This is a genomic window from Ruegeria lacuscaerulensis (assembly GCF_013034685.1).
GTDB lineage: Bacteria > Pseudomonadota > Alphaproteobacteria > Rhodobacterales > Rhodobacteraceae > Ruegeria > Ruegeria lacuscaerulensis_B.
Genome location: NZ_WQGO01000004.1, coordinates 112,722 through 167,890 on the forward strand (window position 1 = coordinate 112,722; position 55,169 = coordinate 167,890).

At 58.6% G+C, this 55,169-nt stretch carries 59 protein-coding genes and 1 pseudogene (1 of these 60 only partly in view); 28 read left to right on the top strand and 32 right to left on the bottom strand.

What is annotated here, in order from left to right; translation table 11 throughout:
* The 6 genes from GOV80_RS11620 to GOV80_RS11645 form a co-directional block, all read right to left on the bottom strand.
* Positions 1–1,400: the 5' portion of an ATP-dependent DNA helicase gene (locus GOV80_RS11620; RefSeq protein WP_170784873.1), read on the bottom strand. 133 nt of this gene lie to the left of the window's left edge; 1,400 of the gene's 1,533 nt are visible here — the first part of the coding sequence; the start codon lies at positions 1,398–1,400; its stop codon lies off the left edge, out of view.
* Positions 1,401–1,460: 60 nt separating this feature from the next.
* A complete protein-coding gene (locus GOV80_RS11625; RefSeq protein WP_170784875.1) occupies positions 1,461–2,099 on the bottom strand; it encodes an acyl-homoserine-lactone synthase in 639 nt (212 codons plus the stop codon).
* An 82-nt stretch (positions 2,100–2,181) separates the two neighbouring features.
* Positions 2,182–2,901, bottom strand: a complete 720-nt coding sequence (locus tag GOV80_RS11630; protein WP_170784877.1) for a helix-turn-helix transcriptional regulator — start codon at positions 2,899–2,901, stop codon at positions 2,182–2,184.
* Positions 2,840–3,058 (bottom strand): hypothetical protein, encoded by a 219-nt coding sequence (locus tag GOV80_RS11635; protein WP_170784701.1) that lies wholly within the window; start codon positions 3,056–3,058, stop codon positions 2,840–2,842. Before GOV80_RS11635 ends, GOV80_RS11630 begins: the two co-directional genes overlap by 62 nt.
* A gap of 207 nt (positions 3,059–3,265) precedes the next feature.
* Positions 3,266–4,552, bottom strand: coding sequence for a crotonyl-CoA carboxylase/reductase (gene ccrA / locus GOV80_RS11640; RefSeq protein WP_170772516.1), 1,287 nt, complete (start codon positions 4,550–4,552; stop codon positions 3,266–3,268).
* A 112-nt stretch (positions 4,553–4,664) separates the two neighbouring features.
* Positions 4,665–6,053, bottom strand: coding sequence for a 1-acyl-sn-glycerol-3-phosphate acyltransferase (locus GOV80_RS11645; RefSeq protein WP_170784879.1), 1,389 nt, complete (start codon positions 6,051–6,053; stop codon positions 4,665–4,667).
* A 141-nt stretch (positions 6,054–6,194) separates the two neighbouring features.
* Between GOV80_RS11645 and GOV80_RS11650 the strand changes: the two are divergent.
* From GOV80_RS11650 to deoD, 3 genes and pseudogenes are all read left to right on the top strand, one after another.
* Positions 6,195–8,162, top strand: a pseudogene (locus GOV80_RS11650) (methylmalonyl-CoA mutase family protein); the annotation flags it as partial.
* 127 nt (positions 8,163–8,289) lie between these two features.
* Complete coding sequence (locus GOV80_RS11655; RefSeq protein WP_170784883.1) at positions 8,290–8,607, top strand: H-NS histone family protein; 318 nt, start codon at positions 8,290–8,292, stop codon at positions 8,605–8,607.
* 16 nt (positions 8,608–8,623) lie between these two features.
* On the top strand, positions 8,624–9,334 hold the full coding sequence (gene deoD / locus GOV80_RS11660; RefSeq protein WP_170784885.1) for a purine-nucleoside phosphorylase: 711 nt from the start codon (positions 8,624–8,626) through the stop codon (positions 9,332–9,334).
* 240 nt (positions 9,335–9,574) lie between these two features.
* Here deoD and GOV80_RS11665 read toward each other — a convergent pair whose 3' ends face one another.
* Together GOV80_RS11665 and GOV80_RS11670 are read right to left on the bottom strand one after the other, a co-directional pair.
* A complete protein-coding gene (locus tag GOV80_RS11665) occupies positions 9,575–9,721 on the bottom strand; it encodes a hypothetical protein (protein ID WP_170784887.1) in 147 nt (48 codons plus the stop codon).
* Positions 9,722–9,853: 132 nt separating this feature from the next.
* A complete protein-coding gene (locus GOV80_RS11670; protein ID WP_170784889.1) occupies positions 9,854–10,633 on the bottom strand; it encodes a succinate dehydrogenase iron-sulfur subunit in 780 nt (259 codons plus the stop codon).
* Between the two features lie 232 nt (positions 10,634–10,865).
* On the opposite strand from GOV80_RS11670, the gene GOV80_RS11675 reads away from it, so the two are divergent.
* A complete protein-coding gene (locus GOV80_RS11675) occupies positions 10,866–11,861 on the top strand; it encodes a glycosyltransferase (RefSeq protein WP_214648009.1) in 996 nt (331 codons plus the stop codon).
* Between the two features lie 62 nt (positions 11,862–11,923).
* Here GOV80_RS11675 and sdhA read toward each other — a convergent pair whose 3' ends face one another.
* The 8 genes from sdhA to GOV80_RS11715 form a co-directional block, all read right to left on the bottom strand.
* Positions 11,924–13,729 carry a succinate dehydrogenase flavoprotein subunit gene (gene sdhA, locus GOV80_RS11680; protein ID WP_170784893.1) on the bottom strand — a complete coding sequence of 602 codons (1,806 nt, stop codon included), beginning with the start codon at positions 13,727–13,729 and terminating at the stop codon, positions 11,924–11,926.
* 18 nt (positions 13,730–13,747) lie between these two features.
* On the bottom strand, positions 13,748–14,119 hold the full coding sequence (sdhD, locus tag GOV80_RS11685; RefSeq protein ID WP_170772533.1) for a succinate dehydrogenase, hydrophobic membrane anchor protein: 372 nt from the start codon (positions 14,117–14,119) through the stop codon (positions 13,748–13,750).
* A 12-nt stretch (positions 14,120–14,131) separates the two neighbouring features.
* On the bottom strand, positions 14,132–14,518 hold the full coding sequence (gene sdhC / locus GOV80_RS11690; RefSeq protein ID WP_170772535.1) for a succinate dehydrogenase, cytochrome b556 subunit: 387 nt from the start codon (positions 14,516–14,518) through the stop codon (positions 14,132–14,134).
* Positions 14,519–14,705: 187 nt separating this feature from the next.
* Positions 14,706–15,365 carry a DUF1194 domain-containing protein gene (locus tag GOV80_RS11695; protein WP_170784895.1) on the bottom strand — a complete coding sequence of 220 codons (660 nt, stop codon included), beginning with the start codon at positions 15,363–15,365 and terminating at the stop codon, positions 14,706–14,708.
* A 55-nt stretch (positions 15,366–15,420) separates the two neighbouring features.
* Positions 15,421–16,449 carry a MaoC family dehydratase gene (locus GOV80_RS11700; RefSeq protein WP_170784897.1) on the bottom strand — a complete coding sequence of 343 codons (1,029 nt, stop codon included), beginning with the start codon at positions 16,447–16,449 and terminating at the stop codon, positions 15,421–15,423.
* Complete coding sequence (locus GOV80_RS11705) at positions 16,449–16,655, bottom strand: DUF1737 domain-containing protein (protein WP_170751789.1); 207 nt, start codon at positions 16,653–16,655, stop codon at positions 16,449–16,451. The genes GOV80_RS11700 and GOV80_RS11705 overlap by 1 nt, the downstream gene beginning before the upstream one ends.
* 10 nt (positions 16,656–16,665) lie before the next feature.
* Positions 16,666–17,220: an NnrU family protein gene (locus GOV80_RS11710; RefSeq protein WP_170772541.1), complete on the bottom strand. Its 555-nt coding sequence runs from the start codon at positions 17,218–17,220 to the stop codon at positions 16,666–16,668.
* Between the two features lie 6 nt (positions 17,221–17,226).
* Complete coding sequence (locus tag GOV80_RS11715; protein WP_170772543.1) at positions 17,227–18,084, bottom strand: HpcH/HpaI aldolase/citrate lyase family protein; 858 nt, start codon at positions 18,082–18,084, stop codon at positions 17,227–17,229.
* Between the two features lie 171 nt (positions 18,085–18,255).
* Between GOV80_RS11715 and GOV80_RS11720 the strand changes: the two genes are divergently transcribed.
* Complete coding sequence (locus GOV80_RS11720) at positions 18,256–18,555, top strand: hypothetical protein (RefSeq protein ID WP_170784899.1); 300 nt, start codon at positions 18,256–18,258, stop codon at positions 18,553–18,555.
* On the opposite strand, the gene GOV80_RS11725 is transcribed toward GOV80_RS11720, so the two are convergent.
* Positions 18,552–19,307, bottom strand: coding sequence for a sulfite exporter TauE/SafE family protein (locus tag GOV80_RS11725; protein WP_170784901.1), 756 nt, complete (start codon positions 19,305–19,307; stop codon positions 18,552–18,554). The genes GOV80_RS11720 and GOV80_RS11725 overlap by 4 nt on opposite strands.
* Before the next feature lie 158 nt (positions 19,308–19,465).
* Here GOV80_RS11725 and mdh point away from each other — a divergent pair, with 158 nt between their 5' ends.
* From mdh to lpdA, 12 genes are all read left to right on the top strand, one after another.
* On the top strand, positions 19,466–20,428 hold the full coding sequence (gene mdh, locus GOV80_RS11730) for a malate dehydrogenase (protein WP_170784903.1): 963 nt from the start codon (positions 19,466–19,468) through the stop codon (positions 20,426–20,428).
* 315 nt (positions 20,429–20,743) lie between these two features.
* Positions 20,744–21,937, top strand: coding sequence for an ADP-forming succinate--CoA ligase subunit beta (gene sucC, locus GOV80_RS11735; RefSeq protein ID WP_170784904.1), 1,194 nt, complete (start codon positions 20,744–20,746; stop codon positions 21,935–21,937).
* Positions 21,938–22,018: 81 nt separating this feature from the next.
* Positions 22,019–22,420, top strand: coding sequence for a hypothetical protein (locus GOV80_RS11740; protein ID WP_170784906.1), 402 nt, complete (start codon positions 22,019–22,021; stop codon positions 22,418–22,420).
* Positions 22,421–22,432: 12 nt separating this feature from the next.
* A complete protein-coding gene (sucD, locus tag GOV80_RS11745) occupies positions 22,433–23,314 on the top strand; it encodes a succinate--CoA ligase subunit alpha (RefSeq protein ID WP_170353524.1) in 882 nt (293 codons plus the stop codon).
* Between the two features lie 121 nt (positions 23,315–23,435).
* Positions 23,436–23,966: a DUF805 domain-containing protein gene (locus GOV80_RS11750; protein WP_170784908.1), complete on the top strand. Its 531-nt coding sequence runs from the start codon at positions 23,436–23,438 to the stop codon at positions 23,964–23,966.
* Entirely contained in the window at positions 23,963–24,505 is a 543-nt protein-coding gene (locus GOV80_RS11755) for a DUF805 domain-containing protein (protein ID WP_170784910.1), read from the top strand. The genes GOV80_RS11750 and GOV80_RS11755 overlap by 4 nt, the downstream gene beginning before the upstream one ends.
* The gene (locus GOV80_RS11760; RefSeq protein WP_170784912.1) at positions 24,502–27,459 is read left to right on the top strand and encodes a 2-oxoglutarate dehydrogenase E1 component; all 2,958 of its coding nucleotides are present in this window, start codon (positions 24,502–24,504) and stop codon (positions 27,457–27,459) included. Before GOV80_RS11755 ends, GOV80_RS11760 begins: the two co-directional genes overlap by 4 nt.
* Before the next feature lie 2 nt (positions 27,460–27,461).
* On the top strand, positions 27,462–28,970 hold the full coding sequence (gene odhB / locus GOV80_RS11765) for a 2-oxoglutarate dehydrogenase complex dihydrolipoyllysine-residue succinyltransferase (protein WP_170784914.1): 1,509 nt from the start codon (positions 27,462–27,464) through the stop codon (positions 28,968–28,970).
* Positions 28,971–28,972: 2 nt separating this feature from the next.
* Positions 28,973–29,242 carry a hypothetical protein gene (locus GOV80_RS11770; protein WP_170784916.1) on the top strand — a complete coding sequence of 90 codons (270 nt, stop codon included), beginning with the start codon at positions 28,973–28,975 and terminating at the stop codon, positions 29,240–29,242.
* Positions 29,243–29,370: 128 nt separating this feature from the next.
* Complete coding sequence (locus GOV80_RS11775) at positions 29,371–29,763, top strand: MAPEG family protein (protein WP_170784918.1); 393 nt, start codon at positions 29,371–29,373, stop codon at positions 29,761–29,763.
* A gap of 65 nt (positions 29,764–29,828) precedes the next feature.
* Positions 29,829–30,218 carry an MAPEG family protein gene (locus GOV80_RS11780; RefSeq protein ID WP_170784920.1) on the top strand — a complete coding sequence of 130 codons (390 nt, stop codon included), beginning with the start codon at positions 29,829–29,831 and terminating at the stop codon, positions 30,216–30,218.
* Between the two features lie 79 nt (positions 30,219–30,297).
* A complete protein-coding gene (lpdA, locus tag GOV80_RS11785) occupies positions 30,298–31,686 on the top strand; it encodes a dihydrolipoyl dehydrogenase (RefSeq protein ID WP_170784922.1) in 1,389 nt (462 codons plus the stop codon).
* Positions 31,687–31,740: 54 nt separating this feature from the next.
* On the opposite strand, the gene GOV80_RS11790 is transcribed toward lpdA, so the two are convergent.
* The 5 genes from GOV80_RS11790 to GOV80_RS11810 all read right to left on the bottom strand — a co-directional run bounded on the left by GOV80_RS11790 (position 31,741) and on the right by GOV80_RS11810 (position 35,770).
* A complete protein-coding gene (locus GOV80_RS11790) occupies positions 31,741–32,784 on the bottom strand; it encodes a sterol desaturase family protein (protein ID WP_170784924.1) in 1,044 nt (347 codons plus the stop codon).
* An 83-nt stretch (positions 32,785–32,867) separates the two neighbouring features.
* Positions 32,868–33,473: a pyridoxamine 5'-phosphate oxidase family protein gene (locus GOV80_RS11795; RefSeq protein WP_170785476.1), complete on the bottom strand. Its 606-nt coding sequence runs from the start codon at positions 33,471–33,473 to the stop codon at positions 32,868–32,870.
* Positions 33,460–34,200: a lysophospholipid acyltransferase family protein gene (locus tag GOV80_RS11800; RefSeq protein ID WP_170772567.1), complete on the bottom strand. Its 741-nt coding sequence runs from the start codon at positions 34,198–34,200 to the stop codon at positions 33,460–33,462. The genes GOV80_RS11795 and GOV80_RS11800 overlap by 14 nt, the downstream gene beginning before the upstream one ends.
* Positions 34,197–35,072 (bottom strand): cell division protein FtsX, encoded by an 876-nt coding sequence (locus GOV80_RS11805; RefSeq protein ID WP_214648011.1) that lies wholly within the window; start codon positions 35,070–35,072, stop codon positions 34,197–34,199. The genes GOV80_RS11800 and GOV80_RS11805 overlap by 4 nt, the downstream gene beginning before the upstream one ends.
* A gap of 20 nt (positions 35,073–35,092) precedes the next feature.
* Entirely contained in the window at positions 35,093–35,770 is a 678-nt protein-coding gene (locus GOV80_RS11810) for an ATP-binding cassette domain-containing protein (RefSeq protein WP_170785478.1), read from the bottom strand.
* Between the two features lie 183 nt (positions 35,771–35,953).
* Between GOV80_RS11810 and GOV80_RS11815 the strand changes: the two genes are divergently transcribed.
* Positions 35,954–36,853 carry a zinc-ribbon domain-containing protein gene (locus GOV80_RS11815; protein ID WP_170784928.1) on the top strand — a complete coding sequence of 300 codons (900 nt, stop codon included), beginning with the start codon at positions 35,954–35,956 and terminating at the stop codon, positions 36,851–36,853.
* A gap of 16 nt (positions 36,854–36,869) precedes the next feature.
* Here GOV80_RS11815 and GOV80_RS11820 read toward each other — a convergent pair whose 3' ends face one another.
* The 5 genes from GOV80_RS11820 to argH form a co-directional block, all read right to left on the bottom strand.
* On the bottom strand, positions 36,870–39,407 hold the full coding sequence (locus GOV80_RS11820; RefSeq protein ID WP_170784930.1) for a TIGR02302 family protein: 2,538 nt from the start codon (positions 39,405–39,407) through the stop codon (positions 36,870–36,872).
* 40 nt (positions 39,408–39,447) lie between these two features.
* Entirely contained in the window at positions 39,448–40,713 is a 1,266-nt protein-coding gene (gene lysA, locus GOV80_RS11825; protein ID WP_170784932.1) for a diaminopimelate decarboxylase, read from the bottom strand.
* 65 nt (positions 40,714–40,778) lie between these two features.
* A complete protein-coding gene (locus GOV80_RS11830; RefSeq protein ID WP_170784934.1) occupies positions 40,779–40,928 on the bottom strand; it encodes a hypothetical protein in 150 nt (49 codons plus the stop codon).
* A gap of 76 nt (positions 40,929–41,004) precedes the next feature.
* On the bottom strand, positions 41,005–41,187 hold the full coding sequence (locus tag GOV80_RS11835; RefSeq protein ID WP_170772579.1) for an argininosuccinate lyase: 183 nt from the start codon (positions 41,185–41,187) through the stop codon (positions 41,005–41,007).
* Positions 41,187–42,575, bottom strand: coding sequence for an argininosuccinate lyase (gene argH, locus GOV80_RS11840; protein ID WP_170784936.1), 1,389 nt, complete (start codon positions 42,573–42,575; stop codon positions 41,187–41,189). Before argH ends, GOV80_RS11835 begins: the two co-directional genes overlap by 1 nt.
* 21 nt (positions 42,576–42,596) lie before the next feature.
* On the opposite strand from argH, the gene GOV80_RS11845 reads away from it, so the two are divergent.
* From GOV80_RS11845 to yddG, 9 genes are all read left to right on the top strand, one after another.
* A complete protein-coding gene (locus GOV80_RS11845; RefSeq protein ID WP_170784938.1) occupies positions 42,597–43,163 on the top strand; it encodes a TlpA disulfide reductase family protein in 567 nt (188 codons plus the stop codon).
* 132 nt (positions 43,164–43,295) lie between these two features.
* Positions 43,296–43,682, top strand: coding sequence for a hypothetical protein (locus GOV80_RS11850; RefSeq protein WP_170784940.1), 387 nt, complete (start codon positions 43,296–43,298; stop codon positions 43,680–43,682).
* Complete coding sequence (locus GOV80_RS11855) at positions 43,679–44,650, top strand: sterol desaturase family protein (RefSeq protein ID WP_170784942.1); 972 nt, start codon at positions 43,679–43,681, stop codon at positions 44,648–44,650. Before GOV80_RS11850 ends, GOV80_RS11855 begins: the two co-directional genes overlap by 4 nt.
* A 91-nt stretch (positions 44,651–44,741) precedes the next feature.
* The gene (locus tag GOV80_RS11860; RefSeq protein WP_170784944.1) at positions 44,742–44,930 is read left to right on the top strand and encodes a hypothetical protein; all 189 of its coding nucleotides are present in this window, start codon (positions 44,742–44,744) and stop codon (positions 44,928–44,930) included.
* 87 nt (positions 44,931–45,017) lie between these two features.
* A complete protein-coding gene (locus tag GOV80_RS11865) occupies positions 45,018–45,851 on the top strand; it encodes an EAL domain-containing protein (protein ID WP_170772587.1) in 834 nt (277 codons plus the stop codon).
* A gap of 183 nt (positions 45,852–46,034) precedes the next feature.
* Positions 46,035–47,210 (top strand): acetyl-CoA C-acetyltransferase, encoded by a 1,176-nt coding sequence (locus GOV80_RS11870; RefSeq protein ID WP_170772589.1) that lies wholly within the window; start codon positions 46,035–46,037, stop codon positions 47,208–47,210.
* 185 nt (positions 47,211–47,395) lie between these two features.
* Positions 47,396–48,118 carry an acetoacetyl-CoA reductase gene (phbB, locus tag GOV80_RS11875; RefSeq protein WP_170353550.1) on the top strand — a complete coding sequence of 241 codons (723 nt, stop codon included), beginning with the start codon at positions 47,396–47,398 and terminating at the stop codon, positions 48,116–48,118.
* 298 nt (positions 48,119–48,416) lie between these two features.
* Positions 48,417–49,364, top strand: coding sequence for a transcriptional regulator GcvA (locus GOV80_RS11880; RefSeq protein WP_170784946.1), 948 nt, complete (start codon positions 48,417–48,419; stop codon positions 49,362–49,364).
* The gene (gene yddG / locus GOV80_RS11885) at positions 49,361–50,227 is read left to right on the top strand and encodes an aromatic amino acid exporter YddG (protein WP_170784948.1); all 867 of its coding nucleotides are present in this window, start codon (positions 49,361–49,363) and stop codon (positions 50,225–50,227) included. Before GOV80_RS11880 ends, yddG begins: the two co-directional genes overlap by 4 nt.
* Here yddG and GOV80_RS11890 read toward each other — a convergent pair.
* The 3 genes from GOV80_RS11890 to GOV80_RS11900 all read right to left on the bottom strand — a co-directional run bounded on the left by GOV80_RS11890 (position 50,224) and on the right by GOV80_RS11900 (position 51,495).
* Complete coding sequence (locus GOV80_RS11890) at positions 50,224–50,388, bottom strand: YdcH family protein (protein WP_170772595.1); 165 nt, start codon at positions 50,386–50,388, stop codon at positions 50,224–50,226. The two genes, yddG and GOV80_RS11890, sit on opposite strands and share 4 nt — an antisense overlap.
* 124 nt (positions 50,389–50,512) lie before the next feature.
* Positions 50,513–51,283 carry a tRNA1(Val) (adenine(37)-N6)-methyltransferase gene (locus GOV80_RS11895; RefSeq protein ID WP_170784950.1) on the bottom strand — a complete coding sequence of 257 codons (771 nt, stop codon included), beginning with the start codon at positions 51,281–51,283 and terminating at the stop codon, positions 50,513–50,515.
* The gene (locus tag GOV80_RS11900; protein WP_170353555.1) at positions 51,280–51,495 is read right to left on the bottom strand and encodes a putative signal transducing protein; all 216 of its coding nucleotides are present in this window, start codon (positions 51,493–51,495) and stop codon (positions 51,280–51,282) included. The genes GOV80_RS11895 and GOV80_RS11900 overlap by 4 nt, the downstream gene beginning before the upstream one ends.
* A 56-nt stretch (positions 51,496–51,551) precedes the next feature.
* Here GOV80_RS11900 and GOV80_RS11905 point away from each other — a divergent pair, with 56 nt between their 5' ends.
* The gene (locus GOV80_RS11905) at positions 51,552–52,550 is read left to right on the top strand and encodes a polyprenyl synthetase family protein (protein ID WP_170784952.1); all 999 of its coding nucleotides are present in this window, start codon (positions 51,552–51,554) and stop codon (positions 52,548–52,550) included.
* Here GOV80_RS11905 and GOV80_RS11910 read toward each other — a convergent pair.
* Both GOV80_RS11910 and GOV80_RS11915 read right to left on the bottom strand, forming a co-directional pair.
* Positions 52,543–53,364 carry a 4-(cytidine 5'-diphospho)-2-C-methyl-D-erythritol kinase gene (locus tag GOV80_RS11910; RefSeq protein WP_170784954.1) on the bottom strand — a complete coding sequence of 274 codons (822 nt, stop codon included), beginning with the start codon at positions 53,362–53,364 and terminating at the stop codon, positions 52,543–52,545. The two genes, GOV80_RS11905 and GOV80_RS11910, sit on opposite strands and share 8 nt — an antisense overlap.
* Positions 53,354–55,066, bottom strand: coding sequence for a tetratricopeptide repeat protein (locus GOV80_RS11915; RefSeq protein ID WP_170784956.1), 1,713 nt, complete (start codon positions 55,064–55,066; stop codon positions 53,354–53,356). The genes GOV80_RS11910 and GOV80_RS11915 overlap by 11 nt, the downstream gene beginning before the upstream one ends.
* Between the last annotated feature and the right edge of the window lie 103 nt (positions 55,067–55,169).

Genomic DNA, 55,169 nt, shown 5'->3' on the forward strand with positions numbered 1-55,169 from the left:
GCCACATAAGCCAGACGTTTCCACAAAGGCTGCCCGGCCTCGGTCCGGCCCATCCGAGCGGCGGCATAGATATCCGGTGCAAAGACCTGCACTGTGTCCCATTGCGACCCCTGCGCCTTGTGGATAGTCACGGCCGCCCCATGCAGAAAAGTCGCGCCCATGCGGGCGGCATAGGGGATGAACGGCTCTTCCTCATCCGGCATTTCGATTTTGACGATCGAGGCCGCGCTGACCTGCGGGTCTTCGGCCCCCATGACATGCAGGCGCGAAAAACCCGGCTTGCGACCCGGCCCCAGATAAACAACCTGCGCCCCTTTGATCAGCCCGCGCGCCTCAAGGTCCAGGCGCTTCTTTCGATGCTTCAAGGGCAGTTCGATCCCGTCGCAGATCAATGGCTCACCTTCCAGCAATTCAGTGTCCGGAGCGCCATGCACATGTCGAAATGCCTGAATCAAACGAATGCGGGTCGCATTGCGCCACACCAGAACCGGGCTGCGGGCCATCAGATCAACCTCGACCCGCTGCCCCCACACGACGCGGTCATCCTGCCGGGCCGTTTGTTCAACCAGACGCTCGAAATCTTCAAACCCCATGGCAGGGTCCGCCAGCGCATGGGCCAGATCCAGAATGGGGTTGTCTGCCGTCTGACGATGCACGCGATGCAGGATTTGTTTTCGCGGCTCGGGCAGACCGTCAAACACCATGCTGCCCGATTGATTGACCGGAGCCAGCTGCGCCGGATCGCCAAACAGCAACAGTGTCGGGAAAATCTCCTGCAGGTCCTCGAACTGCCGGTCGTCCAACATCGAGGCTTCGTCCACGAACCCGATATCCAAGGGCTCTTCTCGACGCTTCCAGCCGGTGATGAAATCCGACCCACGCAGCCCCGCCGCGGCCAAAGCACCCGGAATGGATTTGTTGTTTTCATAAAACGCGGCAGCACGGTCCAGTGCCTCGTCCGTCAACCCTTCGATCTCGGGGCGTTCGTCGTTTCCGGCCAGCCACTCGGCAATCCGCTCATATTCGGGGTCATAGACCGGTGTGTAGAGAATTCGGTGGATCGTGGTCGCAGGAACGCCGCGCAACCGCAACACGCTGGCCGCCTTGTTGGTGGGGGCCAGAATAGCAAGGCTGCGTTTGTCCCGCGCCTTGCGGCTTTCAAAATCGCCCGAAACGATCTGAACACCGGTTTCTGCCAGCGCCTTGTAAAGCTCGGCCAACAACAGGGTCTTTCCCGACCCAGCCTTGCCGATCACCGCCATCACACCGGATTTTCCGTTTCCCGGCAGTTTCAGAAGGGCATCGTCATCCAGATCAACGCCTGCCGACCTCAACATCTCGGCGATGTTGTCATAGGCGGCGGCTTGGTCGTCCGAGAAGGTCACTAAAGGCGTAGACATGGCGCGACCCTACAAGGCCGCGCCCGCTATCACCAGATGCGGTTTCCGGTTTTCAACAGCTTATGCCGACAAGGCAAACCGATGCTGCCGACCAGTGCCAAACGCGGTCTTGAACCAAAGGCGCGACAACTCACGCGGGATACCGGCACGTTCGGCCACGCGGTAGCAATCGTCGGATGAATAAGGCCACAGCCCAACCGAGATCTGATCCCGCCCCTTCCCTTCCGAGCCAAGTACGACCGGAGACGACCCTATCAGCCGGTAAATCCGGATCATGCGCGCATCAAACACACCCGCGATATGGGTCAGACCGAACCCTTCCATGATTTCACCCCCGCTCAGCATAATAGCACCGGCGGTATGTGGGCTGGCCGTTCGGGAAAGGCAAAAGCGTGTCACCTCCCAGATCAGGGGGCTGTTGATCGGTTCACCCCCGGTCAGATGCCCGAATACTTCGTTCACCATAACGCGCCCAGTGGTAGGCAACACACGCATGGACCCGCCGTGACTACCATCCTCTTCTTCCCAGATAACGTAGAGCGGGTTCAGATCGTCATACTGATCCCTCTCTTCCCCCTTTTCGTTTATACGCACGTCCCAACCCAGCCGGGTTTTGAATTGATCGGCCCGGTCGCGGAACATTCCGTCGGCGAGATCCGGAAACTTGTGAAGTTCGTCGGCAAACAAATAGCGCAACATGACTTTTCCCCTTGTCGTCCTGTGCAAGAACGAAAGGGGTACAGAGCCATGGTTAAATTACGGTTCGAAGTGCGTGCGGCCGTTAAACGACGATTAATCCCCGGCTGAGCGCTGTCGCGATCGCGTGGGTGGTATTCTGCGCCCCAAGCTTGGCACGGGCGCTTTCGATATAGACTCGCAGCGTGTGTTCCGAGATCGATAAGGAATGCGCGACCTGCGCGCGACTATAGCCCAGCGCCAGAAGGGTCATCGCATCCACCTCGCGCGGGGACAGGCCACGCGGCGCATCGGGCTGGCGGTCGCTTTCAAACTCCAGCGCTTTTCGGTTGAAATAATGCGCAATCAGGATCAGCTCGCGCCCATGGGCGTCGATGAACGCCTTCCAACTAGCGTCATCGCAGGTGTGGTTCACGGTAAACAACGCAAACTGGCCGTTCGGGCCCCGGATCGGGATCGAATAGCCCTGGTTGCCTACCCCGTGCTCCAACGCGTCCTGCAGGAAATTCTTCGCCACCTTGCCGGACCAGTCCAGAGATTTCCAATCCACAGGATGAAAGCGCTGAAAACATCCCAGAATGACGGGGTCGATACGGTGGTAATTCCGTTCCAGATATCTTTCGGCCCAGGCATCTGGATAGGTCGTATAGCCGTACTGGTCCCCGGCCCCGTCGACCCAATGATAGATCAGATGCTCAGTGTGCAATCGGTCGCGTAATCCAAGGGCGACTGCACCCAATTCATCAAGCGTGCTGGTGTTTTCCAAGTCCTCCAGGACCTGAGCCATATCCAGATCTGTTCCCATTCGCGGGCGTCCGAGCCTCATCCTTCAAGGACGCAATCTCGGCCGCTGCGATCAGCTTGGTGTCATCCAACTGCTCGGCAAGGGCGGTCAAACCGTTCTCAACCGCAAAGGCGTTGAGATCCGACAAAACGTCCAGTATCCACTCATTTTTCGCCATCTAGAGTCGCTCCGAAACGGTTAACGAAGGGTTAACACAACCATAACATGTGCAGTGTTTTTTAGGCTATTCACTGGTTTCTACTCCCCAAAAATAGCGGGGCTGGGTTCTGCAAGTCGTTGAAAAGGATCACCTGCGCATAAAACGCAGCGCGCCCGCGAACCTGACTAACGATTCGCGGGCGCGATTTCTGATAGAGCAGGTCGGTTATCCGCGTGCGTCCAGAACCTCTTCCAGAGTCCGCATGCCAGTGCGCGGTGCCTGAACCAGAACCGACATGTTGCCCGGTTTATGTTCGTTGCGCATCATTTTCATGTGGGCTTCGGGCAGCTCGTTCCACGCAAAGACTTCAGACATGCAAGGGTCCAGACGACGTTCGACCATCAACTGGTTTGCAGCGGACGCCTGTTTCAGGTGCGCGAAGTGCGAACCTTGCAGGCGCTTCTGGTGCATCCACATGTAACGCACGTCGAAGGTCAGGTTATAGCCGGTTGTTCCGGCGCAGATCACGACCATACCGCCCTTTTTCACAACGAAGGTCGAGACAGGGAAGGTGCTTTCGCCGGGGTGTTCGAACACCATGTCGACATTCACACCCTTACCGGTGATGTCCCAAATGGCCTTGCCGAATTTGCGGGCCTCTTTGAACCACTCGGCATATTCCGGCGTGTTGACGGTAGGCAGCTGACCCCAGCAGTTGAAATCTTTGCGATTCAGAACGCCCTTTGCGCCCAGACCCATCACGAAATCACGCTTGCTTTCATCCGAGATCACACCGATCGCATTTGCGCCCGCCGTATTGATCAACTGGATCGCATAAGACCCCAGACCACCCGAAGCGCCCCAAACCAGAACGTTCTGACCGGGTTTCAGATCATGCGGCTCGTGACCGAAAAGCATCCGGTAGGCGGTGGCCAGTGTCAGCGTATAGCAGGCGCTTTCTTCCCAGGTCAGGTGCTTCGGGCGCGGCATCAACTGCTGCGCTTGGACATTGGTGAACTGGGCAAAAGACCCGTCCGGTGTCTCATAGCCCCAGATACGCTGGCTGTCGGAGTACATCGGATCGCCGCCATTGCAGGCTTCGTCGTCGCCGTCGTCTTGATTGCAATGGATCACGACCTCATCACCCACTTTCCAGCGGCGCACTTTGTCGCCCACGGCCCAGACGATGCCCGAAGCATCCGAACCCGCGATATGGAACGGTTGACCGTGACCGTCAAACGGGCTGATCGGTTTGCCCAAAGATGCCCAGACGCCGTTATAATTCACACCTGCCGCCATCACCAGAACCAGCACCTCGTGGCTGTCCAGCTTGGGCACATCGACCACTTCCAGCTGCATGGCCGTGTCCGGCTCGCCATGGCGCTCCTTGCGGATTGCCCACGCGTACATCTTCTTGGGTACAAACCCCATCGGAGGGATCTCACCCATTTCATAGAGGTCTTTTTCCGGCGCGTCGTAGGTCGCGATACCGCTTTCGGTGTCCAAAGCCATGTTGGCCTCCTTCCATCTCAATGTTTGCCGCGATGCAGAATCGCAGGCCTTACCAGATGAAATATTGGGCCTTGAGAAATATTGCAACCAATTTTGTATCTATTTTGTAATTTTATGACCCAGCGGATGCAGAAACTCTCTTTGCGAGCGCAGCATCTCCGAACTCCACATCACCCGGAGCCGAAGCCGCATAATACTCCAGCAGGTCAACCCTTTGACCAGATTGAGATATTTTCCCGTCCACTTGTTTCAGAATCCGCCTTTGGACAAGTTGATCCAAAGCTTGGGTGATTGCAGCCTCACTCGGGTCGGTCAAAGTTCCGTCACGTCGCATGGCCTGCGCGACAAGGCTGCGCACATCATCCTCCAGCAACTCAGTTCGGTCTTGGATCAGCTTGCAGATCGCAGGCAGCGGCACCAACGGGATTGCATCCTTGATACGTCCCATCAAAGCACGAGCGAGGTCAGTCATGACGTCTTGTTCATGTTCGGCCCGGAAGTCCTGCAACGAAATGGGCCGGCCATAGCGCACCGACGCCAGACCAAAGCGCATATAGCGCCCGATCAGTCGGCGACCGATCTGCTTCAGAATCCACCCGGTGATCACTCCGATCCGAGCCCGAAACCGCCTCTCACTCCCAAGTGCAGCCTTGGTCAAGATTGTGTCCTCAAGCACCCGGTCATAATTCAGCGCAACAGGAACAAACACCACGTCCTTGCCGCCCGGCTTGGTTCCGTCCAGTATATATTTCAACAGACCAAGCTTGGGGCGCCCTAAGGCACCGGTCAGACTAAGCCCCCCTTCAGGGAACATGGCCTGCGTCACCCCCGCTTCGGTCGCGTGTCGCACGTAACAAGCCAGTACCTGCCGGTACAGCTCACTGCCCGATCTGCGCCGGATAAAGTAGGCCCCCATGGCCCGGATCAAGCGGCTGAGTGGCCAAACTCGCGCCCATTCCCCCACCGCGTAAGACAGCGCTGAATGTTGCGCGGCCAGATATGTGACCAGCACGTAATCCATGTTGCTGCGGTGGTTCATCACGAACACAACGGTCGCATCCGGGTCGATAGTCTTGATTGCCTCTTCATCCTGATAGCTGAGCCGCACGTCATAAAACGCATTACTCAGCATCCGCGCCAACCTTATGGCGATGCTGAAATAGGCTACGGCTGAAAAGGAGGGCACGATTTCACGCGCATAGCGGCGGGCCATTTCGAAGGCCACCGCCTCGGGCACCCCGGTTTCGCGGGCGTGGTCTTGCACAGCCTGCCCCACCTGCGGATCATAGATCAGACGTTGGATCATGTCGTGCCGCTCGGCCAACTTGAACGGTTGGATCGGGCGTTGCAGGCGAGTGTTCAGACGTTTGACTGCGCGTTCAAGGCGACGGCGAAAGAACCACCGCACCGAAGGGAACAGGAAATGCGAAGCAAATGTGACCGCGGCAAATACCAGGATCAGCAAAAACAGCCAAAGCGGAAGCTCCACGGTCTCAGTCATGCGCGCACCCTGACAGCAAACGTTGCGTCCTACAATCACAAGAACCACATATGCCGCAACGCAGCGAATTGACATATCCCAAAAATTGCGCTTTAGAGGCTTCGTGAGTAATTTTATTGCCCAGGAAAGACACGAGGCCCAGCTATGACGCAGATGCAGAAAGATCGCCCCTGGCTCATCCGAACCTACGCCGGTCATTCCACCGCCAAGGCGTCAAACGCGCTGTATCGCGGCAACCTGGCCAAAGGTCAGACCGGCCTTTCGGTCGCTTTCGATCTGCCGACTCAGACAGGGTATGACAGCGACCACACTTTGGCGCGCGGCGAGGTCGGCAAGGTCGGCGTGCCGATCAGCCATCTGGGTGACATGCGGGTCCTGTTTGACCAGATTCCGTTGGAACAGATGAACACCTCGATGACCATCAACGCGACCGCGCCGTGGTTGCTGGCGCTGTATATCGCCGTGGCCGAGGAACAGGGCGCGGATGTGTCCAAGTTGCAGGGCACGGTTCAGAACGATCTGATCAAGGAATACCTGAGCCGCGGCACCTATGTGTGCCCGCCGAAACCGTCGCTTAAGATGATCGCGGATGTGGCCGAGTACTGCTATACCAATGTGCCGAAATGGAACCCGATGAACGTGTGTTCCTATCACTTGCAGGAAGCTGGCGCGACACCCGAACAAGAGCTGGCCTATGCACTGGCAACGGCCATTGCCGTTCTGGACGAGCTGCGCCCGCGCGTACCGGCCGAAGATTTCCCCGCGCTCTGCGGTCGGATTTCGTTCTTTGTGAACGCGGGCATCCGTTTTGTCACCGAGATGTGCAAGATGCGCGCCTTCGTGGATCTTTGGGATGAGATTCTGAAAGACCGTTACGGGGTCGAAGATCCCAAGTTCCGCCGCTTCCGCTATGGCGTGCAGGTGAACTCGCTCGGCTTGACCGAGCAACAACCAGAAAACAACGTCTATCGCATCCTGATCGAGATGCTGGCCGTGACTCTATCGAAAAAGGCACGCGCGCGCGCGGTTCAGTTGCCTGCCTGGAACGAGGCGCTGGGTCTGCCCCGCCCATGGGATCAGCAATGGTCGATGCGGATGCAACAGATTTTGGCTTATGAGACCGACCTGCTGGAATATGGCGACTTGTTCGACGGCAACCCCGCTGTCGATGCCAAGGTTGAGGACCTAAAGGAAGGTGCACGCGCCGAACTGGCCAACCTGGATTCGATGGGCGGTGCGGTCGCCTCGATCGAATACATGAAATCCCGCTTGGTGGATTCAAATGCCGAACGCTTGAACCGGATCGAGCGGAACGAGACCGTCGTCGTCGGCGTGAACAAATGGACCGAGGGCGAGCCCTCGCCGCTGCAAACCGAAGATGGCGGCATCATGGTAGTTGATCCGGCTGTCGAGCAGGAACAGATCAACCGCCTGAACGAGTGGCGGTCCGAGCGTGACGACGCCGCAGTCTCCGCAGCGCTCGCGGCTTTGCGCGAAGCGGCGCAGACCGGTGCCAATGTCATGGAGCCTTCGATCGCAGCCGCCAAGGCGGGCGTCACCACTGGTGAATGGGCCGAAGAGATGCGCAAGGTCTACGGCACCTACCGCGGACCCACTGGTGTGTCAGGGTCGGTCTCGAACAAAACCGAAGGGCTGGACGAATTGCGCGCCGCTGTGGATGCGGTCAGCGACAAGCTGGGGCGTCGTCTGAAATTCCTGGTCGGCAAGCCGGGGCTGGACGGCCATTCCAACGGCGCAGAACAGATCGCCTTCCGCGCGCGCGATTGCGGCATGGACATCAGCTATGAAGGCATCCGCCTGACGCCCGAGGAAATCGTCAACGCCGCTATCGAAGACAAGGCACATGTGATCGGTCTATCAATCCTGTCGGGCAGCCATATTCCGCTGGTCGAGGACGTCATGACGCGCCTGAACGCGGCCGGATTGGACGTGCCTGTGATCGTAGGCGGCATCATCCCGGATGACGACGCCGAGAAATTGAAAGCGATGGGTGTTTCCGAAATCTACACACCCAAAAATTTCGAACTGAATGCGATTATGGGTGACATCGTGACTCTGGTCGATCCGCAAAATCTGGCGGCGCAATAACAGTTCTGTTTCTTTCTGGATTCTCAATTTCTATTCCTTGAGAAAAGGGATAGATAATGCCTGTCATTAGAATTTCGGTTTGGGTTTGACACCATCCGGAATTCGATTCGAATACAAGGGAAATCAGATGGGAACCAATCTGGAAAACATGTCGCGCAAAGAGCTGATCGCTCTGCGTGAAAATGTTGATAAGGCGTTGAAAAAAGCAGAGAAAAGAGAGCGGCAAGAAGCTCTGAAAGCTGCTGAAAAAGCAGCGGCGGAATACGGGTTTTCGCTGGCTGAATTGTCAGATGGCGGTTCTGTGACTGGAAAACAAGCCAAATCCAAAGCGAAATATCGCAATCCTTCTTCGCCCGATCAAACCTGGTCCGGGCGCGGCCGAAAACCGCAATGGGTGCATGATGCGCTGAATTCCGGCGCCAATATGGCTGATTTGGAAATCTGATTGGAATTGACCTGACATGACAATTCATATTGGCGCTGAAAAAGGCGAAATTGCAGAAACGGTATTGTTGCCCGGCGATCCCTATCGGGCAAAATGGGCCGCCGAGACCTTTTTAGACGACGCAAAACAGGTCAACAATGTGCGCGGCATGTTGGGTTTCACCGGCACGTGGAAAGGTAACCCGGTTACGATTCAGGGCAGCGGCATGGGCATGCCCTCACTGTCGATCTACGTGAACGAATTGATCCGTGACTACGACGCAAAAACTCTGATCCGCATCGGTTCGTGCGGTGGAATGCAGGACAGCGTCAATATCCGCGACGTGATTTTGGCGATGACGTCGACCACACTCAGCACGCCTTCGCGGGGCATCATGAAAGAGCTGAATTTTGCCCCCTGTGCCGATTGGGGCCTGTTGCAAGCAGCGGCGCAGGCTGCGGCTGCCAAAGGCACGCCGACCCATGTGGGCGGCATCTATTCGTCGGACGTGTTCTATGACGAACGGCCCGATCTGAACGAACAGATGGTGCGCCACGGCATTCTGGGCGTCGAGATGGAAGCCGCCGAGCTTTATATTCTGGCCGCGCGCCATAAATGCCGCGCGCTGGCGGTGCTGACGGTTTCTGATCACTTGTTGACCGGTGAGGCGCTCCCCTCGTCCGAGCGGGAAAGCAGCTTTGGCGACATGGTCGAAATTGCCTTGCAGGCCGCGTTTCCTGAGACCTGAATCCAGACGGACCTACCGTCACTCTCGTCCTTTGAAGCATGCGGTAGGAGAGGTCTCGCCCTCCTGCCGCGCGCCGCAAAAAGCGCAAGTCCAAATCCCTTCTTTGCGGTGCTGACGCCAACGGCAATCACGCGTCAGAGTCGTTGTGCGGGATCGCCAGAACAGATAGGCGAAGACTCCGGCAGCAAGCAAAAGCAACAGAATGGGCATGGCCTTCCATCGCCCATTCCGATCGGCGGATCAAGCCGCGTTTGCGTATTCAAATAACTCTGGTTCATGCTGCTCTTGGGTCGAGTTCGGCTCGGGCATGTAGTAGGCCCACGCCTGATCCAGCAACTCCAGTGCTTTTGCCGCAGCGGCTTGTTTTTCTGAGGGTTTTTTTTCCATCGGAGCGATCCCTAATTGGTTCAATCACTCCTCCCTGACCAGACTATAAGCCCGATCAGCACCCTTCGCAGTGCATGATTTTGCAATCTTGCCATGCGCTTACCGCAAGGCGGCAAAGCATGGCAGCGCGGGTCAAACCGCGCGTTCGACCATCATCTTTTTGATTTCGGCAATCGCTTTGGCCGGGTTCAGACCCTTGGGACAGGTCTTGGCACAGTTCATGATCGTGTGGCAACGATACAGCTTGAACGGATCTTCCAACTCATCCAAGCGCTCACCCGTTGCCTCATCGCGGCTGTCGATGATCCAGCGATATGCGTGCAGCAACGCGGCGGGTCCAAGATAACGGTCACCATTCCACCAGTAGCTGGGGCACGAGGTCGAGCAGCTTGCGCACATCACGCATTCATACAGGCCATCCAGTTTTTTGCGATCTTCGATGGACTGCTTCCATTCCTTCGCCGGGCGGTTGGTCTTGGTTTCCAGCCACGGCATAATGCTGGCATGCTGAGCATAGAAATGCGTCAGATCAGGGATCAGGTCCTTGACCACGGGCATATGGGGCAGCGGGTAAATCTTCACGTCGCCCTTGATCTCATCCATGCCATAGATACAGGCCAGTGTGTTGATCCCGTCGATATTCATCGCGCAGGATCCGCAAATACCTTCGCGGCAGGACCGGCGGAAGGTCAGCGTCGGATCAATCTCATTCTTGATCTTGATCAGCGCGTCCAAAACCATCGGGCCGCAGCTGTTCATATCGACGAAATAGGTATCCACCCGAGGGTTCTGACCATCATCCGGGTTCCAGCGATAGATCTGAAACTTGCGCACATTGGTCGCGCCATCCGGCTTGGGCCAGGTTTTACCGGTGGTGATCCGGGAATTCTTTGGCAGGGTGAGTTGTACCATTTCCGACCTCGCTAAATTCCTGCCTATTGATACACTTTGAGAGGCGGAAAGCCAACCTTTTCGCCTTGAAAACAGTCAATAAAATTAGGCATTTTCGCCTTTACAAACTGATTTTGCGCGGGAAACGTGCAAGAAGTGAAATGGCTTGGAATTCCAGCAGGTGCAAACCCGAAAAATGCCGACAAACGTCGCAAATATTCCTTTCGGGACAAAGAACCCGTATCAGAAAATGATGTATTCCGCCTGCGGGCCGGAATTCAATCTGACCACATCTAAGAACGTGGAGTTTTCAGAATTTGCACACCCTGATTTTCAGGAAGAAAACAGGGTTCTCCACCTGCATTGGGATGATAGGCTGTTTCGAGAATCAGGCGAGGATGATGCGCTTAAATTCCAGCAGGCGCGCGCGCACTTGGACCGGTTCAAGCAAAACGGTGGCCGCTTGATCTGGACCATCCACAACCAACAGGCCCACAGCCATGGTGACGCCAACGACCTATTTTCCGAAAACCGCCGTGCCCTGACGAAAATGGCGGATTTGATCCACGTGCACACGCCTCATGCATGGGCCTATATGATATCCGAATACGGGGCCGAGTCTGAAAAACTGCGCCTGATCCCGCATCCCAGCTATCTTGGAGTTTATGAAGATGCCGAAGTCTCAATGGCCCGTCCCCTCGCACCCCGCCAGATCACGCGGTTTCTGACCTTCGGCGCCATGCGCGGCAATCGTGAGTTGGACCGGCTTCACCTCGCGGCCCGTAAACTCACCAATCGAGGGCACGCGTTTCACGTCTCGATCGCCGGGCGTGTATTTCGAAAGGGCCGCCGATTGGCGCGTCGGCTGGATGGCATCGCCAATGTTTCGGTCATTGCCGATCGCATACCCGACACCGAAATACCCCAGCTATTTTCGCAGGCCCACGTCTATGTGCTACCATCGACAACCACCTTCACCTCGGGCACGGCGATGTTGGCGCAAACCTTCGGCTTGCCGATAATCGGACCAGATATAGAAGCCCATAAACAAACCACACCCGAAGACTGCCACGATCTGCTTTACCCTGCGCAAAACCCCCGAGGGTTGATCCGTATGATGATGCGTATGATGGAGATGTCTGACGCGGAACTGAATGAGAAACGGCTTGCCTGTTTCGAATTCGCCGTCCAACGCGATCCGATGCGTGTCTCGGGATTGTTAAAGAATGCGTTGTCAGAACTTGTTTGATCCGCACACGCGCCAAACAAAAAAGCCACCCCAATCCGGGATGGCTTTGACAGATCAACCGATCAGAAGGTCCGCGCCTTCGGAGCGATTTTCTTAAGGCTGATGCCGCCTTCGGCTTCGGTCGTCAGCGGGTCCGCAATCACAGGGCGATAGCTGAGCTCGACCTTGTTGCCCTCGACCCGGCTAACGGTGTGAACGCGCCAGTTCTCATCATCGCGCTCGGCAAAGTCCTCATGGGCGTGGGCACCACGAGATTCCTTACGCGCTTCGGCTCCGACGATCGTCGCCAATGCGCTCGGCATCAGGTTGCCCAGTTCCAGCGTCTCCATCAGGTCGCTGTTCCAGACCAGCGAGCGGTCGGTGACTTTCAGATCGTCCATCTTGGCTGCAATGGCCGTCATCTTTTCGACGCCTTCAGCCATGGTCTTGGCGGTACGGAATACTGCCGCGTCAGCCTGCATGGTTTTCTGCATCTCAAGTCGCAGGTCGGCGGTCGGGATCGAACCATTGGCGTTGCGTGCCGCATCGAACCGGTCAAACGCCTTATCGACCGACGCCTGATTCAGTACCGGATTCGCAGCCTCGGCATCTACAACCTTACCGGCCCGGATCGCGGCCGCGCGGCCAAAGACCACAAGGTCGATCAAAGAGTTCGAGCCCAAGCGGTTTGCCCCATGAACCGAGGCACATCCGGCCTCGCCGACAGCCATCAGACCGGGAACCACGGCGGTTGGGTTATCGGTAGTGGGGTTCAGAACCTCACCCCAGTAGTTCGTTGGAATGCCACCCATGTTGTAGTGAACCGTCGGCAGAACAGGGATCGGCTCCTTGGTAACATCGACACCGGCAAAAATCTTGGCCGATTCTGAGATGCCGGGCAGACGTTCTGCCAGTGCCTCGGCAGGCAGGTGCGACAGGTTCAGGTGGATGTGATCCCCTTCTCCGCCCACTCCGCGCCCTTCGCGGATTTCCATGGTCATCGACCGGCTGACATAGTCACGGGGCGCAAGGTCTTTATACTGGGGCGCGTAGCGCTCCATGAACCGCTCACCTTCCGAGTTGGTCAGGTATCCGCCCTCGCCCCGAGCACCTTCGGTGATCAGGCAGCCCGAGCCGTAGATACCGGTCGGGTGGAACTGCACGAATTCCATATCCTGCAGGGCCAGGCCCGCGCGGGCGACCATGCCACCGCCGTCACCGGTGCAGGTATGGGCCGATGTGGCGCTGAAATAGGCGCGCCCATAGCCGCCGGTCGCCAGTACAACCATCTTGGCGTTGAAGACATGCATCGTACCGTCGTCCAGCTTCCAGCAGACGACGCCCTGACACTGCCCGTCCTCGGACATGATCAAGTCGATGGCGAAATATTCGATGTAGAACTCGGCGTTGTTCTTCAGCGATTGCCCGTACAGTGTATGCAGGATCGCGTGGCCGGTCCGGTCAGCAGCCGCACAGGTACGCTGTACTGCGGGTCCTTCGCCGAATTCAGTGGTGTGGCCGCCGAAGGGACGCTGATAGATCTTGCCTTCTTCGGTCCGGCTGAACGGCACACCATAATGTTCCAGCTCGTATACTGCCTTGGGGGCCTCACGCGCCAAGTATTCCATCGCGTCGGTATCGCCCAACCAGTCAGAGCCTTTGACGGTGTCATACATGTGCCACTGCCAATGGTCCGGCCCCATGTTCGACAGTGATGCTGCGATGCCACCCTGCGCCGCAACCGTGTGCGAGCGGGTCGGGAAAACCTTGGTCACGCAGGCGGTGCGCAGCCCTTGTTCGGCCATGCCCAGGGTGGCCCGCAGACCCGCCCCACCGGCGCCGACAACGACCACGTCATATTCATGCGTTTCGTATTCGTATGCAGCCATTTCTTTCAGCTCCGGGAATTAGAGGGCAATGCGGGCGATGGCGAACAGGCCCGCCGCAGCCGCGCCATAGGACAGGCAGGTTGTCAGGATGATCAGGACCTTCTCGGTCGTGCCGTGGGCATAATCCTCAAGCATCACCTGTGCGCCTTCGGCGAAGTGTTTCATACCGATCACCAATGTCAGCGCCGCAACAATCGCCGGGAACGGGCGCGAATAATAGTCCAGGACCACATCGTAGGGCTGCCCCAACACGGGACCAAAGGTGAAGATGAACAGCGGAACAAGGATCAGCAAAGCCACCGAGCTGACCTTCATCCGCCAAAAATGGGCTGTGCCCGCTTTGGCCGATCCCAGGCCAGTTGCGCGTTTGCGGTCTGTCAAATAACGCATGGTTGGCCTCCTTTAAGCAACGATAATCAGGGTCAGAAGGGTCAGGACAACCGATCCGCCAACTACAGCCCAACCCAATTTAGTAGCAGTGGGAATATCCAGGCCCATCGCGTTGTCCCAAATCAGATGCCGAATACCGGCCAGCGTGTGATACCACAGCCCCCACAAAGACAGCGCCATGACCAGATCGCCCAAAACCGACGTCAGCCACCAGTTCGCGCGCTCGAATGCCTCGGGCGAGGTCGCAGCGGCCAGAAACCACCAGACGATCAGCAAAGCAGCCACGATCATGGCGTTCCCGGTGATGCGTGTCAGGATGGATGTGACCGAGGTCAATTGCGGACGATAGATCGACAGATGCGGAGAAAGCGGGCGATTGCCCCGATTAACATCGGCCATGGCGGCTCCTTTTCGGTTGGCTACCGAACGTTTTACTGGTTTTTGCGACACTGTCACGTGCTGCACATGCAAAAAAGCCGCAAATTGACGCAATATGGCAGATATCGGCAAGTTGTGATCACGCAAAATAATGACGTGATCACAAAATTAATCACGCGCTCGGAATGTTAGCGCCCGAGCCTCGAATCTATTCCAATCCAGCGGTTTGCTGCGTCACCTCGCGCAGCAGTTTTTTGCGGATGCGCTCGGGGTAATCTTCGAACCCGGCGGCCGACACCACAAAGGCACCTTCACCCACGATGACGTTTTCGAAGAAATATGCCGTAAGGTCGGGTTCGCTTTCTTCGATGGCAATGGCATTCACAGTGACGCCGCGGCGGCGCAGGGTCTCGTGAATTTCGGTCGGCTCAACCCCTTCATTGGAAATTCCATCACCCGAGATGTCGATCAAATGCCGCTTGCAGGTGGCAACCTCGTCAAAATTTACCAGAGTCATCTCAAGTGCTTCTCCGATAGCTGTCGAGAAGTTGCGCCAGACCCGAGGATCAGCACCCACCTGATCAGCAAACCGGTCGAGGGTTTCGAAACTGTCGATTTTGGTCCAGGGGATGGTTATTCTTTGCCGCGACGCGCCGGTCCACTGAACCAGCATCAGGCGCGCGTTTCCGCGCACCAAAGCTTCTGAGACGATGGGATCCCGCAATCCTTCCGCCAGCCCTTCCATCTGGATACGGTATTCCGACGAATCGACCGAACCCGAGACATCCACCGCAAGCGCCAATGCCAAATCACACGCCCAGGCGGGCGGCGAAAGCAGAATGCAGGCAGCTAAGGATCGAAGCAACATGCGCGCAGCCTAGCACGATTGTGCCGAGCTGCGATCACATGAATGTGCGCACGGATCAGATTGGCATCAGCGCCCAATAATCGAGGTCTAAAAGCACGCCCGGCATGTATCGGCCGTCCTCATTTTTCAATTCAAATGGTTCGCCGCCTTTCGTAGCAACCAAACGCAGGCGGATGGCACCTACACCCGGCACACCGGTTTCGGCCTTGTCCAGAACCTCGGACCAGGCCTTGATCGTGTCACCCGCGAAACACGGGTTGGCGTGCGCACCGCCGTTCAGACCCACGATCATCTGCGCGTTGGCCAGGCCATTGAACGACAACGCCCGAGCCATCGAGATCACGTGCCCGCCATAGATCAGTCGCCCCTCGGGGCGGAAGGTCAGGTCGAAATGCACTTTGGCGGTGTTCTGCCAAAGGCGGGTGGCGAGCATATGCTCGGCCTCTTCTATGGTGACACCGTCCACGTGGTCGATCTTTTCGCCGATCTCATAATCGCCCCAGCGATGCGCCTCACCGGCTTGGGCAAAATCGTAGTTCGAGAAATTCAAACCCTGCGGAATGACCAGATCACTTGGCTCCAACGCCTTTTTCAACTGCGGCACAACCGCTTCGGGCGCGGGGGCGGACAGGCCTGATTTGCGCACCATCACCCAGCGGACATACTCCATGACTGCCTCGTCGCGCTGGTTCAGGCCACGGGTGCGTACGTAAACCACCCCGGTCTTCCCGTTCGAATTCTGCTTGACCCCAATCACCTCGGATTCTGACCGCAGCGTGTCACCAGCATAGACCGGTTTCAGCCAGCGCCCCTCGGCATAGCCCAGATTGGCAACTGCATTCAGAGAGACATCCGGCACTGTCTTGCCGAACACCACATGAAACGCCGCCAGATCGTCCAACGGGCTTTGTGGCAAGCCGGATGCCCGGGCGAACTCGTCCGAGGAATAGAGCGCATGACGCGCAGGATAGAGCGCGTGATACAGCGCACGCTCACCATCGGTAACGGTGCGCGGCACCGCATGCTGCAGCACCTGCCCGACGGAATAGTCCTCGAAAAAGCGGCCTGAGTTGGTTTTTGCCATTATTGTTGTCCCAGTTTCATATCGGGTGAATAGTCGGCCGCGACCTCTTTGGTTACAGCCTGCGCACAGCGCATCACGTTATTGGCGGCGTCAAAGGCATAAGACGGGTCGCCATACAGCTCCCACCCTTTGGCCAGCGCGTCGGACACTTTGTGGCAAAAGGCCGAGGTGTCCTCTTCGGTCAGCAGACGATAGAGTTTTGCCATCTTGTTCCCCTCACGATCCGAACGGCGATGGGCCGACCAGCCCATGGATATAGCCGATGAAACCCAGCAGAACGATCGAGGCCACAAAGAACATCGCGTCTTTGCCGTAAGTCCCGGGTTCGCCGGGGGTCCAGTCAAGTTCGGACTTGTTGATCACGATCACTTCGACCACGGCCCAGGCCAGCAATCCGCCGAACAGGATGATCGAGGCCAGATCGCCATTCACCAGCAGATGCGCAAAGGCCCACAGCTTGAACCCGCCTAGCATCGGATGGCGCAGCTTGTTCAGCAGGCGGCCTTTCTTGGGTGCGGGGCTCATCAGGAAGATGGCAATCAGCACCAGCAGGTTGTTGACGTGGATCAGGAATGTGGGCGGCGCCCAGACATAGATGAAATCGGTCATGCGATAGCCGAAGATCATCAGCAAAATCGCCGCCACCAGCGCCAGTGCCACCGCACCTTTGCCGCCATCGCCCATGGCCGCCCGCCGTGCGGGCGCGACGCGTTTGAACAGATGTGCGGCCCACCAAAGCGCCACACCAAGGATCAGAAGAACGAAGCCCATGCTGGCTTACCCCGCTTGCAAAGCTGAAATCGCCTCTGCTTTTGCCAGAATTTCGCGGGCGGTTGCAACGTGCAGGTTTTCAACGATCTTGCCATCCACGACAGCAACGCCCTGCCCCTGCGCTTCGACCGCTTCAAAGGCCGCGATCTGACGTTGCGCCAGATCAATTTCGCTGTCCGAGGGCGCATAGGCGGCGTTCGTGATCTCGACCTGAGCGGGGTGGATCAGCGTCTTGCCGTCAAAGCCCATATCGCGGCCTTGCGTGCATTCTGCGGCCAGACCTTCGTCATCCTTAAAGGCATTGTAGACACCATCCACGATGATCAGCCCCTCGGCCTTGGCGGCCAACAGGCACAGGCCCAGCGAGGTCATCAGCGGCAAGCGGTCGGGGCGGAACCGGGTCTGCAACTCCTTGGCCAAGTCGTTGGTGCCCATCACGAAACCCGCCATCAACGGATGTGCGGCGATATCGGCCGCGTTCAGCATCCCACGCGGGGTCTCCATCATCGCCCAGATCGGGATATCGCCGGTGATCGCAGCCAGCGCGTCTACATCAGCGGCCGAGTTCACCTTAGGCAGCAAAACCACGTCGGCATCCATGTCCCGCACGGCCTCGGCATCGGCGCGACCCCATTCGGTGTCCAGCCCGTTTATGCGCACGATCTTGACCCGCGCGCCGTACCCGCCTGCGGCCAGAGCGGCCTTGAGCGTTTCACGCGCGTTCTCTTTTTCATCCGCTGCAACTGCATCCTCCAGATCAAAGATGATCGCGTCGATTGGCAAGGTGCGTGCCTTGTCCAGCGCCCGATCACGCGAGCCGGGGATATACAGTACAGAGCGATAGGGGCGCTGACGGGGGTCCATTGGCCTCTCCAAAAAGAAATAAAGTTGCGCAGAATGGGGCATTTTTTTTCGGAAAGTTCAAGAGCAAAATCGCCGCATCGCAGCATTCGCGACGCAACGTGCGTTGGTTTAACCGGATTTCGGTGCCTGATCCGCACCCTTTGGGACAGATGGATTCGAAAGGGTGCACGTATGAAGAAGACGCTGTTCAAGATGACAATGGGGCTGAGCATCATGGTTCTGGCCGCCCAACAGGTGCAAGCAAGAACCTGCGCTCCGCGCGAAGACGTGGTCAAGCGGTTGGCCGAAACCTATGGCGAGACCCGACGGAGCATCGGAATCGCGAGTCAGGGCGCGGTGATGGAGGTCTATGCCTCGGCCACTAGCGGCAGTTGGACGATCACGGTTACACTCCCGGACGGGAAAACCTGCTTGATCGCCTCCGGTCAGTCCTATGAGAATTTGGCCGAGGCGCTTCCGCCCAACATCTAGGTCAGCGCATCCCAAATCAGCTTGCTGCCTGTCAGGGTCAGAAGCACATAGGCAATGCTAAAGAACAGGCGCTCGGACATCATGAAATGTGCCCGGACGCCCAACCACGCGCCAAGAATGGCGAAAGGGGTCAGTAGTAAATCCGCCAGCGCGGTGTGCCAGGTGAACAGGCCCAGATAGGCGAAAGGCACAAATTTCGCCGCGTTGATCACCCAGAAGACCAGCACGGTGCTGGCCTGAAACTCGGTCTTCGACAGGCGCTGCGACAGCAGGTAGACGGCGGCGGGTGGGCCGCCAGCATGGCTGACAAAGCTGGTGAACCCGGCCACCAGCCCCGCAAACAGCCCGGCCGAGGGCGGCAACCGGTTGGCAAATCCGCGAATCCAGCCCTTGCTTTGCGCCATATGCCAGATCACGAACCCAACCGAGATCCCTCCGATCAGCAGGCGCAGCAAATCGTCATCTGTCACGCGGTACAGCCACGCGCCCAGCGCGATGCCGGGCACAGCGCCAAGGATTAACAGGCGCGAATCCGGCCAGCTCCAGCGCTTCCAATAAGGCTTCAACGTGGCAACATCGATCACCATCAGGATGGGCAACATCAGCGCCAGCGCCTGTCCCGGCGTCAGGATCAGTGCCAGAATCGATGAGGATGCAAAGGCCACACCCGACCCGAACCCGCCCTTGGAAATGCCTGCAAAGATCACCGCCGGGATCGCCACCGCAAAAAACACAAAATTCAACTCAAACATGCGGCGGTTCCGAAAAAGCGTATCTCAAAGGCCGTTTAGCGCAATCAAAGCGCCCCAGCAACGGTATGCGGTTGTATGCCGCGTCGTGAAACCCTTGCGTATTGCCGCTTTAGCGACTAGCACAACCGCGATTTCAAAATCCATCGGAGATATTCCACATGGCCAGACCCAAGATCGCGCTGATCGGCGCAGGTCAGATCGGCGGCACGCTCGCCCACCTCGCTGCAATGAAAGAACTGGGTGACGTTGTCCTGTTCGACATCGCCGAAGGCACCCCCGAAGGCAAGGCGCTGGACATCGCAGAATCCGGCCCCTCCGAAGGGTTCGACGCCAAGCTTAAGGGCACCCAGTCCTACGAAGACATCGCGGGCGCGGACGTCTGCATCGTGACGGCTGGTGTCCCACGCAAACCGGGCATGAGCCGGGACGACCTGCTGGGCATCAACCTGAAGGTCATGAAATCCGTGGGTGAAGGCATCGCCGCCAACGCGCCCGATGCGTTCGTCATCTGCATCACCAACCCGCTGGACGCAATGGTCTGGGCGCTGCGCGAATTCTCGGGCCTGCCGCACAACAAAGTCTGCGGTATGGCAGGCGTTCTGGACTCGGGCCGTTTTGCTCACTTCCTGTCGGAAGAGTTCAACGTCTCCATGCGCGATGTGACCGCATTTGTGCTGGGCGGCCACGGCGACACGATGGTGCCGTCGGTGCGCTATTCAACCGTCGCCGGTATTCCTTTGCCGGATCTGGTCGAGATGGGCTGGACCACGCAGGAGAAACTGGACGCCATCGTTCAGCGTACCCGTGACGGAGGCGCCGAAATCGTTGGCCTGCTGAAAACTGGTTCGGCCTTCTACGCACCGGCCACCTCGGCTATCGAAATGGCCGAAGCTTATCTGAAAGACCAGAAGCGCGTTCTGCCTTGCGCCGCCTATTGCAATGGCGAGCTGGGTGTTGACGGCATGTATGTGGGCGTTCCCACCGTGATCGGTGCCGGCGGCATTGAACGGATCGTCAACATCAAGCTCAACGAAGAAGAGCAAGCTGGCTTTGACAACTCGGTCAACGCCGTGAAAGGCCTGATCGAAGCATGTAAGGGCATCGACAACTCTCTGGCGTAAGCTGCAGACCCAATCTAAATTGAAACCGGTCCAATTCTGGGCCGGTTTTCTTTTGGTCGCGTGTCGTCGCATATCGGTCGCACATGTTGGCGCAAACAGAGTAAATACCGGTTTCTGAATGCGTTACCTATCGCGAAGATGGCGCGCTCGAATCACTTTCCACATCAGTTTATTTTTGTGATCACACCTGAAAATACTGTGATCACAAATAGTGAAAATCTTCGTGAAATACCGCTTTGCTATCAAAAAAGCCTTTAAACTTGTCCCCTACACACCCCTATAAAAGGTCAATCGTAGTCAGACGGGACAATTTCGATGAACATTCACGAATACCAAGCCAAGGCGCTTCTTCGCAGCTATGGCGCCCCGGTCTCCGACGGTCGCGCGGTTCTGCGCGCCGAGGAAGCCAAAACCGCAGCCGGTGAACTGGATGGCCCCCTTTGGGTCGTAAAGGCACAAATCCACGCGGGCGGCCGCGGCAAGGGCAGCTTCAAAGAGGCTGATGCCGGTGAAAAGGGCGGTGTCCGTCTGACCAAATCGGTCGAAGAAGCCGCCGAAGAGGCCAAAAAAATGTTGGGCCGCACGCTGGTCACGCATCAGACCGGCCCTGCAGGCAAACAGGTCAACCGCATCTATATCGAGGCCGGTTCCGGCATCGAGACTGAGATGTATCTTGCCCTGCTAGTAGATCGACAGACCAGCCGTATTTCCTTCGTCTGCTCGACCGAAGGCGGCATGGATATCGAAGAAGTGGCTGCAGCCACGCCCGAGAAAATCCTGTCCTTCTCGGTTGATCCGGCCACCGGCTATCAACCTTATCACGGCCGCCGCATCGCATTTTCGCTGGGTCTGCAAGGCGCACAGGTCAAACAATGCGTCAAACTGATGAGCCAGCTTTACACCGCCTTCGTCGAGAAGGACATGGAGATGCTGGAGATCAACCCACTGATCGTCTCGGACAAGGGTGATCTGAAAGTGTTGGACGCCAAGGTTGGTTTCGACGGCAACGCGGTCTACCGCCACCCCGATATCGCTGAACTGCGCGACGAGACCGAAGAAGACCCCAAGGAACTCGAAGCCTCGAAATACGACCTGAACTACATCGCGCTGGATGGTGAGATCGGGTGCATGGTGAACGGTGCCGGTCTGGCGATGGCCACGATGGACATCATCAAACTGTACGGGGCCGAGCCTGCCAACTTCCTCGACGTGGGTGGCGGTGCCACTAAAGAGAAAGTGACCGAGGCGTTCAAGATCATCACCTCGGACCCGAACGTCAAAGGCATTCTGGTCAACATCTTCGGCGGCATCATGCGCTGTGATGTGATCGCCGAGGGCGTTGTGGCGGCCGTGAAAGAGGTCGGCCTGCAGGTTCCGCTGGTCGTGCGTCTGGAAGGCACCAATGTCGAGAAAGGCAAAGAGATCATCAATACCTCTGGCTTGGACGTGATCGCGGCAGACAACCTGAAAGACGGGGCCGAGAAGATCGTGAAGGCGGTTAAGGGGTAAGGGCCGCTCCGGGGCCTTTGCTCCGGCAAACGCTCCGGCGGAGCGTTTGAGGCACGAACGGGCGGAGCCCCGGAGAATGTGATGCAATATGTAGAAGCCTTCAATTCCCTCGGTTACGACGTGCCCAATCCTCGTCAAGATTGGAGTGCCGAGAAAAATGACGGTATTTGCATCACGCTCTGGAAATCCGAAGTTCAATGGACGCCTGTACCTCCGCGCCTTGATCTTTGGAAACGGGCAACACCTGGCACGACCGATTGGGAATTCCTACCCGGTCACAAAAAACGCACCGCCCACTTGGAGCGAGCTGTGTCGGAGTTTGATGGTTGGGTCGACGTAGTCGTCGTGAATGGCACCCCTGGACAAGGATATGGCGCCGCCGACCCTTGGCTGCCGAAACAACGCGCTGAATATGGTTGGCGCGTTCAAGAATTCGATAAGGCGACGGGCTTCTTTTCTGTCGCCGCAGAGAAACTGAAATAGGAGACTCCTAAAATGGCAGTCCTCATCGACGAAAATACCAAAGTGATCTGTCAGGGCTTTACCGGCTCCCAGGGCACATTCCACTCTGAACAGGCCATCGCTTATGGCACTAAGATGGTCGGCGGTGTGACGCCGGGCAAAGGCGGGATGACCCATCTTGACCTGCCCGTGTTCAACTCGGTCCACGAGGCAAAGCATGTGACCGAGGCGAACGCCTCGGTGATCTATGTTCCGCCGCCCTTCGCAGCTGACTCGATCCTCGAAGCGATTGATGCCGAGATGGAAGTGATCGTCTGCATCACCGAAGGCATCCCGGTTCTGGACATGATGAAGGTGAAACGCGCGCTGGAAGGCTCCAAATCGCGCCTGATCGGCCCGAACTGCCCCGGTGTCATCACGCCCGACGCCTGCAAAATCGGCATCATGCCCGGCCACATTCACAAGCGCGGCTCGGTCGGTGTTGTGTCGCGTTCGGGCACTCTGACCTATGAGGCCGTCAAACAGACCACCGATGTGGGTCTGGGCCAATCCACCTGTGTGGGCATCGGCGGCGACCCGATCAAAGGCACCGAGCATATCGACGTGCTGGAATGGTTCCTGGCCGATGACGAGACTCACTCGATCATCATGATCGGTGAGATCGGTGGCTCGGCCGAAGAAGAAGCCGCGCAATTCCTGGCGGATGAGGCCAAGAAGGGCCGCAAAAAGCCCGTCGCAGGCTTCATCGCAGGCCGCACCGCCCCTCCGGGCCGCCGCATGGGCCACGCGGGCGCGATCGTCGCCGGCGGCAAAGGTGGCGCCGAGGACAAGATCGAAGCCATGCGCTCGGCCGGTATCGTTGTGGCAGAAAGCCCCGCGACGCTGGGTGAGGCCGTGCTGGAAGCGATTGGCTGATGACAAACCGACTCTCCACAGGCGCTGAGGGCAGCGCCCGACCCTGGGTGGGTGCTGCAAGCGCCCTCCCGGGGGGAGGGTCGGGCGCTACCCGGCGTTGCCGCCGGGCGGGTGGGTGCTGATGGGACCAAAATGCGCTATATCGTTGGGTTTTCGAAAGGTCTTTGATTTTTCGGGACGCGCCTCTCGATCCGAATTCTGGTGGATGTTTCTCGCGAGTTTGGTCGTCACTCTGATCTTCCAGATTTTCTCGGCAAGCCTCATAGTCGCGTCACTGGGGTCAAGCGCTTTGGCATCCGGTCCGCTAACGGCGGAAAACCTTCCGCTTGGCTTGATGGTCTCAGCTTCCGTTTTTCTCTTTTGTTTTCTAATGCTCCCGACGGTATCCCGAAGGTTCAAAGACCATGGCTGGCGAGGTGGCTGGTTCTACATTGCTGCATGGATAAACGGCGTTTCAGGTGCTGCCCTCACGATTTGCGCGATGCTTTTCCTGGCTGGGCGTGCAGAAACTGCCGTGCAAATCCTTGTTCCCGCCATGCTATTGGGCTTCATCCCCTACGGAAGCGTATTGTGGTGTTTCTGGATTGGGTTTGTAAAACCTGAGAACAGCTCGAATCGATATGGTTTGAACCCTGTTGGAGCGATCCCATGACCTTCTCTGACGCCATCCGCACCTGTTTCTCCAAGTTCTTCACCTTCTCGGGTCGCGCCTCGCGGCCTGAATACTGGTTCTTTTTCCTGTTCATCGTGATCTGGAGCCTCATCGCCGGGATCATCGACTGGCAATTCTTCACTCAGGTCGCCGTGACCGAAACCGAGACATCCAAATCCGTCACGGCCTCCTCCTCGGGGCCGGTGCAGACCATCGTCAGCCTGATCGTGTTCTTCCCGCATCTGGCGGTCGCGTGGCGGCGGATGCATGACAGCGGACGCAGCGGTCTTTATGCTCTGTTTCCGCTGCTCCTGATGGCCGGAGCCGTTGCTGTGCTGGTGTTCGGCATTGGAATGGCGTCCAGCTTCCAGCATGGCGGCAATCTGGATATCCTGTTCACCCGCGCGACTTTACTGATTGTTATACCCACACTTCTAGTCCTGATGATCTCGCCCCTCCTGGTGCTGTGGTGGCTGACCCGCCCCAGCCAGCCAGGCACCAACCAATACGGTCCCAACCCATATGAGGTAACCCAATGACCGAGCACTCGCCCAACTCCGCCTTTCATGCCTCAAGCTTCATGCAGGGGCACAATGCCGAATATCTGGAACAGCTATACACTCAATACACGCGGGACCCGAATGCAGTAGATGCGGCCTGGGTCGAGTTCTTTCGCGCCATGGGCGATGCTTCGCCGGATGTGCAGCGCGAGGCCGAGGGCCCGTCCTGGGCGCGCACTGACTGGCCGCCGATGCCTGCGGATGACCTGACGGGCGCGCTTACCGGTGAGTGGGTCGAGATCGACGCCAAGGCGGCGGGCAAAAAGATCAAGGACAAAGCAGCGGACAAGGGCGTTGCGGTCAGCGAAGATCAGATCAAGCGCGCGGTTCTGGACAGCCTGCGCGCACTAATGCTGATCCGGGCCTATCGTATCCGGGGTCATCTGGCCGCCAATCTGGACCCGTTGGGGATGCGTGCTGCGACCAACCACCCCGAATTGGACCCCAAGACCTATGGCTTTACCGAGGCCGACATGGACCGGCCGATCTTTATCGACAACGTGCTGGGCCTGCAGATGGCCTCGATGCGGCAGATCGTCGATATCGTGAAGCGGACCTATTGCGGCACCTTCGCGCTGCAATACATGCATATTTCCGATCCCGAACAGGCCGCGTGGCTGAAAGAGCGGATCGAAGGCTATGGCAAGGAAATCGCGTTCACCAAGGAAGGCCGCAAGGCGATCCTGAACAAGATGGTCGAGGCCGAGGGTTTCGAGAAATTCCTGCACGTCAAATACATGGGCACCAAGCGGTTCGGTCTGGACGGCGGTGAGGCTCTGATCCCCGCGATGGAACAGATCATCAAGCGCGGCGGCGCGCTGGGTGTGCGTGACATTGTTATCGGGATGCCGCACCGAGGCCGTCTTAACATTCTGGCCAACGTGATGCGCAAACCCTATCGCGCGATCTTCAACGAATTCCAGGGCGGCAGCTTCAAGCCCGAGGATGTGGATGGCTCAGGCGATGTAAAATACCACCTGGGTGCGTCCAGCGACCGGGAATTTGACGGCAACAATGTCCACCTGTCGCTGACCGCCAACCCCAGCCACCTTGAGGCTGTGAACCCGGTGGTTCTGGGCAAGGTCCGCGCCAAGCAGGACCAGCTGAAGGATGACGAGCGTACGGCGGTGATGGGCATTCTGCTGCACGGCGACGCGGCCTTTGCAGGTCAGGGCGTTGTGGCCGAAGGGTTCGGTCTATCCGGCCTTCGGGGGCATAAGACCGGTGGCACCATGCATATCGTGGTGAACAACCAGATTGGTTTCACCACGGCGCCTCATTTCAGCCGCTCCAGCCCCTATCCCACCGATATCGCGCTGATGGTTGAAGCGCCGATTTTCCACGTGAACGGTGACGATCCCGAGGCGGTGGTTCACGCCGCAAAAGTGGCGACCGAATTCCGCCAGAAGTTCCACAAGGACGTGGTTATCGACATCTTCTGCTATCGCCGGTTTGGTCACAACGAGGGCGATGAGCCCATGTTCACCAACCCGATCATGTACAAAAAGATCAAGACGCATAAGACCACGCTGTCGCTTTATACAGAACGTCTGGTCAAGGATGGCCTGATCCCCGAAGGCGAAATCGAGGATATGAAAGCCGCTTTCCAGGCCCACCTGAATGACGAGTTCGAGGCCGGGAAAGATTACAAACCCAACAAGGCCGACTGGCTGGACGGGCGCTGGTCACATCTGGACAAAAACAAAGAAGAGTATGTCCGGGGCGACACGGCGATCTCGCCGGAAACCATGGCCGAGGTCGGCAACGCTCTGACCCATGTGCCCGAAGATATCGCGCTGCACAAAACCGTCGGCCGACTTTTGGACCACAAGAAAAAGATGTTCGAAAGCGGCAAAGGGTTCGACTGGGCAACCGGCGAAGCGCTGGCGTTTGGCTCGCTTCTAACCGAGGGCTATCCGGTCCGCTTGTCCGGTCAGGATGCAACGCGAGGGACATTCAGCCAACGCCACTCGGGCTTTGTGCATCAGGAGACCGAGGCACGATACTATCCGCTCAACAACATCCGGGCCGGACAGTCGCACTATGAAGTGATCGACTCGATGCTGTCGGAATATGCGGTGCTGGGTTTTGAATACGGCTATTCGCTGGCCGAACCCAATGCCCTGACCTTATGGGAGGCGCAGTTCGGCGACTTTGCCAACGGCGCGCAGATCATGTTTGACCAGTTCATCAGCTCGGGTGAAAGCAAATGGCTGCGTATGTCCGGTTTGGTCTGTCTGTTGCCGCACGGGTTTGAAGGTCAGGGGCCTGAACACTCGTCCGCGCGTCTGGAACGCTTCCTGCAGATGTGCGGGCAGGACAACTGGATCGTGGCGAACTGCACGACGCCGGCGAACTATTTCCACATCCTGCGCCGCCAGCTGCACAGGACTTTCCGAAAACCGCTGATCATGGTGACGCCAAAATCACTGCTGCGTCACAAATTGGCCGTCAGCACCGCAGATCAATTCACCACCGGATCCAGCTTCCACCGGGTGCTGTGGGATGACGCGCAGCATGGCAATTCTGACACCAAGCTGGTCAAGGATGACAAGATCAAGCGAGTCGTTCTGTGTTCTGGCAAGGTCTACTATGACCTGTTGGAAGAACGCGACGCGCGCGGCATCGACGACGTCTATCTGATGCGGATCGAGCAATATTATCCTTTCCCCGCGCATTCGCTGATCAACGAGCTTGAGCGTTTCAAGGGCGCCGAGATCGTCTGGTGTCAGGAAGAGCCCAAGAACCAAGGTGCCTGGACCTTTATCGAACCCAACATCGAATGGGTTTTGACCCGGATTAAAGCCAAACATACACGGCCCCGCTATGTCGGTCGCGCCACTTCGGCCTCGCCCGCGACGGGTCTGGCCAGCCAACACAAAGCCCAACAAGAAGCGCTGGTAAACGAAGCGCTGAGCATTGAAGGAAAGTAATGATGACCATTGAAGTTCGTGTTCCCACGCTGGGCGAGTCGGTCACTGAAGCCACGGTTGCCACCTGGTTCAAGAAACCCGGTGACGCCGTCGCCGTTGACGAAATGCTCTGCGAGCTAGAGACCGACAAGGTCACTGTTGAAGTGCCCGCCCCCGCCGCAGGCGTGATGGGAGAGATTGTGGCGGCCGAAGGTGAAACCGTCGGCGTTGACGCGCTTTTGGCTACGATTGCAGCTGGCGAAGGCGCTGCCCCTGCCCCGGCGGCGGCAGCCCCGGCCGCAGCAGCAGAAGCTCCGGCAGCGAATGCTGCCAGCGTTGACGTTATGGTCCCAACGCTGGGCGAATCCGTGACCGAGGCGACCGTGTCCACATGGTTCAAGCAAGTGGGCGACGCCGTCGCGCAGGACGAAATGCTATGTGAGCTGGAGACCGACAAAGTCTCGGTCGAGGTTCCGGCCCCCGTCGCTGGTGTTCTGGCCGAAATCACCGCACCCGAAGGCACCACTGTGGACGCTTCGGCGAAACTGGCCGTTATCTCGGGCGCAGGTGCTGTTGCGGTTCCGGCGGCTGCTCCGGCAGCGGCGGCCCCTGCAGCTGCGGCCACGGGCAAGGACGTGTCCAACGCACCTTCGGCTGAGAAAGCGATGGCACAAGCCGGTCTGTCGGCTGATCAGGTCACCGGCACCGGCCGCGACGGCCGCATCATGAAAGAGGACGTGGCCCGCGCCGTGGCAACGGCTGCCGCACCCGCGCCTGCTGCCTCTCCGGCACCTGCCCCTGCGCCGCGCGCGCCTGTGGCCGCCGATGACGCTGCGCGCGAGGAACGGGTCAAGATGACTCGCCTGCGCCAGACCATCGCCAAGCGACTGAAAGACAGCCAGAACACCGCCGCCATGCTGACCACCTATAACGAGGTGGACATGACTGAAGTGATGGCACTGCGCAGCCAGTATAAGGACCAGTTCGAGAAGAAGCACGGCGTGCGTCTGGGCTTTATGTCCTTCTTCACCAAGGCCTGTTGCCACGCGCTGAAAGAAGTGCCCGAGGTGAACGCCGAGATCGACGGCACCGACATTGTCTACAAGAACTTCGTTCATATGGGCGTGGCCGCCGGCACGCCGACCGGTCTGGTGGTTCCGGTCATCCGCGATGCTGATAGCATGTCTTTTGCTGCGATCGAGAAAGCCATTGCCGAAAAAGGTAAGCGCGCCCGTGACGGCAAGCTGTCCATGGCTGAGATGCAGGGCGGCACCTTCACCATCTCGAACGGTGGTGTTTACGGCTCGCTGATGTCCTCGCCGATCCTCAACCCCCCGCAGTCGGGTATTCTGGGCATGCACAAGATTCAGGACCGCCCGATGGCGATCAATGGTCAGGTGGTGATCCGCCCGATGATGTATCTGGCGCTGTCCTATGACCACCGGATCGTTGACGGCAAAGGTGCGGTGACCTTCCTGGTTCGCGTCAAAGAGGCGTTGGAAGATCCGCGCCGCCTGCTGATGGATCTGTAATCATGGCAACCCATGTTCTCTGGCAGGCCGATGTGGCTGATTTCAACGCCTGGCTGACCGTGTTCCGCGAAGATCAGCCAATGCGCAAGGCGGCAGGTATCCATGACCTGCACGTCTGGCGCGATCCTGATCAGCGCGATCACGCCATCGCCATGTTTGAGGTGCGCGATCTGGACAAGGCCCGTGCTTTTCTGGATTCGCAGGAACTGGCGATGCACCACGAACGCGGCGGCGTGGCCCATATTCAAGTGAAACTGCTGAAACCAGTCTGATCTGAAAAAAACCGTGTGCGGGGTCAACTCGCACACGGGCACGCAAATACCCGTGAACCCAGCCTGCCTTCGCGCCCGGTGAATGGTAGTCGCAAGACCGGACTGAGATTGACAAAAGGATACCTATCATGTCTTCCGAGCTTTCGATTCTTGCCCTCTATGGCCTGGTGGTCATTATTGTGGTTTTGCTGAATATCCTGACTGCAATGTCTCAGGTCGGGTTGATGACGCTGGGCGGCGCACGCGATGACATGCCGCCGCTGACCGGCGCCGCAGGTCGGGTGGAGCGCGCTTTGGCCAATTCAGTCGTCGCTATGGCACTGTTTGCACCTGCCATTCTGATCCTGTCCGCCAAGGACGCTTTTACCGGCGGTACGTTGTTTGCCGCGCAGATATTCCTGATCGCGCGGATCGTTTTTGTTCCGATCTACGCGTTTGCCATTCCCGTACCGTTCCTGCGCACAACCGTCTGGCTGGCCGGATTTTTCGCAACGGCCTATCTATACCTCCAGGCGCTTTGAGGCGTTTTCGGCCGCGGCTTTGGCAACGCGGCCACTCTCAGGCCCTGCTAAAATCGGATAACCAAATGACCCCCGAAATCACAGTTCTGACCCTGGCCGCCTTGCTTTGGGCCGTTCAGTTCATTGCCTATCTTGCCGTCAGCCACGGCAAAATGGATGTGAACAAGGCGATCGGGCCCCGCGACACGGAAATTGAACGGCCCGGAGCCTCGGGGCGGATGCATCGTGCGCTCAGCAACCTGACCGAAGGGCTGACCCTGTTTGCCATCGCCGCCCTTGTGATTGCCGTGACAGGACAATCGACCTCATTCACCGCCGCTGCTGCCTGGATTTTTTTGATTGCACGCGTCATCTATGTCCCCGCCTATGCGCTGGGTTGGACACCATGGCGCACAATTGTCTGGCTTGTCAGCTTTTTCGCAACTGTCGCAATGCTGCTTGCGGCGCTGATTTAATCTTGCACCTCACGCTGGTATAAGAAGCCTACGGACCCGGGCGCATGCCCTCCCCCGAGAACAACAAAGGACCATTTGAATGGCAAACTATGACGTCATCGTAATCGGAGCCGGCCCCGGCGGCTATGTCTGCGCCATCCGTTGCGCCCAGCTGGGCCTGAAAACCGCCGTTGTCGAAGGGCGTGAAACGCTGGGCGGCACTTGCCTGAATGTGGGCTGCATCCCGTCCAAGGCGCTGCTGCATGCCAGCCATCAGCTGCACGAGGCAGAACATAACTTTGCCAAGATGGGTCTGAAGGGCAAAAGCCCCTCGGTCGACTGGAAACAGATGCAGGCCTACAAGGACGAGGTGATCGACGGCAACACCAAGGGCATCGAGTTCCTGTTCAAGAAGAACAAGATCGACTGGCTGAAAGGCTGGGGCTCGATCCCAGCCACCGGCCAGGTGAAGGTGGGTGACGAGGTTCACACTGCCAAAAACATCATCATCGCATCAGGGTCCGAACCGTCCTCGCTGCCCGGTGTTGAAGTAGACGAAAAAGTCGTCGTGACATCGACCGGCGCGCTGTCGCTGGGCAAGATTCCAAAAAAGATGGTTGTAATCGGCGCGGGCGTGATCGGGCTGGAACTGGGCTCGGTCTACAGCCGTTTAGGGGCCGAGGTGACAGTGATCGAATTCCTCAAGGAGATCACGCCGGGCATGGACCCCGAGGTTCAGAAAACCTTCCAGCGTATCCTCAAGAAACAGGGTCTGAATTTTGTCATGGGGGCTGCGGTTCAAAAGACCGAAGCCACCAAGACCAAGGCCAAAGTCACCTATAAGCTGTTGAAAGATGACAGCGAGCATATGATCGAGGCCGACACCGTGCTGGTCGCCACCGGGCGCAAACCCTTCTCGGACGGGCTGGGGCTGGACGCGCTGGGGGTTGAGATGACACCGCGCGGTCAGATCAAGGTCGGCAGTGACTGGCAAACCAACGTGCCCGGCATCTACGCCATCGGTGACGTGACCGAAGGCCCGATGCTGGCCCATAAGGCCGAAGATGAAGGCATGGCCGCAGCCGAACAGATCGCAGGCAAGCATGGCCATGTGAACTATGGTGTCATTCCGGGCGTGATTTATACTTGGCCCGAAGTCGCGAATGTAGGCGAAACCGAAGCCACGCTGAAAGAGGCAGGCCGCGCCTACAAAGTTGGCAAGTTCATGTTCATGGGCAATGGCCGCGCCAAGGCAAATTTTGCCGCCGACGGGTTTGTGAAAATTCTGGCCGACAAAGAGACTGACCGCATTCTGGGTGCCCATATCATCGGCCCCGCAGCGGGCGACCTGATCCACGAGGTCTGCGTTGCAATGGAATTCGGAGCCTCGGCCGAAGATCTGGCCCTGACCTGCCACGCGCACCCAACCTATTCCGAGGCCGTGCGCGAAGCGGCTCTGGCTTGTGGCGACGGTCCAATACACAGCTAGGAACCAAAAGCGCGACTTGTTCGTACAGCGTCGCGTTTCGTTTCAGCGTAAATCCTATTCAGCAGGCTCGCGATTGTGAGGCTGCTGAGTTTCCTGCCCGGCGTCTTGTTTACGTCGAATAAGATTCCATGCATCCCGGAAAGGCACGAAATACAGTCTCATACACGTATTTAATTCCTGGCCATTATCTTTCTCGGTTACACCAAATTTCACGTCACGATTATCATCCGGCATGACATATGTGCCGAACAACACGTCCCAAACCGGGAACATGAAGGCAAAGTTCTTGTCTAGATGATCCGGGTGACAACTGTGATGCACATGATGATGCGCCGGGGATGGGAAGACTTTGGACCAGACGCCCGGCCAACGCAGCCAAATATGGGAGTGCCGCAGATTGTAGCCCACGGCATTGAACAGGAACATCAAAAGCGGCACCCCAAGAACAACTGGGATATTCGGGTGATATCCCAATATACGGAAGGTAAAACCCGTTACGGCGCCACCCCCCAGACCAATAGCCACAAGGTAGAACAGATTGTCGATGGGGTGTTCGCGGAAGTTCGAGATTGGATGCATGACCTCGGCGCTGTGATGAACTTTATGAAACTGCCACAACAGTGGAATTTTGTGCTGTAGGTAGTGGCAGTAAAAGCCAATGAAATCCAACACCAGAAAGAGCACAAACATATAGACTATGGTGATAGTGGCCCCCACCCAACCTGTGAGGTGTTTGCCATCCTCAACGGTGGAAGGGTCAAACCCACCACTGGCCCAATAATAGGATACCGCCGCAGAGCCGGCCAGAAGACCTAGCAACAGGAAATGCCCAATCAGCATGTGGAAGAAGAAATATCTTACGTCCAGCCAAGCTGACGGATGTCGCCAGACTTTCTTTGGAAACAGAAACCCGAAGAACGTCGTTTCTCCGTCAACCTCTGAAGACACACGCCTTTTCCGGGCATAGATCCAGAACGCGATGAGGAAAGAAGTTGCCAGATATAGGACATAAACTCGGTTATCTGGGTTAAGCGGATACAACAACACGCTTTTTGCGTGAATTAGGAACTCTTGCCAATATGTTTGCAACTGCTGCATCTAAGCCTCCGGTTTCGCTCATCCTATTTTTGCGTCCGTATTTGTCCACCCGTGTGGCGATACCGTGAAATATTGTGGGCTGATCACCACATCGTTTTCTCGGCGCGCGCGCCCCATTCGGCGTCATAGCGCGCGCCGCCTTCGTCTCCGTTCGAAGCTTCGGCCAGGATCTCCCCCATCGTCGGAAGGGTGGCGCTTTCGTCACCACTGCGCCAAGTACGGGCCCGCATCAACGCACGGGCGCATTGGGTGTAGACCTCAGCGATGTCGATAACGATCACCGTGGCGGGGTGCTTGCCCTTTTTGTCAAACCGGGCGGTCAAGCAGGGATCCGCAGTCACGCGGGCCGTTCCGTTCACGCGCACCACGTTGTTGGAACCGGGCACTATGAACATCAGCGCCACGCGCGGGTCACGGACGATATTACGCAGGCTGTCCAACCGGTTGTTTCCACGCCAATCCGGCAGGGCAAGTGTCCTGTCGTCCAGCTCCAGAACCACCGGACCATCGTCGCCACGCGGGCTGCCATCCACACCTTCCGGCCCAACCGTGCTGAGGATGCACAGCCGCGAAGCCATGATCCATTGCCGGTAAAGCGGAGTCAGACGAGGCGCAACTTTGCGCAAAGATGGTGCCGCTGGCGTGCCATAGAGTGCCTCGAGCGTTTCGATATCGTCAATGTACTGCATCCAGGTCAAACCCCACTTCCTGCATCAACGCGTTCGAGCGCGTCTCGATCACCTCTTCTAGGCGGGCCAGAAACGGATCGCGGTCAACGCCGGGCTCGATCTGGTCAAGGAAATCGACGATCGCAAGGCCCGGCTTGCGCATAATGCCCGTGCGGGGCCAGAAAACACCCGCATTGGTCGCCACAGGAATGCACGGAAAGTTAAGCCCCTCATACAGCACGGCGGTTCCAACCTTATAGGGTTTGCGCGCGCCGGGCGCGACGCGCGTTCCTTGCGGGTAGATCACCAACTGGCCGGGTTCGGAAAACTCTTTGGCCACATCCTTGACCATCTTGGCCACCGCCGCGCCACGCTTGCCACGATCCACCGGGATACAGCCCAGCCGACGCGCATATATCCCGATGATCGGTGTCCACATAAGCTCGCGTTTCATGATGAACTTGGCCTGCGGCATGGCATTGAAGATCATCATAATATCAAGAAACGACTGGTGTTTTGCCCCAACAACCACTTCATCAACCGGTGGCGTGCCACGCACTTCACAGCGGATACCGACCATCCAGCTAGCCAGCCACATGGTGCTGCGCGCATAGGTCTTGCACGCCCGTCGCGCACCTTGTTTGGCAAAGATTGCATAGGGGGCGAACACGATCCCAAGAATCAGCATCCACACATAGATCACGATCATGAAGATAAGTGACCGAACCCATTGAACTGCCGCCATCACGAAAGCTCCTTCAATTTGCGCGTTGCCGCCGTCCAGGTCGCCAGAAAAGCCACGGCTGCACCGAGGATCGGGATCAGCGCCGGCAACAACCAGCCCAAACCGCGAAATCCCAGACCGGTCAGAAACCCTCCCTCATCCGAGGCTTCGGGCAATAGCAACACCCCGATCATACCGAACAGAACACCGACCACAGCCCCAAAGAAAGCGCGATAGGTGAAACGGCGCACAAAAGCATGGGCGATGAACCGGTCGCGGGCACCGACAAGCCGCAGAACCTCGATAATCTGGGCATTGGCCGCAAGCGACGCATTAGCCGCCAGAGTAATCATTGCCGCCGTTGCCCCTCCGATCAGCAGGATCGAGATCCAACCCAAACGCCGCAGTGACATGGCCGCATCGATCAGCGGAGCGCGCCAGCGGGTGTGGTCGTCCAGAACGGCGCCCGGTGCCTCGGCCCCCAGACGCAGGCGCAGACCGGCCACATCCATGCCGGGCTCGCCCTCGATAATCTCGATCAATTGCGGTACGGGCAGCGTGTCCAGTGGCAGGTCGGACCCGAACCAGGGGGACAACAACGCGATCTGTTCCTCGGCAGTCAACGCGCGCGCCGAAGCCACACCCGGTGTTTGTGACAACACATCCAACGCGGCCTTAGTCTGGGCCGCCATCTGATCAGCCGGGGCATTAATACGCAGGGTGGCCGCACCAGCCAGTTCCGTTGCCCATCGTTCGGCCAATCGGTCAGAGGCAAGCGACAGTGCCAGTGCAAACACCGCCAGAAAGGCCATCGCGCCGGACACGAACAGGGTCAGATGCGCCGTATACCCGGTCGGGGGCACCACCCGGTCGGCCCTGCTATCGGGCAACAGCATGTTGCGAAGACTGTCTTGCGTCACAGATCAGCCCCCGCCAGTTGCACGTTGCGGTGCGAAATCCGCAGAACCCGTGCCTGCACCTGGCTTTTGGCCGCCCGGATCAGGCTAAGATCATGGGTCGCGATCAGCACAGTTTTGCCCATCTTGTTCAACTCGACCAGCAGCCGCAAAAGGCGCTGCGACATGTCCCAATCGACATTTCCGGTGGGTTCGTCGGCCAGAACCACATCTGGCGACAGGATAACCGCCCGTGCCAGGGCGGCGCGTTGCCGTTCGCCGCCGGACAGCTCGGGGGGCAAAGCATCCTGCCGTGCGCCCAGCCCGACCCAGTTCAGCAACTCGTCCATATCCTCTTTCTGCGCTTTTTCACCTTTGCCGGACACCATCAGTGGCAGAGCAATGTTTTCCGCCAATGTCAGGTGATCCAGAAACCGGCAATCTTGGTGGACGACCCCAATCCGCCTCCGTAACAGAGCCATCTGATCCCGATCCAATTCCGCAACATTCTGATCGCAGGCAGTCAACCGTCCCGAAGTTGGCAACAATGCGCCATAGCAGAGCTTCAGTAACGTGGTTTTGCCCGCGCCAGACGGGCCGGTCAGAAAGTGGAAGGACCCCGGTTGCAGATGCAGGGACACATCGCTCAGCAATGCGTCACCACCATAGGTATAGCTGACATTTTCCAGCTCGATCACAGGGGCCCCCAGGTTGTTCACCGCCCTTCTTGCCCGAGCGCGGTTTATGTTTCAATCTCTGCACCGGGTCGAATTGGCGACACTTGTCGTGTGAAACCGAAAACACCCTTTGCGGTCAGGTCTTAACGGAATATCATTCCTGAAAAAACTATTATCGGGCCAATATTGTGGCCAGGAGGCAGTATGCGTCTTACATGTCCGAATTGCAGCGCCCAGTATGAGGTTCCGGACGAGGTGATCCCGGCAGAAGGCCGCGATGTGCAATGTTCGAACTGCGAAAAGACCTGGTTTCAGGCCAAGACCACCGAACCCGAACCTGACCCGGTTGTACCCGAGGTAGAGGCAAGCGAACAAGCGTCCGAGCCTCAACCGGCTCCGCAACCCGCGCCGCAGCCAGAACCCGAGCCGCAGCCTGCACAACAACCTGCGCCGCAGCCAGAGCCAGAGTCAGCGCCACCACAGCCAGAACCAAAGCCCGCGCCGTCGCCTCAGCCAGAACCGGAACCCCAACCCACACCTCAGGCGGCGTCCGTACCTGCGGATACCCCCACCGGCAGCCATGTCGACCCATCGGTCTCCAGCATCCTCAAGGAAGAGGCCGCGCGCGAGGCCGATCTGCGGGCGCAAGAGGCAGAAAGCCTTGAAACGCAGACCGATCTGGCCCTGACCCCGCCAGAACCCAAACCTACGCCGGAGCCTGAACCTGAACCCGATCCGGAGCAGGCGATCCGCGAACTGACCGCCACCGAGGCCGCCAAAGACCCTGCGAAAAAAGAAGATTTGCCGGACGTGGAGGCCATAAATTCAAGTCTGCGCAGCGACGAACCTGTTGCGAAAAAGAAGCCCAAGAAAAAGAAGAAAGAACAGGTTCAGCCTTTGCCCCGCAAGGCCCCCAGCGGCGGGTTCCGCCGCGGATTCCTGCTGATGGTCGTCATTGGCGTGATCCTGTTTCTGATCTACGGCAACGCGCAACAGATTTCCGAAGCTGTCCCTCAAGCCGATCCGGTGCTGGACAGCTATGTCTCGTTAGTTGATCAGGCGCGGCTGTGGCTACAAGCGCAGACCAGTTCAGGCGCGCAGTAAATCAGACCTTGAGAAATCAGAACCGTTCGAGCAGACGTTTGAGGTATTCAAGCTCAAGCTGCGGGCGGTCTGGTTCACCGGTCCGGCGGCGGATTTCATCCAGAAGCTCGCGCGCGCGGCGATAGACGTCCTCGCCTTGAAGCATGCCTTCATCGGTCGAGATTGACCCAGACGACCCCGGACTGCGCCCCAGCGGATCGCGGTTATTGGCCTGCATATCACCGTCCTGCGTGCCTTGACCCGGTTGGTTCTGCTGGTTTTGCGCCAATGCTTCGCCCAATGAGCGCATCCCTTCGCGCAGGGCCTCCATCGCCTCGGACTGACGGTCAATCGCCTCGGCCAGATCATCGCCGCGCAGGGCCTGTTCTGCATCATCCATGGCACGACCCGCGCGGTCCAATGCGTCACGTGCGGCATCCCCTTCGGGCGTTCCGCCACCCGGCAGGTTCTGCTGCTGGCGGCCCAATTCATCGCGCAGGGCCTGTTGCCGGTCCGCCAGCGATCCCTGACCCTGCTGGCCCTCGCCCGCCTGATCCGAGCCCTGACCCTGGCCGCCTTGTCCTTCATGGCTTTCGCCGCGCCCCTGACCACCGTTGCGGCCTTCATTGCCTTGGTTTTCACCAGCCTGCGCGCCCGGATTGAACTGTTCCTGCAAGTCTCGGAACGCCTGATCGCTCAGCCCCTGCTGTTCGCGCAGCGTCTCGGCCAGCCCTTCCATGGCCTGTTGGCCTTCGGATTGTTGGCCCTGACCCTGTCCCTGGGTGACGCGCATATTCTCCATCATCTGCTGGAATTCCTCCAGCGCCTGTTGGGCTTCGGCCATCCGGCCCTGTTCCATCAGCTCCTGAATGCGGTCCATCATGCGTTGCAGGTCGTCCTGCGTCATTTGCATGCTTTCGCCATTCTGGCCGGACTGCCGCTCTTCGCTATCCCCTTCCTGCGCTAGGCGCTGAAGCTGACGCATGTACTCGTCCGTGGCCTCGCGCAGCTCTTGCATCAACTCCGCGATTTCCTCATCTGTCGCACCATTCTGCATCGCTTCGGTCAGGCGTTCTTGCGCGCGCCGCATCCGTTCCAGCGCATCGGCCAGCGTTCCATCTTCGATCTGCACCGCCAGATCCCACAGGGCCTGCGCAATCTCGGCCTGCTGCTGAGGTTTCAGACCGTATTCATTGAAGGTCTCAAGCCGCCGCAATGTCACGCGCAGCCGCAAGTATGCGGTATCCGAGCGGAAGAAGCCTTCGGGAAGGTGCGACACCGCGCGCAACAGTTGGGAGACTCGCGTTGCGTTGTCCCGTGTCCAAAGCAGGTCGCGACGTTGTTCGATGATTGCCGCCGCCAGCGGGTCAAAGAACCTGCGCGCCGGCAAAGCGGTCATGTGGGGCTCAGACTGCGTTTCCTGATCAGCCGCATCCCGCGCTGTCAGGGTGATCTTGACCGGCAAATGCGCCCAAGGGTGCTCCGAGAAGTCTTCGATCAGGTCTTCGATGAAATCAGACCGGTCGCCGGTGATCGGCATCGGTAGTTCCACCGCAATCGCCTCGCGCGGTTCGGGGTCAAGCGTCAGGCCATAGCGGCGATCGACCGAGGCCAGATCAAGTTCGATCAGGGCCGAGCCCGATTCGACCCCATAATCATCCCCCGCCGCGAAAGGCAGCTTCATCCGGCCGCCCGCCTCGGACTCAGCGACGTCCGCGACGGCGATGTGGGGCGGCGTGTCCGCGATGATATCCAGCGCCCAGTCCCGGCCCGAGGGGCCGTCGATCTTCAGAACGCCCGATTTGTCGACAACGATTTCTTGTTCCGGTTCGGTCGCGCCTTCGGTGCCCAGAGGCGTGGTGGTTTCAGTCAGGCTATGCGCACCGACTTCACCATAAAACCGCAGAGTAATTCGGCTGCCCTGAGGAATCGACAAGGACGGGTCGGACTGATCGGCCAGATACAATGTCGGCAAACCGGTATAACGCGGAGGCTCGACCCAGCCTTCCCAACTCGGCCCTTGTCCTGCGACAGCGGCGCCGGGGGTCATCTCGGCTACCGAACCAATGCGCCAGAACGACCCGAAGAGGGTTGCGATCACCAGCGCCAATAGGGCCGAGTAGCGCAGGGCATAGGGATCACGATCCGCAAGCCGCAGGTTGGGCTTCACCGGCTCAGCCTGTGCGGCACGTGCGGCCATGCGGGATTGGTGCGCCTGCCACAACGCCACAGAATCAGCATCCATCGCACCAATGACCTGATCATCCATCAGGGCCTGAATCGGACGCCCCGGCAGGGTCTCATCCAACCGCATCAGCGCCTCGGCGCGGCTGGGGATATGGAATCGCCTTGCGCCAATGACCAGCGAGCCCAGCAGACTCAGCAAAGCCAGTGCGCCGACGATCCAAACGGTTTCAACCGTCACGAAATCCTGCAATCCCAGCATCAAAGCAGCCAGAATCGCCATCAGGATCGAGAAAAATGGCCAGAAAGCCCGCCAGACTTGCTCGGCCAACATCCCTGCATGGGTCAGCCAAAGGGACAGTCTAGGGATCGGCAGGGTCTGTTTAGCCATAAAGGCGGGCCTCCGTCAGCAGGCCCGCGCGCCTATCGCGTCAGAGCCATTCGGGTATGGTATCGCGGTTTATAATTTCGTCAAAGCTCGGGCGTTCACGAATTACGGCGAATTGATCTTCGTGCACCAGAACCTCGGGGATCAATGGGCGCGTATTGTACTCACTGGCCATCACCGCACCATAGGCCCCGGCGCTGCGGAAAGCGACCAGATCACCGGCTGCAAGCGGCGGCATGTTGCGCTGTTTGGCAAAGGTGTCGCCAGTTTCGCACACGGGGCCCACAATGTCATAGGGACGTTGTTCCACGCCCGGCGCGGGCTCGGTCACGGCGACGATATCATGATGCGCCTCGTACATCGCAGGTCGGATCAGATCGTTCATGGCCCCATCCAGGATCAGGAAATCGCGTCCCTCGCCCGATTTCACATAGATCACCTTACTGACCATCAGGCCCGCATTGCCCGCGATCAGACGGCCCGGTTCGATTTCAATCTCGCAGCCCAGATGGCCCAGCGTTTTCTGGATCAAAGCTCCATATTCCACCGGCAGCGGTGGCGCGTCGTTGGCGCGTGTATAGGGAATGCCGAGACCGCCCCCCAGATCAAGACGGCGGATATTGTGCCCTTCGGCGCGCAGTTGCTCGGTCAGCTCGGCAACCTTGGTATAGGCCAGCTCGAACGGAGCCAACTCGGTCAGTTGCGAGCCGATATGGACGTCGATGCCAATCACATCCAGCCCCGGCAGGGTGGCCGCATGGGCATACACCTCGGACGCGCGGGCGATCGGGATGCCGAATTTGTTTTCCGACTTGCCGGTGGCGATCTTGGCGTGGGTCTTGGCGTCTACATCCGGGTTCACCCGCACGGTGATCGGCGCAATCACGCCCAAGTCCAGTGCAACCGCGTTGATCACCTCCATCTCAGGTTCGGATTCCACGTTGAACTGGCGGATGCCGCCGGCAAGCGCAGTGCGGATTTCATCCGCTGTCTTGCCAACGCCCGAGAATACGATCTTTTCGCCAGGCACGCCCGCGGCCTTTGCCCGCAGGTATTCCCCGCCCGAAACCACGTCCATCCCCGCGCCCGCCTGCGCCAACGTCTTCAGAATCGCCTGATTGCTGGCCGCCTTCATTGCGTAGCAGACAAGGTGATCCATCCCGTTCAGCGCGTCATCGAACAGCTTGAAATGCCGCAGCAAGGTCGCCGTCGAATAGACATAGAACGGGGTTCCGACCGCGGCTGCGATTTCGGAGATTGGGACATCCTCGGCGAAAAGCGCGCCGTCGCGGTAGAGAAAGTGATCCATACAAGCGCGCTTAGACCAAAAGAGGTCTGCGGATCAATGGATTCCGTACACGGCTGCGCGGGCCGTTACTTGCGAACGCCGACGCCGACCCGACCATAGCCCGAAAGCGAGATACCGGACCCGCTGGATTGCGCTTCAGGCTCGGGGTGCGGTGTGTAGGACGGATCACAGGCGGCCAGGAAAAGAACGGGCAGTAACAGTGCGATGAATTTCATATTTGTCTCATGTATTTCGATCCGATCCTGCTGATCGGGTCAGGTTTGAAAGTGCCGAATAGGGATTGACGATTAATTACAGCCCCAGGAACACGCCCAGACCGCCTTTACGCAACCCGACACCAACGCCGCCATAGGTGCCGCTGCTGCCGACGCCGATATTGGCGCTCATGGTGGGTTGGATCGGCTCGCCATCCGCACCGCACCCGGCCAGCACCGCACCAGCCGAGACCAAAAGCACCACACGTAAAATCCGCATCACACCAGCGCCTTCCACCGCTTGATCTGGGCACGCACCTGATCGGGTGCCGTGCCGCCAAAGGATTGACGCGAGTTTACCGAATTTTCGACCGTAAGGACAGAATAGACATCGTCGGTGATATCAGCGTGAACCGATTGCATGTCCTCAAGGGTCAGATCAGGCAGGTCGCAGCCCTGGGCTTCGGCCATGGCAACAAGCGATCCGGTGACGTGATGCGCATCGCGGAACGGCAGGCCCAGCACCCGTACCAGCCAGTCAGCCAGATCGGTCGCCGTCGAGAAACCTGACCCTGCCGCAGCCGCCAAACTGTCGCGGTTGGCGGTCATGTCCTTGACCATGCCCTCCATCGCGGCCAGCGCCAGCATCCAGTTGTCGGCGGCGTCAAAGACTTGTTCCTTGTCTTCCTGCATGTCCTTGGAATAGGCCAGCGGCAAGCCCTTCATCACCATCATCAGCGCGGTGTTCGCGCCGTAGATACGGCCAACTTTGGCGCGGATCAGCTCGGCCGCATCGGGGTTTTTCTTTTGCGGCATGATCGACGAACCGGTCGAGAAGCGATCCGACAGCGTCACAAACCGGAACTGGGCCGAGGACCAGATCACCAGTTCCTCGGCAAAACGCGACAGGTGAACTGCGCAGATCGAGGCGGTGGACAGGAATTCCAAAGCAAAATCTCGGTCGCTGACCGCATCAAGCGAGTTCGCGGCTGGTCGGTCAAAGCCCAGCGCCTGGGCGGTCATGTCCCGATCGATAGGGAAAGACGTGCCCGCAAGCGCAGCAGCGCCCAAGGGAGATTCGTTCATCCGCGCGCGGGCGTCACGGACACGGGAAAGGTCGCGGCCAAACATCTCGACATAAGCCATCATGTGGTGGCCCCATGTGACGGGCTGCGCCGTTTGCAGGTGGGTGAAACCGGGCATGACCCAATCGGCCCCAGCCTCGGCCTGTGTCAGCAGCGCGCGGATCAGCGCCAACAGACCGGTTTCCGCCGCGTCGAACTGATCACGCACCCACAGTTTGAAATCGGTCGCCACTTGGTCATTGCGGCTGCGCCCGGTGTGCAAACGACCCGCAGGTTCGCCGATGACTTCTTTCAGGCGCGCCTCGACATTCATATGGATATCTTCCAGCGCGGTCGAAAACTGAAACGAACCAGACTGGATTTCTGACAAGACTGTGAGCAGCCCTTCCCGAATAGCCTGCGCATCACTATCACTTATGACGCCTGTGGCCGCTAACATGGCGGCATGGGCGCGCGAGCCTGCGATGTCCTGGGCTGCCATCCGCTGATCGAACCCGATCGAGGCATTGATTGCCTCCATGATCGCGTCTGGACCGGCGGCAAAGCGGCCGCCCCACATCTGGTTCGAGGATTGATCGGTCATGTAAGAAAACCCGGAGTTGATATGCGCCTATTTCGTCTGATCCCCCTTTATATGGCCCTTGCGCTGGGTGCAAATGCGGCTTTGGCCGCAGATATAGAAACTCTTAAGCCATTGCGCGAAGGCACGTTGAAACGGCTGATCCTGCACAAAGAGCCCAAGCCCAAGGCCGCTGTTGAGTTTCAGTTGGAAGATGACGGCGGTACAGCGACACTGGCCGACTACAAAGGCAAATACGTTCTGGTGAACTTCTGGGCCACGTGGTGTGCGCCTTGCCGAAAGGAAATGCCCCAGATCGCTGAGCTTCAGGAAGAGTTCGGCGGCGACAAGTTCGAGGTTGTGACACTTGCCACCGGCCGTAACTCACCTGCCGGTATCAAGAAGTTCTTCGACGAAACCGGTATCGACAACCTGCCCCGCCATCAGGATCCCGGTTCGGCTGTGGCGCGGGAATTCGGCGTGATTGCCCTGCCGATTACTGTGATCCTTGATCCCAACGGAGACGAGATTGCCCGTCTGATCGGCGATGCCGAATGGAACTCGGACAGTGCCAAGGCGATTGTCGGCGCATTGGTGGGCGGCGAAAGCTGATCGCAGTCGACTTTAAAAATGCAGTAACCGGTCCGTGCCTCGCGGGCCGGTCGTTTTCTGCGAAAGGCTTACGCAACGCCACCTTTGACACTGCCGCAGCCGACTTGCACTCTGCCCTGCGGGAGGATGGTCATGCCGCTTGGAATATTGCTGGTTCTGGTGATCGGGGGGATCGCGGGGATCACCTTGATGATGCATCTTGCGGGCAAGTCTCGTGTCACGCAGCTAACCCCGGACGTCGCAAAAGCCGCTTGGTTGCGACATGTACCCGGCGACAAGGTTGTTGATGTAACAATCACCAATGACGGCCATACGGCTTTGATCCGCACACCTGCGGGCAACGGTCTTGTTTGGTCTTTCGGCGCCGACACGGTCGCGCGACACCTTCAGGATTTCGATTGGATGGACCACCCCAAAGGGTTCGAGGTCCGCTTTCACGACTTCGGCACGCCCCGCGTCCTGATCCACCTCGATGACACCGAGCGCCAGCACTGGCACAACCTGATGGAGCCCGCATGACCGACCAAGTCACCTTTCCGGATGCCGTTCAGTGGGCCGTCCCCTTTTTCATCGCTGCGATTCTGGCCGAGTTTCTTTGGATAGCCGTCAAAGGCAAAGGTGGCCGGTACGAGACACGCGATGCTGTAACCTCGTTGATCATGGGCGCGGGGAATATCGCTTCGGGCCTGCTGCTGGGGTTCATCGCCTATGCGTTCTTCATGTGGCTGTGGCAGATCACTCCGTTGGATCTGGGTACCTCGATCCCCGTCATCGTCCTGTGTTTCGTGCTGGATGATCTGCGGTATTACTGGGTGCATCGGTTCGGCCATCGCATCCGCTGGGTCTGGGCCAGCCATGTGAACCACCACAGCTCGCAGCATTACAACCTGACGACCGCGCTGCGACAGACCTGGACCTATACCTTCACTTTCATGATGGTCGTGCGCGCACCCTTGATACTGCTGGGGTTCCACCCGGCCATGGTGCTGTTCGTGGGCGGTCTGAACCTGATCTATCAGTTCTGGATTCACACCGAAGCCATCGGCAAGATGCCCCGCTGGTTCGAGGCGGTGATGAACACCCCCAGCCACCACCGCGTCCATCATGGCCGCAATGCGCGCTACTTAGACTGCAACTATGCCGGTGCCTTTATCATCTGGGACAAGATGTTCGGTACCTTCGTCCCCGAGCAAGAGGATGATCGCGTCGATTTCGGACTGGTCCACAATATCGGCACGTTCAATCCGTTGCGCGTGGCGTTTCACGAATGGGTCGGGATCTGGCGCGATGCCTCGCAACCGGGCCTGACCCTGCGCCAGCGTCTGGCCTATTGCTTTGCCCCGCCCGGCTACAGCCATGACGGCAGCCGGGACAATTCCCAACAGATCAAAGCCAAGCACATCGCCCTGCACCCTGAAGATCGCGGAACGCCCGGATTCGAGCATTTCCGGGCCGACCTGCCCAAATCGCAGGCAGAACAGGCTTAAATCCGCCGATCCACCCGGTTTCGTTTCTTGAATACCGATCCGAGCGGTCCATATCACATTGATACGCAGCCGCTTAACCCGGAGATCTGATATGACCCGCATCACGACCCTTTCGACCTTTCTGGGATTGGCGGGTCTGGTCGTGGCCATGTTGTCCGCGCTCAGCGGCGGTGCAGCGCCTCTTATCGCGTTTGGTTTCATTATGATGGCTCTGGGATTTGCAGGCGCAGTCATCGGGGCGGCGATTACGGTCGGTCGTGCCTGGGAGGTTGCCCGTTAGTCGGCAATCGCACCCTCATTAACCTCAAATTCACAAGTTTCGTCTGAAATCCAACCTTGACCTAAAGCGACAAAAGGCAAGGCAATCATGGCGGACAAACACCTGGCAGATTTGCCCGAAGGGTCGGACAGCCCTTTGGACGCGGCTGTGACATCGCGCGATGCCTCAACGGTTCAAATGGCCTCGGACGCCGTGAAGCACAGACAATGCAAGCTGGCCTTTCAGCCGGTGATGCAGGCCAACGCGCCGCACGGCGTCGCCTTCTACGAAGGGTTCATCCGGGTACTGGACGAAACCGGCCGGGTAATTCCCGCGCGAGATTTCATGCCACAGTTGGAAAACACGCCTATCGGTCGGGAACTGGACTGTATTGCCTTAGAGATGGGGTTGCGCACACTGGCCCGACACCCCGATATCCGCCTGTCCATCAACATGTCCGCGCGCTCGATCGGCTTCGCGCGATGGTCCCGCGTGCTGGAGCGGTTCTTGAAGAAAGACACCAGCATCGGCGACCGCCTGATCCTTGAGATTTCGGAAAGCTCGGCGATGACCCTGCCCGATCTGGTGATGGATTTCATGGATCGGATGCAACCGCGCGGTATTGCCTTTGCGCTGGACGACTTCGGCGCCAGCAATTTCAGTTTCCGCCATTTCCGAGAGTTTCTGTTCGATGCCGCCAAGATCGACGGCCAGTTCGTACGCGGCATTGCCGCCAACCGGGACAATCAGGCCCTGGTCCGCGCCCTGATCGCCGTCGCCCGCGAGTTTGAGATTCTTGTCACTGCCGAATCGGTCGAAAGGAAAGAAGACGCAGAGTTTCTTGTCGCAAATGGCGTCGATTGCCTTCAGGGTTTCTTGTTCGGCGCACCCAGCGTATCGGCGCCATGGACAGCAAAGAACATTGAACAATCAGCGGGTTGACCCGCGCGGCATTACCCAACTTCGGCCTGAGACAAGCTGACCGTTGCTGCATGTGCAGCATTGCGCTATTCCATGGACAGTTGGAGCGGGGGATCATGAGGCGCTCTGAACCGATAAGGGCCTTTCCCTATCGCCTGCGCCGTCACGTTTCCCACAGAACCTTGACGGTAAAGGATTGTCTTAATGACCAACGTAGTAATCGCATCCGCAGCACGCACAGGCGTCGGCAGTTTTGGTGGCTCGTTCGCAAACACACCCGCGCATGATTTGGGTACCGCCGTTCTCGAAGCCGTCGTCGAACGCGCTGGGATCGAAAAGGGTGAGGTCAGCGAGACCATCATGGGCCAGGTTCTGACTGCGGCACAGGGTCAGAACCCAGCGCGTCAGGCGCATATCAATGCGGGTCTTCCACAGGAAAGCGCGGCCTGGGGGATCAACCAAGTCTGCGGTTCGGGCCTGCGCGCGGTTGCACTGGGTGCGCAGCATATCCAACTGGGCGATGCGGAAATCGTCGCTGCTGGTGGTCAGGAAAACATGACCATGTCTCCTCACGCTGCCGCGCTGCGCGCCGGTCACAAGATGGGTGACATGAAATATATCGACACCATGATCCGCGATGGTTTGTGGGATGCGTTCAACGGCTACCACATGGGTCAGACAGCCGAGAACGTAGCCGAGAAATGGCAGATCAGCCGCGATATGCAGGATGAATTTGCCGTCGCCAGCCAAAACAAGGCCGAAGCCGCACAAAAAGCTGGTAAGTTCGCAGATGAGATCACGCCCTTCACCATCAAAACCCGCAAGGGCGACATCGTGATGGACAGCGACGAATATATCCGGCACGGCGCAACGATGGAGGCGATGGCCAAGCTGCGCCCCGCTTTCACCAAGGATGGCTCGGTCACGGCGGCCAACGCATCCGGCCTGAATGATGGCGCAGCGGCGACCCTGTTGATGTCGGCAGAAAACGCCGAGAAGCGTGGGATTGAACCTCTGGCCCGGATCGCCTCCTATGCGACGGCGGGCCTGGACCCGTCGATCATGGGCGTTGGCCCGATCTACGCCTCGCGCAAAGCGCTGGAAAAAGCGGGCTGGTCAGTCGACGACCTGGATTTGATTGAGGCCAACGAAGCCTTCGCTGCGCAAGCTTGCGCCGTGAACAAGGACATGGGTTGGGACCCGTCGATCGTAAACGTGAACGGAGGCGCAATTGCCATCGGCCACCCGATCGGCGCCTCGGGCTGCCGCGTTCTGAACACGCTTCTGTTCGAAATGAAACGCCGCGACGCGAAGAAGGGTCTGGCGACCCTTTGCATCGGCGGCGGCATGGGCGTCGCCCTCTGCGTGGAGCGCGACTAAGCTATTAAGCACTGAACATAGAAAGGGCGCCCCGCAGGCGCCCTTTTTTGTTACATTGGGGCTGACCCAAAGATGCGACGATATTGCCCTATGGGTTTCGATGATTCTCGACGAAACAATATTGCGTAAGATCACCTATCAAAGTAACAGCATTACCAAGACGACTTAAATTGGAGGAAGCCTAAATGGCACGTACAGCACTCGTCACCGGCGGTTCCCGCGGCATCGGCGCAGCAATTTCCAAGGCGCTGAAAGCCGAAGGGTACAATGTTGCAGCCACCTATGCCGGCAACGACGAAGCAGCCGCAAAATTCACCGAAGAAACCGGCATCGCCACATACAAGTGGAACGTGGCTGATTATGACGAATCCAAAGCGGGTATCGAAAAAGTAGAGGCCGAGGTCGGCCCCATCGACATCGTGGTCGCCAACGCGGGCATCACCCGCGACGCTCCGTTCCACAAGATGACCCCGGAACAGTGGCATCAGGTGATCGACACCAACCTGACCGGCGTGTTCAACACCGTCCACCCCGTCTGGCCCGGCATGCGCGAGCGCAAGTTCGGCCGCATCATCGTCATCAGCTCGATCAATGGTCAGAAAGGTCAGTTCGCACAGGTGAACTATGCCGCGACCAAGGCCGGTGATCTGGGCATCGTGAAGTCGCTGGCACAGGAAGGCGCGCGGGCTGGTATCACCGCAAACGCCATCTGCCCCGGCTACATCGCAACCGAGATGGTCATGGCTGTGCCTGAAAAGGTACGCGAGTCGATCATCGGCCAAATCCCGGCGGGACGTCTGGGTGAGCCCGAAGAAATCGCACGCTGCGTGGCCTTCCTGGCATCGGACGATTCGCAATTCATCAATGGCTCGACCATTTCGGCCAACGGTGCGCAGTTCTTCGTCTGATCCCAAATTCAGAATCAAAAAAGGGCTGGTCACTATGACCGGCCCTTTTTTATCCCGTAAGAACGCGCGCGCTGCGCTCAGCGGGAACCAAATAGCCACTTCACCAAGTCACCGATCGCGCGGGACCGTTCGAAATGGGCACGCCGAAAGGCGCGGGCGACAGAGGGGCTGGAGGTAGCCTCGATCATGACAAGTATCCTTTCAGTTCAGCTTTGTTTGACTTGAGATCAATATGAGGCTTATTTTCTAGCGCGACAAACGAGCTTTTTTCTGATCTCAATTTAGAATTTCTTGCCCTATGAGCGACTACCTTCCGCCGCTGACCGCCTTGCGCGCCTTTAATGCCGCCGCCCGTCACATGTCCTTTGCCAAGGCTGCTGAGGAACTGCATGTCACGCCCGCAGCCCTGTCCTTTCAGATTAAGTCGTTGGAGGAACATCTGGGACGCCCCCTGTTTCGTCGCCTCAATCGGGCGGTGGAATTGACAGAGGCTGGGCGCGCCTTAGCCCCTGGCGCGGCAGACGGGTTCGCCACATTGCAAGCCGCGTGGCAGGCCGCCCGGCGGCAAGGGAATGATACCAGTCTGACCGTTACGGCGGGCCCGGCGTTGACGGCCAAATGGCTAGCTCCCCGACTATATGACTTTGCCCGGGCGCATCCTGAGATCGACCTGAAGTTCTCGGCCACATTACGTAACATGGACCTCGAACGGGACGATGTGGATGTGGCGATCCGCTTTGGCTATGGCGGGGATGAGGGCCTGTATTCCGTGCCCGTCCGCAAGGAATGGCTGACCCCGGTGATGACCCCGGATTTGGCCGAACAATTCCCAACGCCTGAAAGCCTGCGGGAGGCGCCATTGATCTTTGACGACTCGATTGCGTTTCTGCGGCCCCCGTCTGACTGGCCCACCTGGTTTCGGGCCGTCGGGGTAGACTTCAACCCACAGCACGGCGCGCATTTTTCCAACGCGGATCATGCGATTGACGCGGCAGTTGCCGGAGTGGGCGTCGTGCTCGGTCGAAGGGCTATGATTATCAAGGACCTGGCAGAGGGCCGGTTGGTCGCCCCCTTCAAGGTCGCAATCGAGACCATGGGACGATTCCGGTTCCTGTGTCTGAAAGGGGCCGAAAGCAGACCTCAGATTGCGGCATTCCGCGATTGGTTCATGTCCGAGATTGAAAAGACTGCGCATTTGTCGGATGAGTTCGAAATCGTTCCGGTGGAAGAGGTACCCGCACCGTGACAAGAACGCACGCAACAGGAATCGGTTTTGTCGCCGTCCTGCTTTGGGCCCTGCTGGCCCTCTTTACGGTTGGGTCCGCGCCCACGCCGCCTTTGCTGCTGAACGCCCTATGCTTTTCCATCGGGGGGACGCTGGGATTGGTTTGGACATGGGCCACAGGCAGGTTGAGTCAGCTTCGAGAAATCCCCTGGACCACCTATCTGTTCGGGACAATCGGTCTTTTTGGCTATCATGCGCTGTATTTCTCGGCTTTGCGAATGGCCCCTGCCGCAGAGGCCGGGCTTATCGCCTATCTGTGGCCTCTGCTGATCGTCCTGCTCTCGGGGCTATTGCCCGGAGAACAATTGCGCATCGGCCACCTGATCGGGGCCTGCCTGGGTTTCGCCGGGGCCGCCGTGATCATCGCGGGTGGCGGTAGCAGCGGTTTTCAGGCCGAACACCTGCCGGGGTATGGCTTGGCCTTGATGTGCGCGCTGACATGGTCGGGCTATTCCGTGCTGTCGCGTCGTCTGGGCGACACGCCAACCAGTTCGGTCGCTGTGTTCTGTGTGGCCACGGCTGTTGCCTCGGGCCTTTTGCACATCGCTGTTGAAGAGACCGTCTGGCCAGAAACCATTCTGGGCTGGGGATCGGTCATAGCTCTTGGGCTGGGGCCCGTTGGCTTGGCGTTTTATGTCTGGGATATCGGGGTCAAGCAGGGAGACATTCAAATTCTGGGCACGTCATCTTACGCGGCCCCGCTTCTGTCTACGCTTGTTCTGGTGGTCGCCGGGATCGCCGCCCCAAGCTGGGGTCTGGCGATCGCGGCCGTTTTAATCACTGGCGGCGCTTTGATCGCCGCCCGGGCCAGTATGCGTCGTTAACTCGACAATCGCTCAATCTCTTCCTTGAGCTTTAGTTTCTGTTTTTTGAGCTGAGCAATGTGAAGGTCGTCGATACCAGGCGAGCGTTGTGCTTGTTCAACTTCAAGACCGAGGTTTTCGTGCTTTTTCTTAAGTTCGGTCAGGTGTGCGCTCACGCTCATGGCGGTACTCCTCTGTTGATGTCTGAGTTTCACGTAAGAAGTTGAGCACATCGTTTCCACCCTGTCACGCTGCGGGTGCATAGAAAATATAACAAATCCGACAAAATCGGCTGGTTAATGCCTGTCAGCTGGAAAATCCGGGCAAGCCAGCCCCTTCGCGCAATACGGCCGAAACTGGCGGAGTGTAGCTGTCGCCGTCTACCTCATGGCGCTCACCTGAATGGAGAACCAGCGGGGCATGCAGTTGAAACGCGGCTTTTCCGCCCTTTCTAGCCCTCAGAATAACCAGTTCAGCACGTCGACCAACACGGGCGGATAATGGCAATACTTCGACAGACCCCAAGCACCCCTCGCAGGCGGCCAGCATATCTGGTAACCGGTCCGCTTTCTGAATCATGTGCAGATAACCCCGGGGGGCAAGGCGTTTGGCCGCAGTCTCGATCCAAAGGTTCAACGGCGTGTTTTCACCCAATGCGGCGCTACGGCCTTCATCCGCCGCAGGGCTGTGCGCTCCGGCCCGATAATAGGGCGGGTTCGCAATAACGTGATCGAACTGGCGCTGTTTGAGATCGGACGGCAAAGCGGTCAGATCAGCCTCAAAAACCTCAAGCGTGGTGCCGTTCTCAGCGGCATTCCGACGCGCCAGATCAGCATAAGCAGGCTGCAATTCGACCCCCACAGCCTGCAGGTCTGGCACCCGCGCCAGCAGGCATAAAACGGCGGCCCCAGCACCACACCCCAATTCCAGAACCGTCTGGCCGGGCATTGAGGGTACAGATGCGGCCAATAAAACAGGGTCCACGCCTGCGCGGTACCCCTTACGGGGTTGCCGCAGGCGCACACGTCCTCCCAAAAAGTCATTTCGGGTCAGGTCGGCGTCAGCAAACAGTGTCATCGACCCAAAGGGATATCATTGTCGTGCATGACACGTTCGGCGCGGGTCAGGTCATCCGCGCGCACCATCAAGCGGCGAGGGAAGATTCCGATACCACCTTCGAGGATGCTCATATTTACGTCCATCTGAAAGCAGTCTATATCCTCGCCCTCAAGAAGAGCGGATGCAAAGGCCAGAATCGTCGGATCAGTGCTGCGCAAAAGTTCTTTCATGGGGATGGATGTAAGGGCAAGGCGGCCGCGATGTCGAGCCTTGTATCAAGGGTGTGATGAATATCGACACGGTCACAAAACCGCATGAGCGTTTGGCGGAAATCCTGACGGGCGAGATGGGCGCGGTCAACGAGTTGATCCGCACGCGCATGGCGTCAGAACACGCGCCGCGCATTCCCGAAGTCACCGCGCATCTGGTCGAGGCAGGCGGCAAACGCCTGCGCCCGATGCTGACCTTGGCGGCGGCGCGGCTGTTTGGTTATGCCGGAGATCACCACGTGCGTCTGGCCGCGACGGTCGAGTTTATTCACACCGCAACCCTGCTGCATGATGATGTGGTCGACGAAAGTGCCCAGCGGCGCGGGCGGCCTACTGCGAACCTTCTGTGGGACAACAAATCCAGCGTTCTGGTCGGTGATTACCTGTTCTCCCGCAGCTTTCAGTTGATGGTTGAGACAGGATCGCTGCGGGTCCTGGATATCCTGGCCAATGCCTCGGCCACGATTGCCGAAGGCGAAGTGCTGCAAATGACCGCCGCGACCGATCTGGGCACGACCGAGGCGATTTACCTGCAAGTTGTGCGCGGTAAGACGGCGGCGCTGTTCTCGGCCGCGACCGAGGTGGGTGGCGTAATTTCCGGCGCTACCGAGGAACAGGTCAAGGCGCTTTATGACTATGGCGACGCGCTGGGGATTGCGTTCCAGATTGCGGATGATCTGCTGGATTACCAAGGCGACAGCGCAGCCACAGGTAAGAATGTGGGCGATGATTTCCGCGAGCGTAAGCTGACCCTGCCAGTGATCAAAGCTGTGGCACAGGCCACGCCCGACGAACACGCCTTCTGGGAACGCACCATTGGGCGCGGTCGTCAGGAAGAGGGCGATCTGGACCATGCCCTTGGCCTAATGGCCAAGTACAGTACGCTTGAAGCGACGCGAGCGGATGCCTTTGGCTGGGCGAACAAGGCCAAAGAATCGCTGGACGCCCTGCCCGACCACGAGATCCGCACGCTGTTGCGTGATTTGGCCGACTACGTGGTTTCGCGCCTCAATTAAGCTGAGTCGCGCGGCACCACCAATTGGGATGGGCTGCGCCAATCTCATAAGCGGCGAAATGCGCGTCTTTCATCGTGGGATAAAGCGCAAAACAGGTCGAACCCGACCCTGACATGCGGGCCATAAGGGCCGCTTTGGTGCCATCAAGTTCATCCAAAACGCGGGCGACTTCGGGAGCCAAGCCCGTTGTTGGCGGTTCAAGGTCGTTGCGTTGATTCCGCAACCAATCGGCGCAGGGCTCGACAGTCTCAAATTCAGGGATCTCTGCGGGCATTGGCAGGTTGTCGCGGCTTTCCAATGCCGCGAACACGCGCCCGGTGGGGACTTCGACGCAAGGGTTAACCAACAGGGCTGGCAGAGAAGGCATCGAAGCGGGTGTCAGATCGTCCCCAATGCCCCGCATCCGCATGGCCTGAGCCGCGACGCAGACCGGGATATCGGCCCCCAGCGACAAGGCCACGTCGGGCGAGACTGTCCTGCCCTGCTTTGCCGCCATCCGAAGCGTCGCCGCCGCGTCCGAGGACCCGCCCCCAATGCCGCCTCCATGCGGCAGCACCTTGTTCAGGTCGATATGCCCGGTCCAGCCCGCTGCCTGTGCGGCCTTCCAGGCCAGATTGCGGTTGTCCGTGGGAACGCCATCGGCGTGTTCACCCGTCACAGCAATCGACAAATCGTTGCCCGGGGTGAACTGCAGCCTGTCGCCCACATCGGCAAAGACCACCAGCGAATCCAGCAGGTGATAACCATCCGCTCGGCGGCCAGTCACATGCAGGGTCAGGTTGATCTTGGCAGGGGCAAATGCCTCAGCCTTCATTGGCGACCTTCAGCGGCTCGGCCCCTTCTTCGACAAGAACCGCGTCCAGCCCGATTTCCAGCTTGCGGCGTATGCGATCCGGGTCAGCCTCACCATCGGTGTCTTCGGGGTCGATGAAGGACAGGGCGCGTTTCCACTGGAACTCAGCCTCGCGCGCGCGGCCAACAGCCCAGTAAACATCGCCCAAATGGTCGTTGACCACCGGATCAACCGGCATCAGCTCGACCGCGCGTTCCATATGGCCCACGGCTTCGTCATAGCGGCCTAGACGGAACAGAACCCAGCCCAGGCTGTCAACGATATAGCCACTGTCCGGGCGGGCTGCCACGGCGCGTTCGATCATGTCCAGCGCCTCATCCAGCTTTTCCTGCCGCTCGACCAGCGAATAGCCCAGATAGTTCAGCACCTGCGGCTGGTCCGGGTTCAGTTCCAACGCGCGGCGGAAGTCGGCCTCGGCCTGATCCCATTGCTTGAGACGCTCATGCGAGATGCCTCGGGCGTAGTGCAGGAACCAATTGCTGCCCGCACCTTCCTCGATCAGTTCGATGGCCTTGTCATAAGTCTGAACGGCCTCAGCGTAATCCTCTTGCCGCCGCTGCAAATCAGCCAATGCCACATGCACGCTGGGCAAATCCGGGCTTTGCGCGGCGAGGGATTGCAACACTTCGGCCGCGGCATCGGTTTTGCCTGCCCGGCTTAGAACCTCGGCCCGACCCAGTTCGGCGGCATGGTAGTCGCTGCTGTCAGCAGGAACCCGGCGATAAGCTTGAACCGCCAGATCATATTGCTCCAACGCATCCAGCAGTTCAGCCGTCAGCAAGATCGCGTCGACATGGTCTGTGCGCAGGAACGCGGCGACCTGCGCATATAGCAGTACATAGGTTTGGGCGGCTTCGCTGCTAAGCGCGGCACCGACGGAAAAGAACACCTCGGCCATGCCATCCTGCGGGGTACGGACATGGGTAAATGGCAAGGTCTCGCCCGCGGCCAATCGCGCCTCATACCCTTCGATGGACGGATCGCTTCCGGCGGCAAACACTGTGCTGAGGAAAAGCAACGCATCTTCGTTGCGGTCCAATTGCGACAATACTTCGGTTCGGGCCAACGCGGCACGGCGGGTGAACCGCGCGACCGCATCGTTATCCGCCGAAAAGATCGCCTCGGCCCCTTCGAAGTCCCCGACTGAAGCCAGCGCCAGTGCCTTGTGGTACATCGCGAATTCGCGCAGGCCTTCCTGGGTCGAGACCCGGTCGAACTGTTCCATCGCGTTGGTCATCGCGCCCTGACCCATATGGGCCCAACCCATCATCAGACCATCGACCAGCGGCCCAACACCCTGCGTTTCCGGGTCGCGCTCCAGGAATTCGTCCAACGCGCCATCTGCGACCATATTGGCAGCGATCACCATGCGCGCCGCCTGGCTCGGCATGCCACGCTCCTCTATCGCCTCAGCGACAGGCAGGGCACGCTTGATCTCGCCCAGCGACAAGCGGGCCACGACCACGCTTTCAAGAAGTTGATTGTTTTCGGGATCAGCCTGCAGCGCTTCGGAATAATACTGCTCGGCCGCCGCGTAATCGCTTTGGAAAATTGCCTGACGCCCGGCAAGATACGCCCCGGACCCCGTGTCTGCGAGTGACGGAATGGCAAAGGTAGAAGTAAACAGCACAGCCAGTGCTGCGCGACGTAAACGGGATGCCACCGAAATCCTGCCTTGCTATTGTTGACTGCCACACAAGCTAGGGCTTCGGTCGGAAAGAGGCAATGGCCACGCCTTCACGACGCCGCCATTGCCTGTTTTTTGC

What these genes read in the sequence shown, in the direction of transcription:
- GOV80_RS11880 (WP_170784946.1), top strand. Translation starts at nt 48,417, where the DNA reads ATGAGCGACTACCTTCCGCCGCTGACCGCCTTGCGCGCCTTTAATGCC.
- GOV80_RS11695 (WP_170784895.1), bottom strand. Translation starts at nt 15,365, where the DNA reads ATGTTGCTTCGATCCTTAGCTGCCTGCATTCTGCTTTCGCCGCCCGCC.
- GOV80_RS11645 (WP_170784879.1), bottom strand. Translation starts at nt 6,053, where the DNA reads ATGACTGAGACCGTGGAGCTTCCGCTTTGGCTGTTTTTGCTGATCCTG.
- GOV80_RS11715 (WP_170772543.1), bottom strand. Translation starts at nt 18,084, where the DNA reads ATGGACCCCCGTCAGCGCCCCTATCGCTCTGTACTGTATATCCCCGGC.
- GOV80_RS11770 (WP_170784916.1), top strand. Translation starts at nt 28,973, where the DNA reads ATGGCAACCCATGTTCTCTGGCAGGCCGATGTGGCTGATTTCAACGCC.
- GOV80_RS11895 (WP_170784950.1), bottom strand. Translation starts at nt 51,283, where the DNA reads ATGACACTGTTTGCTGACGCCGACCTGACCCGAAATGACTTTTTGGGA.
- GOV80_RS11890 (WP_170772595.1), bottom strand. Translation starts at nt 50,388, where the DNA reads ATGAGCGTGAGCGCACACCTGACCGAACTTAAGAAAAAGCACGAAAAC.
- GOV80_RS11865 (WP_170772587.1), top strand. Translation starts at nt 45,018, where the DNA reads ATGGCGGACAAACACCTGGCAGATTTGCCCGAAGGGTCGGACAGCCCT.
- GOV80_RS11725 (WP_170784901.1), bottom strand. Translation starts at nt 19,307, where the DNA reads ATGTTTGAGTTGAATTTTGTGTTTTTTGCGGTGGCGATCCCGGCGGTG.
- GOV80_RS11755 (WP_170784910.1), top strand. Translation starts at nt 23,963, where the DNA reads ATGACCTTCTCTGACGCCATCCGCACCTGTTTCTCCAAGTTCTTCACC.
- phbB (WP_170353550.1), top strand. Translation starts at nt 47,396, where the DNA reads ATGGCACGTACAGCACTCGTCACCGGCGGTTCCCGCGGCATCGGCGCA.
- GOV80_RS11665 (WP_170784887.1), bottom strand. Translation starts at nt 9,721, where the DNA reads ATGGAAAAAAAACCCTCAGAAAAACAAGCCGCTGCGGCAAAAGCACTG.
- GOV80_RS11775 (WP_170784918.1), top strand. Translation starts at nt 29,371, where the DNA reads ATGTCTTCCGAGCTTTCGATTCTTGCCCTCTATGGCCTGGTGGTCATT.
- lpdA (WP_170784922.1), top strand. Translation starts at nt 30,298, where the DNA reads ATGGCAAACTATGACGTCATCGTAATCGGAGCCGGCCCCGGCGGCTAT.
- argH (WP_170784936.1), bottom strand. Translation starts at nt 42,575, where the DNA reads ATGACCGATCAATCCTCGAACCAGATGTGGGGCGGCCGCTTTGCCGCC.
- GOV80_RS11790 (WP_170784924.1), bottom strand. Translation starts at nt 32,784, where the DNA reads ATGCAGCAGTTGCAAACATATTGGCAAGAGTTCCTAATTCACGCAAAA.
- GOV80_RS11815 (WP_170784928.1), top strand. Translation starts at nt 35,954, where the DNA reads ATGCGTCTTACATGTCCGAATTGCAGCGCCCAGTATGAGGTTCCGGAC.
- GOV80_RS11905 (WP_170784952.1), top strand. Translation starts at nt 51,552, where the DNA reads ATGAATATCGACACGGTCACAAAACCGCATGAGCGTTTGGCGGAAATC.
- GOV80_RS11900 (WP_170353555.1), bottom strand. Translation starts at nt 51,495, where the DNA reads ATGAAAGAACTTTTGCGCAGCACTGATCCGACGATTCTGGCCTTTGCA.
- GOV80_RS11845 (WP_170784938.1), top strand. Translation starts at nt 42,597, where the DNA reads ATGCGCCTATTTCGTCTGATCCCCCTTTATATGGCCCTTGCGCTGGGT.
- GOV80_RS11805 (WP_214648011.1), bottom strand. Translation starts at nt 35,072, where the DNA reads ATGCTGTTGCCCGATAGCAGGGCCGACCGGGTGGTGCCCCCGACCGGG.
- sdhC (WP_170772535.1), bottom strand. Translation starts at nt 14,518, where the DNA reads ATGGCCGATGTTAATCGGGGCAATCGCCCGCTTTCTCCGCATCTGTCG.
- GOV80_RS11850 (WP_170784940.1), top strand. Translation starts at nt 43,296, where the DNA reads ATGCCGCTTGGAATATTGCTGGTTCTGGTGATCGGGGGGATCGCGGGG.
- GOV80_RS11630 (WP_170784877.1), bottom strand. Translation starts at nt 2,901, where the DNA reads ATGGGAACAGATCTGGATATGGCTCAGGTCCTGGAGGACTTGGAAAAC.
- GOV80_RS11855 (WP_170784942.1), top strand. Translation starts at nt 43,679, where the DNA reads ATGACCGACCAAGTCACCTTTCCGGATGCCGTTCAGTGGGCCGTCCCC.
- GOV80_RS11740 (WP_170784906.1), top strand. Translation starts at nt 22,019, where the DNA reads ATGCAATATGTAGAAGCCTTCAATTCCCTCGGTTACGACGTGCCCAAT.
- GOV80_RS11860 (WP_170784944.1), top strand. Translation starts at nt 44,742, where the DNA reads ATGACCCGCATCACGACCCTTTCGACCTTTCTGGGATTGGCGGGTCTG.
- GOV80_RS11720 (WP_170784899.1), top strand. Translation starts at nt 18,256, where the DNA reads ATGAAGAAGACGCTGTTCAAGATGACAATGGGGCTGAGCATCATGGTT.
- GOV80_RS11670 (WP_170784889.1), bottom strand. Translation starts at nt 10,633, where the DNA reads ATGGTACAACTCACCCTGCCAAAGAATTCCCGGATCACCACCGGTAAA.
- GOV80_RS11910 (WP_170784954.1), bottom strand. Translation starts at nt 53,364, where the DNA reads ATGAAGGCTGAGGCATTTGCCCCTGCCAAGATCAACCTGACCCTGCAT.
- GOV80_RS11870 (WP_170772589.1), top strand. Translation starts at nt 46,035, where the DNA reads ATGACCAACGTAGTAATCGCATCCGCAGCACGCACAGGCGTCGGCAGT.
- sucC (WP_170784904.1), top strand. Translation starts at nt 20,744, where the DNA reads ATGAACATTCACGAATACCAAGCCAAGGCGCTTCTTCGCAGCTATGGC.
- odhB (WP_170784914.1), top strand. Translation starts at nt 27,462, where the DNA reads ATGACCATTGAAGTTCGTGTTCCCACGCTGGGCGAGTCGGTCACTGAA.
- GOV80_RS11705 (WP_170751789.1), bottom strand. Translation starts at nt 16,655, where the DNA reads ATGGCAAAACTCTATCGTCTGCTGACCGAAGAGGACACCTCGGCCTTT.
- GOV80_RS11635 (WP_170784701.1), bottom strand. Translation starts at nt 3,058, where the DNA reads ATGGCGAAAAATGAGTGGATACTGGACGTTTTGTCGGATCTCAACGCC.
- GOV80_RS11675 (WP_214648009.1), top strand. Translation starts at nt 10,866, where the DNA reads ATGTATTCCGCCTGCGGGCCGGAATTCAATCTGACCACATCTAAGAAC.
- deoD (WP_170784885.1), top strand. Translation starts at nt 8,624, where the DNA reads ATGACAATTCATATTGGCGCTGAAAAAGGCGAAATTGCAGAAACGGTA.
- GOV80_RS11700 (WP_170784897.1), bottom strand. Translation starts at nt 16,449, where the DNA reads ATGGCAAAAACCAACTCAGGCCGCTTTTTCGAGGACTATTCCGTCGGG.
- sdhD (WP_170772533.1), bottom strand. Translation starts at nt 14,119, where the DNA reads ATGCGTTATTTGACAGACCGCAAACGCGCAACTGGCCTGGGATCGGCC.
- GOV80_RS11760 (WP_170784912.1), top strand. Translation starts at nt 24,502, where the DNA reads ATGACCGAGCACTCGCCCAACTCCGCCTTTCATGCCTCAAGCTTCATG.
- GOV80_RS11750 (WP_170784908.1), top strand. Translation starts at nt 23,436, where the DNA reads ATGGGACCAAAATGCGCTATATCGTTGGGTTTTCGAAAGGTCTTTGAT.
- sdhA (WP_170784893.1), bottom strand. Translation starts at nt 13,729, where the DNA reads ATGGCTGCATACGAATACGAAACGCATGAATATGACGTGGTCGTTGTC.
- GOV80_RS11625 (WP_170784875.1), bottom strand. Translation starts at nt 2,099, where the DNA reads ATGTTGCGCTATTTGTTTGCCGACGAACTTCACAAGTTTCCGGATCTC.
- GOV80_RS11820 (WP_170784930.1), bottom strand. Translation starts at nt 39,407, where the DNA reads ATGGCTAAACAGACCCTGCCGATCCCTAGACTGTCCCTTTGGCTGACC.
- ccrA (WP_170772516.1), bottom strand. Translation starts at nt 4,552, where the DNA reads ATGGCTTTGGACACCGAAAGCGGTATCGCGACCTACGACGCGCCGGAA.
- sucD (WP_170353524.1), top strand. Translation starts at nt 22,433, where the DNA reads ATGGCAGTCCTCATCGACGAAAATACCAAAGTGATCTGTCAGGGCTTT.
- GOV80_RS11835 (WP_170772579.1), bottom strand. Translation starts at nt 41,187, where the DNA reads ATGCGGATTTTACGTGTGGTGCTTTTGGTCTCGGCTGGTGCGGTGCTG.
- mdh (WP_170784903.1), top strand. Translation starts at nt 19,466, where the DNA reads ATGGCCAGACCCAAGATCGCGCTGATCGGCGCAGGTCAGATCGGCGGC.
- GOV80_RS11795 (WP_170785476.1), bottom strand. Translation starts at nt 33,473, where the DNA reads ATGCAGTACATTGACGATATCGAAACGCTCGAGGCACTCTATGGCACG.
- GOV80_RS11830 (WP_170784934.1), bottom strand. Translation starts at nt 40,928, where the DNA reads ATGAAATTCATCGCACTGTTACTGCCCGTTCTTTTCCTGGCCGCCTGT.
- GOV80_RS11780 (WP_170784920.1), top strand. Translation starts at nt 29,829, where the DNA reads ATGACCCCCGAAATCACAGTTCTGACCCTGGCCGCCTTGCTTTGGGCC.
- GOV80_RS11710 (WP_170772541.1), bottom strand. Translation starts at nt 17,220, where the DNA reads ATGGGCTTCGTTCTTCTGATCCTTGGTGTGGCGCTTTGGTGGGCCGCA.
- GOV80_RS11655 (WP_170784883.1), top strand. Translation starts at nt 8,290, where the DNA reads ATGGGAACCAATCTGGAAAACATGTCGCGCAAAGAGCTGATCGCTCTG.
- lysA (WP_170784932.1), bottom strand. Translation starts at nt 40,713, where the DNA reads ATGGATCACTTTCTCTACCGCGACGGCGCGCTTTTCGCCGAGGATGTC.